This window comes from Ottowia sp., from assembly GCF_035325765.1.
GTDB lineage: Bacteria > Pseudomonadota > Gammaproteobacteria > Burkholderiales > Burkholderiaceae_C > Ottowia.
This window is the reverse complement of the sequence record NZ_DAOKZG010000009.1, coordinates 1-56156: the sequence shown is the minus strand read 5'-3', so window position 1 is coordinate 56156 and position 56156 is coordinate 1. Positions and strand designations below refer to the sequence as shown.

51 protein-coding genes (1 of these 51 running past the window's edge) are annotated in these 56156 nt (G+C 69.6%); 23 read left to right on the top strand and 28 right to left on the bottom strand.

Annotated features, from left to right (window positions below):
- From PKA16_RS05295 to scpA, 16 genes are all read right to left on the bottom strand, one after another.
- Nucleotides 1–1707 carry the 5' portion of a 2-oxoacid:acceptor oxidoreductase subunit alpha gene (locus tag PKA16_RS05295; protein WP_324401121.1) on the bottom strand. The gene continues 126 nt to the left of window position 1, outside the view, so only the first 1707 of its 1833 coding nucleotides appear in the window; its start codon is at nucleotides 1705–1707; its stop codon lies beyond the left edge, outside the window.
- Nucleotides 1704–3533, bottom strand: coding sequence for an FAD-dependent oxidoreductase (locus tag PKA16_RS05290; protein ID WP_324401119.1), 1830 nt, complete (start codon nucleotides 3531–3533; stop codon nucleotides 1704–1706). The genes PKA16_RS05295 and PKA16_RS05290 overlap by 4 nt, the downstream gene beginning before the upstream one ends.
- A gap of 143 nt (nucleotides 3534–3676) precedes the next feature.
- A complete protein-coding gene (locus PKA16_RS05285) occupies nucleotides 3677–4153 on the bottom strand; it encodes a VOC family protein (RefSeq protein ID WP_324401118.1) in 477 nt (158 codons plus the stop codon).
- 268 nt (nucleotides 4154–4421) lie between these two features.
- On the bottom strand, nucleotides 4422–5045 hold the full coding sequence (pncA, locus tag PKA16_RS05280) for a bifunctional nicotinamidase/pyrazinamidase (protein WP_324401116.1): 624 nt from the start codon (nucleotides 5043–5045) through the stop codon (nucleotides 4422–4424).
- A gap of 4 nt (nucleotides 5046–5049) precedes the next feature.
- On the bottom strand, nucleotides 5050–6177 hold the full coding sequence (locus tag PKA16_RS05275; RefSeq protein ID WP_324401114.1) for a serine hydrolase: 1128 nt from the start codon (nucleotides 6175–6177) through the stop codon (nucleotides 5050–5052).
- Nucleotides 6178–6184: 7 nt separating this feature from the next.
- Nucleotides 6185–6466 (bottom strand): DUF167 domain-containing protein, encoded by a 282-nt coding sequence (locus PKA16_RS05270; protein WP_324401112.1) that lies wholly within the window; start codon nucleotides 6464–6466, stop codon nucleotides 6185–6187.
- A 42-nt stretch (nucleotides 6467–6508) separates the two neighbouring features.
- Nucleotides 6509–8569 (bottom strand): acetyl/propionyl/methylcrotonyl-CoA carboxylase subunit alpha, encoded by a 2061-nt coding sequence (locus tag PKA16_RS05265; protein ID WP_324401110.1) that lies wholly within the window; start codon nucleotides 8567–8569, stop codon nucleotides 6509–6511.
- Nucleotides 8562–8687, bottom strand: a complete 126-nt coding sequence (locus tag PKA16_RS05260; protein WP_324401108.1) for a hypothetical protein — start codon at nucleotides 8685–8687, stop codon at nucleotides 8562–8564. Before PKA16_RS05260 ends, PKA16_RS05265 begins: the two co-directional genes overlap by 8 nt.
- The gene (locus PKA16_RS05255) at nucleotides 8688–8999 is read right to left on the bottom strand and encodes a cupin (RefSeq protein WP_324401106.1); all 312 of its coding nucleotides are present in this window, start codon (nucleotides 8997–8999) and stop codon (nucleotides 8688–8690) included. It abuts the gene before it with no gap.
- Nucleotides 9000–9014: 15 nt separating this feature from the next.
- Nucleotides 9015–10547: an acyl-CoA carboxylase subunit beta gene (locus tag PKA16_RS05250; RefSeq protein WP_324401104.1), complete on the bottom strand. Its 1533-nt coding sequence runs from the start codon at nucleotides 10545–10547 to the stop codon at nucleotides 9015–9017.
- Nucleotides 10531–11391: a hypothetical protein gene (locus PKA16_RS05245; RefSeq protein ID WP_324401102.1), complete on the bottom strand. Its 861-nt coding sequence runs from the start codon at nucleotides 11389–11391 to the stop codon at nucleotides 10531–10533. The genes PKA16_RS05250 and PKA16_RS05245 overlap by 17 nt, the downstream gene beginning before the upstream one ends.
- Complete coding sequence (gene meaB / locus PKA16_RS05240) at nucleotides 11391–12437, bottom strand: methylmalonyl Co-A mutase-associated GTPase MeaB (RefSeq protein WP_324401100.1); 1047 nt, start codon at nucleotides 12435–12437, stop codon at nucleotides 11391–11393. The genes PKA16_RS05245 and meaB overlap by 1 nt, the downstream gene beginning before the upstream one ends.
- On the bottom strand, nucleotides 12434–13324 hold the full coding sequence (locus PKA16_RS05235) for a restriction endonuclease (RefSeq protein WP_324401098.1): 891 nt from the start codon (nucleotides 13322–13324) through the stop codon (nucleotides 12434–12436). Before PKA16_RS05235 ends, meaB begins: the two co-directional genes overlap by 4 nt.
- Nucleotides 13325–13385: 61 nt before the next feature.
- Nucleotides 13386–13805 (bottom strand): PIN domain-containing protein, encoded by a 420-nt coding sequence (locus PKA16_RS05230; RefSeq protein WP_324401096.1) that lies wholly within the window; start codon nucleotides 13803–13805, stop codon nucleotides 13386–13388.
- A complete protein-coding gene (locus tag PKA16_RS05225) occupies nucleotides 13786–14061 on the bottom strand; it encodes a hypothetical protein (RefSeq protein WP_324401094.1) in 276 nt (91 codons plus the stop codon). Before PKA16_RS05225 ends, PKA16_RS05230 begins: the two co-directional genes overlap by 20 nt.
- Nucleotides 14062–14126: 65 nt before the next feature.
- A complete protein-coding gene (gene scpA / locus PKA16_RS05220) occupies nucleotides 14127–16283 on the bottom strand; it encodes a methylmalonyl-CoA mutase (protein WP_324401092.1) in 2157 nt (718 codons plus the stop codon).
- A gap of 129 nt (nucleotides 16284–16412) precedes the next feature.
- Here scpA and PKA16_RS05215 point away from each other — a divergent pair, with 129 nt between their 5' ends.
- From PKA16_RS05215 to PKA16_RS05180, 8 genes are all read left to right on the top strand, one after another.
- The gene (locus PKA16_RS05215) at nucleotides 16413–17054 is read left to right on the top strand and encodes a GntR family transcriptional regulator (protein WP_324401169.1); all 642 of its coding nucleotides are present in this window, start codon (nucleotides 16413–16415) and stop codon (nucleotides 17052–17054) included.
- 159 nt (nucleotides 17055–17213) lie between these two features.
- Nucleotides 17214–18503: an ABC transporter substrate-binding protein gene (locus PKA16_RS05210; protein ID WP_324401090.1), complete on the top strand. Its 1290-nt coding sequence runs from the start codon at nucleotides 17214–17216 to the stop codon at nucleotides 18501–18503.
- A 104-nt stretch (nucleotides 18504–18607) separates the two neighbouring features.
- Nucleotides 18608–19504 (top strand): branched-chain amino acid ABC transporter permease, encoded by an 897-nt coding sequence (locus tag PKA16_RS05205; RefSeq protein WP_324401088.1) that lies wholly within the window; start codon nucleotides 18608–18610, stop codon nucleotides 19502–19504.
- On the top strand, nucleotides 19501–20439 hold the full coding sequence (locus tag PKA16_RS05200; protein WP_324401086.1) for a branched-chain amino acid ABC transporter permease: 939 nt from the start codon (nucleotides 19501–19503) through the stop codon (nucleotides 20437–20439). The genes PKA16_RS05205 and PKA16_RS05200 overlap by 4 nt, the downstream gene beginning before the upstream one ends.
- A gap of 1 nt (nucleotide 20440) precedes the next feature.
- Nucleotides 20441–21223, top strand: a complete 783-nt coding sequence (locus PKA16_RS05195; protein WP_324401084.1) for an ABC transporter ATP-binding protein — start codon at nucleotides 20441–20443, stop codon at nucleotides 21221–21223.
- Entirely contained in the window at nucleotides 21217–21861 is a 645-nt protein-coding gene (locus PKA16_RS05190) for an ATP-binding cassette domain-containing protein (RefSeq protein ID WP_324401082.1), read from the top strand. Before PKA16_RS05195 ends, PKA16_RS05190 begins: the two co-directional genes overlap by 7 nt.
- 98 nt (nucleotides 21862–21959) lie before the next feature.
- Nucleotides 21960–22826, top strand: coding sequence for a peptidoglycan DD-metalloendopeptidase family protein (locus PKA16_RS05185; RefSeq protein WP_324401080.1), 867 nt, complete (start codon nucleotides 21960–21962; stop codon nucleotides 22824–22826).
- Nucleotides 22827–22973: 147 nt separating this feature from the next.
- Nucleotides 22974–24188, top strand: coding sequence for a formylglycine-generating enzyme family protein (locus tag PKA16_RS05180; protein WP_324401078.1), 1215 nt, complete (start codon nucleotides 22974–22976; stop codon nucleotides 24186–24188).
- 314 nt (nucleotides 24189–24502) lie between these two features.
- Here the strand turns inward: PKA16_RS05180 and PKA16_RS05175 are convergent, their stop codons facing one another.
- Both PKA16_RS05175 and PKA16_RS05170 read right to left on the bottom strand, forming a co-directional pair.
- Nucleotides 24503–27145 (bottom strand): DUF1631 family protein, encoded by a 2643-nt coding sequence (locus PKA16_RS05175; protein ID WP_324401076.1) that lies wholly within the window; start codon nucleotides 27143–27145, stop codon nucleotides 24503–24505.
- 23 nt (nucleotides 27146–27168) lie between these two features.
- Nucleotides 27169–27576, bottom strand: coding sequence for a carboxymuconolactone decarboxylase family protein (locus PKA16_RS05170; protein WP_324401075.1), 408 nt, complete (start codon nucleotides 27574–27576; stop codon nucleotides 27169–27171).
- A gap of 214 nt (nucleotides 27577–27790) precedes the next feature.
- On the opposite strand from PKA16_RS05170, the gene PKA16_RS05165 reads away from it, so the two are divergent.
- The 6 genes from PKA16_RS05165 (at nucleotide 27791) to PKA16_RS05140 (ending at nucleotide 32951) form a co-directional block, all read left to right on the top strand.
- Complete coding sequence (locus PKA16_RS05165) at nucleotides 27791–28825, top strand: LLM class flavin-dependent oxidoreductase (protein ID WP_324401073.1); 1035 nt, start codon at nucleotides 27791–27793, stop codon at nucleotides 28823–28825.
- Nucleotides 28822–29448: a DUF938 domain-containing protein gene (locus tag PKA16_RS05160; RefSeq protein ID WP_324401071.1), complete on the top strand. Its 627-nt coding sequence runs from the start codon at nucleotides 28822–28824 to the stop codon at nucleotides 29446–29448. The genes PKA16_RS05165 and PKA16_RS05160 overlap by 4 nt, the downstream gene beginning before the upstream one ends.
- Before the next feature lie 99 nt (nucleotides 29449–29547).
- Nucleotides 29548–29727 (top strand): DUF938 domain-containing protein, encoded by a 180-nt coding sequence (locus tag PKA16_RS05155; RefSeq protein ID WP_324401069.1) that lies wholly within the window; start codon nucleotides 29548–29550, stop codon nucleotides 29725–29727.
- Nucleotides 29728–29776: 49 nt separating this feature from the next.
- Nucleotides 29777–30397: a guanylate kinase gene (gene gmk, locus PKA16_RS05150; protein ID WP_324401067.1), complete on the top strand. Its 621-nt coding sequence runs from the start codon at nucleotides 29777–29779 to the stop codon at nucleotides 30395–30397.
- Nucleotides 30398–30421: 24 nt separating this feature from the next.
- Nucleotides 30422–30622 carry a DNA-directed RNA polymerase subunit omega gene (gene rpoZ, locus PKA16_RS05145; RefSeq protein WP_324401065.1) on the top strand — a complete coding sequence of 67 codons (201 nt, stop codon included), beginning with the start codon at nucleotides 30422–30424 and terminating at the stop codon, nucleotides 30620–30622.
- Nucleotides 30623–30725: 103 nt separating this feature from the next.
- The gene (locus PKA16_RS05140; protein ID WP_324401063.1) at nucleotides 30726–32951 is read left to right on the top strand and encodes a bifunctional (p)ppGpp synthetase/guanosine-3',5'-bis(diphosphate) 3'-pyrophosphohydrolase; all 2226 of its coding nucleotides are present in this window, start codon (nucleotides 30726–30728) and stop codon (nucleotides 32949–32951) included.
- A 56-nt stretch (nucleotides 32952–33007) separates the two neighbouring features.
- Here the strand turns inward: PKA16_RS05140 and greB are convergent, their stop codons facing one another.
- Nucleotides 33008–33568 carry a transcription elongation factor GreB gene (gene greB, locus PKA16_RS05135; RefSeq protein WP_324401061.1) on the bottom strand — a complete coding sequence of 187 codons (561 nt, stop codon included), beginning with the start codon at nucleotides 33566–33568 and terminating at the stop codon, nucleotides 33008–33010.
- A 146-nt stretch (nucleotides 33569–33714) separates the two neighbouring features.
- Here greB and PKA16_RS05130 point away from each other — a divergent pair, with 146 nt between their 5' ends.
- The 3 genes from PKA16_RS05130 to PKA16_RS05120 all read left to right on the top strand — a co-directional run bounded on the left by PKA16_RS05130 (nucleotide 33715) and on the right by PKA16_RS05120 (nucleotide 37278).
- Nucleotides 33715–34113 (top strand): CidA/LrgA family protein, encoded by a 399-nt coding sequence (locus PKA16_RS05130; protein ID WP_324401059.1) that lies wholly within the window; start codon nucleotides 33715–33717, stop codon nucleotides 34111–34113.
- Complete coding sequence (locus tag PKA16_RS05125; protein ID WP_324401057.1) at nucleotides 34110–34844, top strand: LrgB family protein; 735 nt, start codon at nucleotides 34110–34112, stop codon at nucleotides 34842–34844. Before PKA16_RS05130 ends, PKA16_RS05125 begins: the two co-directional genes overlap by 4 nt.
- 100 nt (nucleotides 34845–34944) lie before the next feature.
- Complete coding sequence (locus tag PKA16_RS05120; protein WP_324401055.1) at nucleotides 34945–37278, top strand: FUSC family membrane protein; 2334 nt, start codon at nucleotides 34945–34947, stop codon at nucleotides 37276–37278.
- Here the strand turns inward: PKA16_RS05120 and PKA16_RS05115 are convergent.
- Nucleotides 37241–38458 carry an MFS transporter gene (locus tag PKA16_RS05115; RefSeq protein ID WP_324401053.1) on the bottom strand — a complete coding sequence of 406 codons (1218 nt, stop codon included), beginning with the start codon at nucleotides 38456–38458 and terminating at the stop codon, nucleotides 37241–37243. The genes PKA16_RS05120 and PKA16_RS05115 overlap by 38 nt on opposite strands.
- A 350-nt stretch (nucleotides 38459–38808) precedes the next feature.
- On the opposite strand from PKA16_RS05115, the gene PKA16_RS05110 reads away from it, so the two are divergent.
- Nucleotides 38809–44028: a RecQ family ATP-dependent DNA helicase gene (locus PKA16_RS05110; protein ID WP_324401051.1), complete on the top strand. Its 5220-nt coding sequence runs from the start codon at nucleotides 38809–38811 to the stop codon at nucleotides 44026–44028.
- 190 nt (nucleotides 44029–44218) lie between these two features.
- Nucleotides 44219–46834, top strand: coding sequence for a DNA mismatch repair protein MutS (mutS, locus tag PKA16_RS05105; protein WP_324401050.1), 2616 nt, complete (start codon nucleotides 44219–44221; stop codon nucleotides 46832–46834).
- A 373-nt stretch (nucleotides 46835–47207) separates the two neighbouring features.
- Here mutS and PKA16_RS05100 read toward each other — a convergent pair whose 3' ends face one another.
- Complete coding sequence (locus PKA16_RS05100) at nucleotides 47208–47531, bottom strand: hypothetical protein (protein WP_324401048.1); 324 nt, start codon at nucleotides 47529–47531, stop codon at nucleotides 47208–47210.
- 71 nt (nucleotides 47532–47602) lie between these two features.
- Here PKA16_RS05100 and PKA16_RS05095 point away from each other — a divergent pair, with 71 nt between their 5' ends.
- Nucleotides 47603–48454: an alpha/beta hydrolase gene (locus PKA16_RS05095; protein ID WP_324401046.1), complete on the top strand. Its 852-nt coding sequence runs from the start codon at nucleotides 47603–47605 to the stop codon at nucleotides 48452–48454.
- Here the strand turns inward: PKA16_RS05095 and PKA16_RS05090 are convergent.
- Genes PKA16_RS05090 through PKA16_RS05075 form a run of 4 tightly spaced genes read right to left on the bottom strand, consistent with a single transcriptional unit; the run spans nucleotide 48417 to nucleotide 50668 of the window.
- Nucleotides 48417–49001, bottom strand: coding sequence for an alpha-ketoglutarate-dependent dioxygenase AlkB (locus PKA16_RS05090; RefSeq protein ID WP_324401045.1), 585 nt, complete (start codon nucleotides 48999–49001; stop codon nucleotides 48417–48419). The genes PKA16_RS05095 and PKA16_RS05090 overlap by 38 nt on opposite strands.
- Nucleotides 49002–49032: 31 nt before the next feature.
- Nucleotides 49033–49275: a hypothetical protein gene (locus PKA16_RS05085; RefSeq protein WP_324401043.1), complete on the bottom strand. Its 243-nt coding sequence runs from the start codon at nucleotides 49273–49275 to the stop codon at nucleotides 49033–49035.
- Between the two features lie 53 nt (nucleotides 49276–49328).
- A complete protein-coding gene (locus PKA16_RS05080) occupies nucleotides 49329–49877 on the bottom strand; it encodes a histidine phosphatase family protein (protein ID WP_324401041.1) in 549 nt (182 codons plus the stop codon).
- On the bottom strand, nucleotides 49874–50668 hold the full coding sequence (locus PKA16_RS05075; protein WP_324401039.1) for an adenosylcobinamide-GDP ribazoletransferase: 795 nt from the start codon (nucleotides 50666–50668) through the stop codon (nucleotides 49874–49876). Before PKA16_RS05075 ends, PKA16_RS05080 begins: the two co-directional genes overlap by 4 nt.
- Before the next feature lie 154 nt (nucleotides 50669–50822).
- Between PKA16_RS05075 and PKA16_RS05070 the strand changes: the two genes are divergently transcribed.
- Entirely contained in the window at nucleotides 50823–51389 is a 567-nt protein-coding gene (locus PKA16_RS05070) for a hypothetical protein (protein ID WP_324401037.1), read from the top strand.
- 255 nt (nucleotides 51390–51644) lie between these two features.
- On the opposite strand, the gene PKA16_RS05065 is transcribed toward PKA16_RS05070, so the two are convergent.
- The 3 genes from PKA16_RS05065 to PKA16_RS05055 all read right to left on the bottom strand — a co-directional run bounded on the left by PKA16_RS05065 (nucleotide 51645) and on the right by PKA16_RS05055 (nucleotide 55010).
- Nucleotides 51645–52859, bottom strand: a complete 1215-nt coding sequence (locus PKA16_RS05065; protein ID WP_324401036.1) for a serine hydrolase — start codon at nucleotides 52857–52859, stop codon at nucleotides 51645–51647.
- A gap of 164 nt (nucleotides 52860–53023) precedes the next feature.
- Complete coding sequence (cobT, locus tag PKA16_RS05060) at nucleotides 53024–54109, bottom strand: nicotinate-nucleotide--dimethylbenzimidazole phosphoribosyltransferase (protein ID WP_324401034.1); 1086 nt, start codon at nucleotides 54107–54109, stop codon at nucleotides 53024–53026.
- 376 nt (nucleotides 54110–54485) lie between these two features.
- Nucleotides 54486–55010: an Rrf2 family transcriptional regulator gene (locus PKA16_RS05055; protein WP_324401032.1), complete on the bottom strand. Its 525-nt coding sequence runs from the start codon at nucleotides 55008–55010 to the stop codon at nucleotides 54486–54488.
- Between the two features lie 38 nt (nucleotides 55011–55048).
- Here PKA16_RS05055 and fdxA point away from each other — a divergent pair, with 38 nt between their 5' ends.
- Nucleotides 55049–55372: a ferredoxin FdxA gene (gene fdxA, locus PKA16_RS05050; RefSeq protein WP_324401030.1), complete on the top strand. Its 324-nt coding sequence runs from the start codon at nucleotides 55049–55051 to the stop codon at nucleotides 55370–55372.
- 63 nt (nucleotides 55373–55435) lie between these two features.
- The gene (locus PKA16_RS05045; RefSeq protein ID WP_324401028.1) at nucleotides 55436–55705 is read left to right on the top strand and encodes a DUF2249 domain-containing protein; all 270 of its coding nucleotides are present in this window, start codon (nucleotides 55436–55438) and stop codon (nucleotides 55703–55705) included.
- Nucleotides 55706–56156: the final 451 nt, after the last annotated feature.

The window sequence follows — 56156 nt, the reverse complement described above, 5'->3', positions numbered from 1 at the left end:
ATTGATCTCGAGCTCGTTGATCAGCAGGCTGCGCATCTGCGCGTCGCGGTTCTGCTCGACCACGTACACGGTATCGTGCGCGTCGATGAACTCCTTCACGCTGGCCGGGAACGGAAAGGCGCGCAGGCGCAACGCGTTGACGTGGATGCCCTGGCTCGCCAGCTCGTCGAGCGCCTCGTGCATGGCCGGGCTGGTGGAGCCGAAGAAGATCGCGCCCAGGCGCGTGCGCCGCGCCGCCGGGCGCGGCACCGGCTGCGGCACCAGGGTGGCGGCGGTGGCGAACTTGCGCAGCAGGCGTTGCACGTTGTAGACATAGTCGGGCCCGCGCTCGGAATAGCGCGCATAGGCGTCGCGCGTGGTGCCGCGCGTGAAGTAGCTGCCGCGCGTCGGGTGCGTGCCCGGCAGCGTGCGCCACGGGATGCCGTCGCCGTCGACGTCCTTGTAGCGGCCGAAGTCCTTCTGCTCCAGGTCGGCCGCGCTCATCACCTTGCCGCGGTCGTAGTCGCGCGCGTCGTCCCAGGCAAAGGGCTCGCACAGGCGCTGGTTCATGCCGATATCGAGATCCGTCATCACGAACACCGGCGTCTGCAGGCGATCGGCGAGGTCGAGCGCGGCGGCGGTGTGCTCGAAGCACTCGCGCGGATCCTCCGGCAGCAGCAGCACGTGCTTGGTATCGCCATGCGAGGCGTAGGCGCAGGCCAGCAGGTCGGCCTGCTGGGTGCGCGTGGGCATGCCGGTGGATGGACCGCCGCGCTGCACGTTGACCAGCGTGACCGGAATCTCGGCAAAGTACGCCAGGCCGATGAACTCGGTCATCAGCGAGATGCCGGGGCCCGAGGTGGCCGTGAAGGCGCGCGAACCGTTCCAGCCCGCGCCCACGGCGATGCCGATCGACGCCAGTTCGTCCTCCGCCTGCACGAAGGCGTAGTTGTGGCGCCCTTCGGCGTCGACGCGGTAGCGCCGGCAGTAGGCCTCGAACGCCTCGGCCACCGAGGTCGAGGGCGTGATCGGGTACCACGCGCACACCGTGGCGCCGCCATACACCGCGCCCAGGCCGGCGGCGGTGTTGCCGTCGACGAAGATGCGCTGGCCAACGCGGTACGCGCGCTCGACGCGGATCGGCAGCGGGTGCTCGAGGTGTTCGCGCGCGAACTCGCGCCCCAGGCCCAGCGCCTGCACGTTGGCGGCCAGCAGCCGCTCCTTGCCGGCGAACTGCTCGCCCAGCAGCTGCTCGAGCACCGCCGCGTCGAGGTCCAGCAGCACCGACAGCGCGCCCACGTACATGATGTTCTTGAACAGCTGGCGCTGGCGCGGGTCGCTGTAGGTGGCGTTGCAGATCTCGGTGAGCGGCATGCCGATCACGGTGACGTCGTCGCGCAGCTCGGAGGGCAGGCGCGGGCGCGTGCTGTCGTAGACGAGGTAGCCGCCGGGCTCGAGCTCTTCCACGTCCGCGGCCCAGGTCTGCGGGTTCATCGCCACCATCATGTCGACGCCGCCGCGGCGGCCCAGATAGCCCTTCTGGCTGATGCGCACCTCGTACCAGGTGGGCAGGCCCTGGATGTTGCTCGGAAAGATGTTGCGCGGGCTGACCGGCACGCCCATGCGCAGGATGGCCTTGGCAAACAGCTCGTTGGCGCTGGCCGAACCCGAGCCATTGACATTGGCGAACTTGACGACGAAGTCGTTGACGGCGGCAATGCGCTTCATGCCGGCTCCTTCGTCCGCGTGCAGCCGATCGAGGCACCCGCGCCCCCGGCCTTGGCTGTGTAGAGCAGGTACTTCTGCATGTCCCAGGCACCGGTGGGACAGCGCTCGGCGCACAGGCCGCAATGCAGGCACAAGTCCTCGTCCTTGACCATGACGCGGCCGGTCTTGACCTGCGGCGACACCAGCAACGCCTGTTCCAGGTTCTCGGCCGGCGCGTTCAGGCGCTGGCGCAGGTCGACCTCGTCGCCGTTTTCGGTGAAGGTGATGCAGTCCATCGGGCAGATGTCGACGCAGGCGTCGCACTCGATGCACAGCTCGTGCGCGAACACGGTCTGCACGTCGCAGTTGAGGCAGCGCGAGGCTTCCTTGAACGCGGTGCGCGCGTCGAAGCCCAGCTCCACCTCGACGTCGATGCGCGCCAGTCCCTCGGTCGACTTGATCCACGGCACCGGATAGCGCAGGTCGTTGCTCGGGTCGTTGTCGTAGCTCCACTCGTGGATGCCCATCTTCTGCGACATCAGGTTGGTGAAGGGCGGCGGCCTGCGCGACACGTCCTCACCCTGCAGGAACAGGTCGATCGACACCGCGGCCTCATGGCCCTGCGCCACGGCGGTGATGATGTTCTTCGGGCCGAGCGCGGCGTCGCCGCCGAAGAACACCCGCGGCAGCGTGGACTGGAAGCTGTCAGGGCCCAGCACCGGCAGGTCCCAGCGGCCGAACTCGATGCCCAGGTCGCGCTCGATCCAGGGGAAGGCGTTTTCCTGGCCGACCGCCACCAGCACCTCGTCGCAGGCGAAGAAGGGATCCGGCTCGCCCGTCGGCACCAGGCTGCGCCGGCCGGCGGTGTCGTACTCGGCGCGCACGACCTCGAAGGTCATGCCGATCAGGCGCCCGCCTTCGTGCACGAAGGCCTTGGGCACGTGCAGGTTGATGATCGGGATGCCCTCGCGCTCGGTGTCCTCCTTCTCCCAGGGCGAGGCCTTCATCTCGTCGAAGCCCGAGCGCACGATGACCTTGACGTCCTCGCCGCCCAGGCGCCGCGCCGAGCGGCAGCAGTCCATCGCGGTGTTGCCGCCGCCGAGCACGATCACGCGCTTGCCGATGCTCTTGACGTGGCCGAACGATACCGAGGCGAGCCAGTCGATGCCGATGTGGATGTGCGCGGCCGCCTCCTTGCGCCCCGGGATGTCGAGGTCGCGCCCGCGCGGCGCGCCGCTGCCGACGAAGACGGCGTCCCAGCCTTCGTCCAGCAGCGCGCGCAGCGACTCGATGCGCCGGCCGGGCCGGAACTCGACGCCCAGGTTGAAGATGTAGCCGGTCTCCTCGTCGATCACGCTTTCGGGCAGGCGAAAGCGTGGAATCTGCTGGTGCATGAAACCGCCCGCCTTGGCCTCCGCATCGAACACCGTCACGGCATAGCCCAGCGGCGCCAGGTCGCGCGCCACCGTGAGCGAGGCCGGGCCGGCGCCGACGCAGGCGACGCGCAGCCCATTGGGCGGCGCCACCTCCGGCATGCGCGCGCTGACGTCGTCCTTCAGGTCGGCGGCGACGCGCTTGAGCCGGCAGATCGCCACCGGCTCGGGCTTGCCGGTGATCGCCTCCTCGACGCGGCTGCGGCGACAGGCCGGCTCGCACGGCCGGTCGCAGGTGCGGCCCAGGATGCCCGGAAACACGTTGGCCACCCAGTTGACCATGTACGAGTCGGTGTAGCGGCCCTGGGCGATCAGCCGCAGATACTCCGGCACGGGAGTGTGGGCGGGGCAGGCCCACTGGCAGTCGACCACCTTGTGGTAATAGGCTGGATCGCGGGTGTTGGTCGGTTGCACGAGCGAACTCCCTGGACGCGCGCTGCCGTCCGGCTGAAACAAGCGGATTGATGGAATTAGTCTAAGGCGCTTGCAGCCCCCATTCGACCCAATCCAAGCAAAGTTTGACGCGGATCAGTTTGCCGCCGCCCACGGCCGGGCGCTCAGCGGCCGGCCAGGGCGGCGAACGCCTGGATGACCTCGGGCGGCGCCTGCACCAGCTCGACCAGCACGCCTTCGCCCGCGATCGGGAACTCGTCGCTCGCCCTGGGATGCAGGAAGGTGATGTCGTAGCCTGCCGCTCCCTTGCGGATGCCACCCGGCGCGAAGCGCACGCCCTGCGCCGTGAGCCACTCCACGGCCTTTGGCAGGTCGTCGATCCACAGGCCGACGTGGTTCAGTGGCGTGGCATGCACCGCGGGCTTGCGCTCGGGGTCGAGCGGCTGCATCAAGTCGACCTCGACCTTGAACGGGCCACTGCCAATGGCGGCGATGTCCTCGTCGACGTTCTCGCGCTCGCTGCGGAAGTTGCCGGTCAATTCCAGCCCCAGCATGTCGACCCAGAGCCGGCGCAGGCGCAGCTTGTCGGGGCCGCCGATAGCGATCTGCTGGATGCCGAGAACCTTGAACGGACGGGTCATGGGGTGCTCCGTGGACATGGGTTGGGGATCGGACTGCTGGACGCGAAGGGCGCGAAAGTCACGCGAAGGACGCCAAAGAATACCCTTGAACCTGGTTTCAGCGATCCGAATTCGTCTCCGCGCGGTGGCATGCTTGGCGGCGCATCACGAGCACGGCCTGTTCACTCCAGCGCTGACCCCAACCCGATCCAGTCGAGATCTTTTCGCGCCCTTCGTGCCCTCTTCGCGCCCTTCGCGTCCTTCGCGTTCTGCCCCTAAGTCTCCACCGTCACCGTCCAAGCTGCTGCGAATTCATCCGCACGACGCCCGCCGCAGCCATGTCGGCCCAGGCCCTGGCCAGCGAGCCGTCGAGGTCGATGGCGCGGCAGGCGTCCTCGATCACCGTCGCCTCGAAGCCGGCGGCGCGGGCGTCCAGCGCGCTCCAGGCGACGCAGTAGTCGGTCGCCAGTCCGCACAGGAAGAGCCGCGTGATGCCGCGCGCCTGCAGGTAGGCGGCCAGGCCGGTGGTGGTGGTGCGGTCGGCTTCGACAAAGGCCGAGTAGCTGTCGATGTCGCGCCGGAAGCCCTTGCGGATGATGAGCTGCGCACGATCCAGTTGCAGTCCCGCGTGCAGCGCGGCGTCGTGGGTGCCCTGCACGCAGTGCGTGGGCCACAGCACCTGCTCGCCATACGGCAGGCGAATGGTCTCGAACGGCTGGCGGCCCGGGTGGTTGGCGGCAAACGAGACGTGGTCGGCCGGATGCCAGTCCTGGGTCAGGATGATGTTGGCAAAGTACGGCACGACGCGGTTGACGACGGGCACGATGGCGTCGCCATCGGCCACCGGCAGGCCGCCACCCGGCATGAAGCCGTATTGCGCGTCGACCACGAGCAGCGCGGTGGAATCCATCATGCGGCTATTGTGCAATGCTCCGCACCGCGGGCAAGATGTGGCGCTGGATCAGCGCCAGCCCCTGTCCGCGCGTGGCGCTCTCGGGCGTGCGGCGCGCCGTCACCGCCACCACGAGGCCGAGCGCCGGATCGACATGGATCCACTGCCCGCCATAGCCGCTCGCCATGATGGCCGGGCGTGCATCGGGGCGCCCGCGCTCCTGCCCGCCGATCCACCACAGGTAGCCATAGGCGCTGCCCAGCGGCGCGCCGCCCGCGTGCTGGCGGCGGGTGGCCGCACGCACGTGATCGCGCGGCACGAGGGCACGGCCCTGCCACTGCCCCTCGTGCAGCACGAGCTCGCCCAGCCGCACCATGGCGCGCGTGGACAGCGACAGCCCGTGCGCGCCGATGGCTTGACCCTGGGCCCCGCGGCGCCAGCTGGATCGCCCGATGCCGAGCGGCTGGAACAGGCGCTCGCGCGCGTACTGCTCCAGCGGGCGCCCGACAGCGTTGGCCAGCGCCAGGGCCAGCAGGTTGGCCGCGCCGTTGTCGTAGGCGAAGCGCGCGCCGGGATCGGCCTGGAACGGTCGCTGCACGATCCAGCGCAGGTTGTCGTCGCGATCGCGCCGCGCCGTCTGTTCGCCCGCCCAGCCGGCGGTCATGGTCAGGAGGTGGACGAAGCGCAGCTGGCGCAGGCGCGCATCCGCGCCCAGGCGCAGCATGGCCGGCAGGCGCAGCGCCACCAGCTCGTCGGGCCCGCGCACCAGGCCGTCGGCCATGGCCTGGCCGAACAGCAGCGACAGCACGCTCTTGGTGACCGACTGCACCTCCTGCAGGGCCCCGGGCGCCACGCCCGGGCGCTGGAACTCGAATGCCAGGTGGCCCCGATGCAGCACGGCCACGCTCTGCACGTCATCGAAACCCGTGCCAAGCCGCCCGGCAAGGGCCTGCTGCTGGCGCGCACCGAGCGCAGGCGGCGCTGGCGGCCAGGCGAGCGCGCGCATTGGAGCCGGATCCACGCGCCGGGCCTGACCTGCCAGCGGCAGGCCGGCGGCGACACCGCCCAGCAGCGCAGCCACGACCGCCCGCCGACGCGGCGCATCGGGGTGGATGGCCGGGGCAGCCAGCGGCTTCAGGGGCGTCCGCGCCATCGCGACTTCAACCGTGGTCGCCGGACGGATCCATCCAGGCCGAGACCTGGGCCTGCGCGCGCGCGAGCGCATCGGCGGAATCCAGGCGCAGCACCAGCAGCTTCTGCCGGCTGCCCCCGCCGTGCAGCAACTCGACACGCGCCCTGGGCAGCCCGAACGCGCGTGCCGCCCAGGCAATCAGCTCGGCATTGGCCTTGCCATCCACCGGCGGCGCCGCCAGCCGCACGCGCAGTGCGTCGCCACGCGCGCCCGCCGGTCCGGTGCGCCGGGCACCCGGTGTCGCATGCACGGGCAGCCTGAGTTCGAACCCCGCCACCGCCGCGTCGCCGCCCTACTCGAACTCGACGATCGCCTGGTCCACCGCCAGGCTGTCGCCCGGCTGCGCCTTGACCTCCTTGACCACGCCATCCGCGCTGGCGAACAGCACGTTCTCCATCTTCATGGCCTCGATCACGGCCACGCGCTCGCCCGCCTTGACCTCCTGCCCCGGCTGCACCGCGACCTGCACCAGCAGGCCCGGCATGGGCGAGAGCACGAACTTGCTCATGTCCGGCGGTGCCTTGTACGGCATCAGCTTGTGCAGCTCAGCCGTGCGTGGATGCATGACGATGGCGTCCAGCCGCGCGCCGTCGTGGATGACGCGCGTGACCAGCGGATTGTTGGTCTTCCCGCGCGCCATCTGCGCCGTGAAGGGCCGGCCATTGGCGCTCCCGGTGACGCGCACGTCGCCCAGGAACCGATCCAGGCTCAACTCGTAGACGCGCTCGCCGTCCTCGGCCTGCACCGTCACGCGCGTCGGCGCGCCCAGCGCCACCTCGCCCAGGCTGACGTCGACGTAGCGGTTGCGACCCTCGCGACCGAGCACGCAGACGGTGAACTCGCGTCTCGGCAGGCGCTTGTGGCCTTCCCAGAACTGGCCCTGCAGGCCCTGGGCACGGTTGCGGTAGAACATGTGCAGGCGTGCCGCGAGCGCGATCAGGAAGTCCGGATCGGGGTGCGACACATCCTCGGCGCGAAAGCCGTGCGGGTAGTGCTCGGCAATGAAGCCGGTGTTGAAGCGCCCGGCCACGAACTCCGGGTGTGCCAGCAGCGCGGCCTGGAACGGGATGTTGCTCTGCACGCCCTGGATCACGAAGCCGTTCAGCGCCTCCTGCATGCGCGCGATGGCATCGCCCCGGTCGCTGCCGTGCACGATGAGCTTGGCGATCATCGAGTCGTAGTACATCGGGATTTCGCCGCCGTCGATGACGCCGGTGTCCACGCGCACGCCCAGTGCCGTCGTGGCCTGCCCCTGTTGCAGCTGCTGCTCGGGCGGCTCGAAACGCACCAGGCGGCCGGTGGACGGCAGGAAGCCGCGGAACGGGTCCTCGGCGTTGATGCGGCATTCGATGGCCCAGCCCTCGCGCCTGACTTCCGATTGCGTGAAGGCGAGCTTCTCGCCCGCTGCGACGCGGATCATCTGCTCCACCAGGTCCAGGCCGGTGATCAGCTCAGTCACCGGATGCTCGACCTGCAGCCGCGTGTTCATCTCGAGGAAGTAGAAGTCCTGGTCCTTGCCGACCACGAACTCCACCGTGCCCGCGCTCTGGTAGCCCACGGCCTTGGCGAGTTGCACCGCCTGCTCGCCCATGGCGCGCCGCGTGGCCTCGCTGATGAAGGGCGACGGCGCCTCCTCCAGCACCTTCTGGTGGCGCCGCTGGATCGAGCATTCGCGCTCGTTGAGATACACGGCGTTGCCGTGCGCGTCCGCCAGCACCTGGATCTCGATGTGGCGCGGCTCCTGCACGAACTTCTCGATGAACACGCGGTCGTCGCCAAAGCTGTTCAGCGCCTCGTGCTTGCACGAGGTGAAGCCGTCCAGCGCCTCCTGGTCGTTGAAGGCCACACGCAGCCCCTTGCCGCCGCCCCCGGCACTGGCCTTGATCATCACCGGGTAGCCGATGTCCCTGGCGATCTCGACCGCGTGCTCGGCGCTGTCGATGGCGCTGTTGTAGCCCGGGATGGTGCTGACCTTCGCGTCCCCAGCCAGCTTCTTGGACGCGATCTTGTCGCCCATGGCGGCGATGGCGTGGTGCTTCGGACCGATGAAGACGATGCCCTCCTCCTCCACGCGGCGCGCGAACTCGGCGTTCTCCGACAGGAAGCCGTAGCCCGGATGCACCGCTTCGGCGCCCGTGGCCTTGCAGGCCTCGATGATCTTGTCGGCCAGCAGGTAGGACTCGCGCGAGGGCGGCGGACCCAGGCGCACGGCCTCGTCGGCCAGTGCGACATGGCGCGCATTGGCGTCGGCGTCGGAATACACGGCCACGGTGGCGATGCCCATCTGGCGGGCCGTCGTGATGACGCGGCAGGCGATTTCGCCGCGGTTGGCGATCAGGATTTTCTTAAACATGGTTGATCTCCGCGTCGAAATCGTCTGTGCGCGCAGCGCGTGCCATGCAACCGGGCTGCGTTCCCGCGCCGCTTCGCCACTGGTCGCCGCGGTTGGCGGTCATGATCTTCTTGAACATTCAAATGCTTCCTTCTTTCTCGACGACGAGCACCCGGACCTGCCCCTGGGGATGGGCCACGTGCTCCGTTCCGACGTCCGCGTGGAAGATGTCGCCGGCGCGCAAGGTCTCGATGCGCGCCTGGCCATCGACACGGCAGTGCATGTCGACCACGCCGTCCATCACGGCAAACACTTCCTCGCCGTCGTTGACATGCCAGCGATAGGGTTGGTCCGTCCAGTGCAGCTTGACCGAGACCCCGTTCATGCTGGCGATGGACAGGCTGGCCCAGGCGCGGTCCGCGCTGAACGACTGGCTGCGAATGACTTGCACGTCATGGCTCCCGAGTCACAGCGGAATGTTCCCGTGCTTGCGCCACGGGTTCTCCAGCGTCTTGTCCTTCAGCATCGCCAGGCTGCGACAGATGCGCTGGCGCGTCTCGTGTGGCTGGATCACGTCGTCGATGTAGCCGCGCGCACCGGCCACGAAGGGGTTGGCAAAGCGCGCCTTGTATTCGGCCTCGCGCGCGGCGAGCTTCCCGGGGTCGTCCTTGTCCTGGCGGAAGATGATCTCCACCGCGCCCTTGGCGCCCATCACGGCAATCTCGGCGTTGGGCCAGGCCAGGTTGACGTCGCCGCGCAGGTGCTTGGAGCTCATCACGTCGTAGGCGCCGCCATAGGCCTTGCGCGTGATCACGGTGATCTTGGGCACCGTGCATTCCGCGTAGGCGTAGAGCAGCTTGGCGCCGTGCTTGATGATGCCGCCGTATTCCTGCGCCGTGCCGGGCATGAAGCCGGGCACGTCGACGAAGGTCAGGATGGGGATGTTGAAGGCGTCGCAGAAGCGCACGAAGCGCGCCGCCTTGATGCTGCTCCGGATGTCCAGGCAGCCGGCCAGCACCAGCGGCTGGTTGGCGACCACGCCGACCACGTGGCCGTCCATGCGGCCGAAGCCGATTACGATGTTGGCGGCGTAGTCGGGCTGCAGCTCGAAGAACTCGGCGTCGTCCACCGTCTTGACGATGGCTTCCTTGATATCGTAGGGAAGGTTGGGGTTCTGCGGCACCAGGCTGTCCAGGCTGCGGTCGGCGCGGTCCACCGGGTCCTTGGAGGGCCGAAACGGCGCCTTCTCGCGGTTGCTGGCCGGGATGTAGTTGAAGAAGCGTCGCAGCATCAGCAGCGCCTCGACGTCGTTCTCGAACGCGAGATCCGCCACGCCGCTGCGGGTGGTGTGCGTCACCGCGCCGCCGAGCTCTTCCGAGCTCACGCTCTCGTGCGTCACGGTCTTCACCACCTCGGGGCCGGTGACGAACATGTAGCTGGTGTCCTTGACCATGAAGATGAAGTCGGTCATGGCGGGCGAATACACGGCGCCGCCCGCGCACGGGCCCATGATCATGCTGATCTGCGGGATCACGCCGCTGGCCATGACGTTGCGCTGGAACACCTCGGCGTATCCGCCCAGGCTGGCCACGCCCTCCTGGATGCGCGCGCCGCCGGAGTCGTTCAGGCCGATCACCGGCGCGCCCACCTTCATGGCCTGGTCCATCACCTTGCAGATCTTCTCGGCGTGTGCCTCCGACAGCGCGCCGCCGAACACCGTGAAGTCCTGGCTGAAGACGAACACCAGGCGGCCGTTGATGGTGCCGTAGCCGGTCACCACGCCGTCGCCCGGGATGTGCGTGGCGTCCATGCCGAAGTCGGCGCAGCGGTGCTCGACGAACATGTCCCACTCCTCGAAGCTGCCGGCGTCCAGCAGCACCTCGATGCGCTCGCGCGCGGTCAGCTTGCCCTTGGCGTGCTGCGCGTCGATGCGCTTTTGCCCGCCGCCCAGGCGGGCGGCCGCGCGCTTGTTGTCCAGTTGCTCAAGAATGGGGTTCATTGCGTTGCTCGGTTGGTGCAGAAGATGAAGAACGGGCCAGCACGCCGCGGTGGCGGCGCTGCCAGCGGTGGGCGGCTGCGGCCACCGCCTGTACCGCCATGGTGTCGCGACCCCAGCGGCGGCTTTGCGGCAGGCAGCGCAGCCAGGCCAGGCGCCGGCAGGCGGCACCAAACAGCGCGCGCACCTCGGGACGTTCGGCCGCCATCAGGGCGTCGAGTGCGGCGTCGACCTGTTCGCGCGGCACCTGCAGGTCCCACAGCGTGCTTTGCAGGTAGATCATCCAGTCGCGCACCTGCGCCTCGGGCAGGCTCATGACCTCGAGCGGATCGTCCTCGAAGTCGATCATGCCGGCAAAGCGCGGCGGCTCGGCGCGGTCGTCGATGATCAGGTTGCGACCGAAGCACTGGCTCAGGTACTGTCCGGCGGCGTGCACGCGCACCAGCGCCTGGCCCCCCTCGCGCCACAGCTCGAAGGCCAGCGGATGGCGCCCGGCCAGCAACTGCGCGAGATGGCTGGAACCCAGCCAGGTCATGATGAAATGGTCGTGCGCCACGTGCAGCACCCGGGGCACGGGCAGGCCGGCATCGTGCAGCGCCTGCAGGCGCCGGATTTCCACCGCCTGCGCCTGCGCGCCGCCATGCACAGGCACGGCGCCGAGGAATGGCGCGCCCACCAGCCGCGCGATCGCGTTCAGCACGCGGTGGCGCGTGGGACTGCGCAGCGGCCGCTGGCCCTTCGCGATGACACGGCCGAGCGAAGTGTCGAACACCTCCACGCGCTGCGCGCGCCAGCCCGCGGACGCCGCGATGCGTTCCTTCTCGGCGGGCTGCAGGCGCCAGTCCATCAGCTGCCCCGGCCCGTCTCGTGCGGCGCCGTGGCCGACGGCCAGCCCGCGGCCGCGAGCAACTGCCGCGCCGCCGTGGACGGTGCCAGCCGGCCCTGGACCACCTGCTCGGTCACGTCAGCCAGCTGCCCGGCCACGCCGGGGTGCTGGCGAAACACCAGCTTGAGTCCGGACTCGATGAGCGACCACATCCAGGCCTGGGCCTGCTGCTGGCGCCGCGCCGCCAGGCGCCCGCTGGCCACTTGCAGTTCACGAAAGCGCGTCACGCAGTCCCAGAATTGGTCCAGCCCCTCGCCCTTCAGGCCGCTGAGCTGGATCACCTCGGGATGCCAGAGGCCGGTGTCGTGCCGCGCATGCTGCGGATTGCCCTGCTGGCCGAACACGCGCAACGCCGACTGGATCTGGGCGCGCGCGCGCGTCGCCGCCGCCGGATCCAGGTCGGCCTTGTTGATCACCACCAGGTCGGCCAGTTCCATCACGCCCTTCTTGATCGCCTGCAGGTCGTCGCCCGCGTTGGGCAGCTGCAGCACCACGAACATGTCGGTCATGCCGTGCGCCGCAGTCTCGCTCTGGCCCACGCCCACCGTCTCGACCAGCACGATATCGTAGCCCGCGGCCTCGCACACCAGCATGGACTCGCGCGTCTTTTCGGCCACTCCGCCCAACGTGCCGCTGCTGGGGCTCGGGCGGATGTAGGCATGCTCCAGCGCCGACAGGCGTTCCATGCGCGTCTTGTCGCCCAGGATCGAGCCGCCCGAGACGGTGGACGAGGGGTCGATTGCCAGCACCGCGACGCGGTGCCCACGCTCGATCAGGTAGACGCCCAGCGCCTCGATGAAGGTGCTCTTGCCCACCCCCGGCACGCCGCTGATGGCCAGCCGCAGCGAGTTGCCCGTGTGCGGCAGCAGCGCCGTCAGCAGCGCGTCGGCCTGCGCGCGGTGGTCGGCGCGCGTGGACTCGAGCAGGGTGATGGCCTTGGCGATGGCGCGGCGCTGGGCCGGGCCGGGAGGCCCACCTAGCGCAACTCGGACCTCTTCGATGTTCATGTCCGAAACGGTTCAAAAAAAGCGTCATCGATGTCGTACACCGTCCGCGGCTTCAGGCCAAGTTCATACTTCTTGAACATCTCGTAGAGTTTCTCGCCATCCACCAGCTCAACCGGATCGGTTCCGGGTCGTAGGGCCTCTTCTCTCGCACTGCCGGTGAACCGGCTCGTCGTCAGAAAGATAGCTTTGTCTGCGCGGCCCGCCATCGCACCACGAAGGTCACGGATTTCTTTCGGCGGCACCGCACTCGCCCACTTCTTGCACTGAAATACGACGTTGAAACTGACCAAATCATTGACCTGCAGCACTCCGATGCCGTCAATGCCTCCATCGTTGGAACGTCCGGTCACCTCCAACCTGTCGAAACCTGCCTCCCTAAGCAAGCGAAGGCTCAGGCGCTCAAATCCGCTTGGCGAGAGCGACTGCAAAACAACGATGAATCGCTCGTATTCATCATCCTCGTCAGCCTGTTCTGAGTCCTCCGATATGCCCTCGTCGGACTTCGAACCCGACCCGCCAGACGGACCGCTCTTTTCTGGTGCCGCATAGCGCTGGCGCACCTGATCAAAGAGTGCCAGGGCAGATTTCTGGTCGAGCGTTGTTTTCAAGCCCTCGGATGTCAATGTCCAAACGCCACGCTTGCTACTGTCGATCAAGCCTGCCCACACCAGATACTGACGTGCCCAATAGACCTGATTGGCGAAACGCTCCATCCCCGACTTGACTGTCTCTTCTCGCTGTGCCTGAGTCACGTTGGCGATCCGTGCGACGCGTTCCACGGCTTCCTTCGGCGTGGCCGAGCCTCCAAGTTCACGGAGTGCCTCCAGCAGCGGCCCAAACCATTGCACAAAATTTGGACCTTTCCTCGACCGGCTGCCTGTTGACATCATTCCTCCTCAGGGCGTGTTTCGGTGCGTCGATCAAGAACCACCTGCTGGGCATCGAAGCTCACAGAATCTCGAACGCCCGGCCATCGGGCAAGCGGTAGCGCGAGAAGTCTCGTTCGTCGAGCGTCATGATCCGCGTCACGCCAGTGTCGAGCGCCAACTGATAGAGCGAGGCGTCGGCCAGGTCCATTTCGGTGCGCGGGCGCTCGGTGTAGCGCTGCATCACAGGCACCCAGTCGCTCAACGCCGCCTGCTCGAACACGGCGATCGACACCGCGCCGCGGCCCAGCCAGTTCAGCAAGGCAAAGCGGTGGGGCGGCGCGATCAGGTACGACGCCTCCACCACACAGGGCCAGGTGGTCCACAGGCTCCAGTGCTCCTGCGCTGCTCGCGCCAGCAGTTCCTGGTAGCGCTGGCCCTCGGGCTCATCGGCGCCAAAGGCCGCGACCATGGCGCTGGCGTCAATCAGCGCGCAAGCCATGCTTGGCCTTGAGCCGGGCGATCAGGTCGGCGCGCGAGCGCTCGGTGTCGTAGGGCTTGTCGTGCTCGGCCGCAAAGGCTCGGGCCAGTTCGCCGCTGCGAGGATCCTCCGCCATCTCGGCCTTGGCCTGCAGCATCAGCTCATATGGGTTCTTGCGTCCGAGCGCGCGCTCGACCGCGTCAATGATGAATTGCGACTTGGTCACGCCCTTGCGCTGCGCGGCCAGCTCGAGCTCCTTTTCGAGCAAAGGATTCATGCGAACGGATACAGCCATGGTTATCTCCAAGAAATACTGTATTACTGTATCACGTTCCCGCCATATTACGCATGCGCCTTCTTGATCTGCTCCAGCACGTCCTTGGCGCTGGCGGGAATCGGCGTGCCGGGCCCGTAGATGCCCTTGACGCCGGCCTCGTACAGGAACTCGTAGTCCTGGCGCGGCACCACGCCGCCGACGAAGACGACGATGTCGTCGGCGCCCTGCTTGTGCAACTCCTTGATGATCGCCGGCACGAGGGTCTTGTGGCCGGCCGCGAGCGTGCTGACGCCCACGGCGTGCACGTCGTTCTCGATCGCCTGGCGCGCGCATTCCTCGGGCGTCTGGAACAGGCTGCCGATGTCGATGTCGAAGCCCAGGTCGGCAAAGGCCGTGGCCACCACCTTGGCGCCGCGGTCGTGGCCGTCCTGGCCCAGCTTCGCGATCATGACGCGTGGCCGGCGCCCTTCCTGTTCGGCAAAGGCGTCGATTTCCTTCTTCAACCTGTCCCAGCCCTCGGCGCCCGCGTAGGCGGCGGCGTAGACGCCGGTGACCTTCTGCGTGTCGGCGCGATGGCGCCCGAAGACCTGTTCCATGGCATCACTCACTTCGCCCACGGTGGCGCGGGCACGAATGGCTTCGACGGTGGCGGCCAGCAGGTTGCCCTGGCCGCCTTCCGCCACTTTCGTGATGGCAGCCAGCGCCTGCTGCACGCGCGCGGCATCGCGCTTCTGCCGGATTTCCCTCAGGCGCGCGATCTGCTGTTCGCGCACGCGGACGTTGTCCACCTCCAGGATGTCGACCGGATCCTCCTTGTCGAGCCGGTACTTGTTCACGCCGACGATGACGTCCTTGCCGGCGTCGATGCGGGCCTGCTTCTCGGCCGCCGCGGCCTCGATCTTCAGCTTGGCCCAGCCCGAGTCCACGGCCTGGGTCATGCCGCCCATGGCGTCGACCTCCTCGATGATGGCCCAGGCGGCGTCGGCCATGTCCTGCGTCAGCTTCTCCATCATGTAGCTGCCGGCCCAGGGGTCGACCACGCTGGTGATGTGCGTCTCCTCCTGGATGATGAGCTGGGTGTTGCGCGCGATGCGGGCGGAAAACTCGGTCGGCAGCGCGATGGCCTCGTCGAAGGAGTTCGTGTGCAGCGACTGCGTGCCGCCGAACACCGCCGCCATGGCCTCGATCGCGGTGCGCACGATGTTGTTGTAGGGGTCCTGCTCGGTCAGCGACCAGCCCGAGGTCTGGCAGTGCGTGCGCAGCATCAGGCTCTTGGGCTTCTGCGCGCCAAAGCCCTTCATGATGCGGCACCAGAGCAGGCGCGCGGCGCGCATCTTGGCGATCTCGAGGTAGAAATTCATGCCGATCGCCCAGAAGAAGGACAGGCGGCCGGCGAAGTCGTCCACATCCATGCCCTTGGCGAGCGCGGTCTTCACGTACTCCTTGCCGTCGGCCAGCGTGAAGGCCAGCTCCAGTGCCTGCGTGGCGCCCGCCTCCTGCATGTGGTAGCCGCTGATCGAGATCGAGTTGAAGCGCGGCATGTGCCGGGCCGTGTACTCGATGATGTCGCCAACGATGCGCATCGAGGCCTCGGGCGGGTAGATGTAGGTGTTGCGGACCATGAACTCCTTGAGGATGTCGTTCTGGATGGTCCCGGCCAGCTGCTCCTGGCTCACGCCCTGCTCCTCGGCCGCCACGATGTAGCCGGCCAGCACCGGCAGCACGGCGCCGTTCATGGTCATGGACACGCTCACCTTGTCGAGCGGGATGCCGTCGAACAGCACCTTCATGTCCTCGACGCTGTCGATCGCCACGCCGGCCTTGCCGACGTCGCCGGTCACGCGCGGGTGGTCGCTGTCGTAGCCGCGGTGCGTCGCCAGGTCGAACGCCACGCTGACGCCCTGGCCACCGGCCGCCAGCGACTTGCGATAGAAGGCGTTGCTCTCCTCGGCCGTCGAGAAGCCGGCGTACTGGCGGATGGTCCAGGGCCGGCCGGCATACATGGTCGCCTGCGGCCCGCGCACGAAGGGCTCGAAACCCGGCAGCGTGTTGGCGTACGGCAGGCCGGCGGTGTCCTCGGCCGTGTAGAGCGGCTTGACCCGGATGCCGTCGAGCGTGACCCAGTCAAGGGCCGACACGTCGCCGCCCGGGGCGGACCGGGCGGCGGCCTTCTGCCACTCGGCCAGGGTGGAGGTCTTGAAGGAGGGGGCGTCAGCGCTCATCGGGCTTCGGGCGGCCGGTGCTTGACGCCGGCCGCTGGGTGGGTTGCAGAAAAGACGGGGAAGCAAAGCTGTAATTATTAATTTAAAATTCAGTATTGGCCCTAGAATCCGGAAAATATTTTCCCCGACATCCGTGCCGTGACCGCCACCCTCGTCCGCCGCGCCCTGTACGAAGAGGTCGCCGAGCGCCTGCGCCAGCGCATCTTCGCACGCGAGCTGGCGCCTGGCGAGTGGATCGACGAGCTGAAGATCGCCGACGAACTGGGCATCAGCCGCACGCCGCTGCGCGAGGCGCTCAAGGTGCTCGCCACCGAGGGGCTGGTCACGATGAAGCTGCGCCGCGGCGCCTACGTCGCCGAAGCCTCGCCCAAGGACCTCGCCGACGTCTACCACCTGCTGTCGCTGCTCGAAACCGATGCCGCACGCACCGTGGCGCGCCAGGCCAGCGACGCCGACCTGGCCGAACTGCAGGCGCTGCACCACGAGCTGGAGGCCGCGGTCGACGACACGGCACGCTTCTTCGCCCTCAACGAGGCCTTCCACCTGCGCCTGCTGGAGCTGGCCGACAACCGCTGGCGCCTGCAGCTGGTGCAGGACCTGCGCAAGGCCATGAAGCTGCACCGCCAGCACTCGCTGCACAAGCACGGCCGCCCGCGCGCCGCCCTGCGCGAGCACCGTGCGCTGCTGGCGGCGCTGTGCGCGCGCGACCCCGAGCGCGCCGACGCCTGCATGCGGGCACATTTCGAAAGCGGGTTGCGGGCCGCGGCTTGAACTGCCCGGCCGCTCGCGTATGATGCCCGGGCGCAAAACAAGGAAGGGAGCCGACGCCCTGGCCCAAGGCCCTGGCCTGGCAAACCCCGCAACGCACTGGCGCACCGCCCGCATGCAGCGCATCGGCGGCGCAGACCAACCCGAGACCAGGAGACCTGCATGAAACCCAACGCGAAAGCAAGAACATGGCTCGGCACCTTGCTGCCGGCCGTGGCCATGACCACCCTGGCGCTGGCGGCACCTGCCGCCCACGCGGCCGACCAGCCGATCAAGATCGGCGTCGTGACCTTCCTCTCGGGTGCGCCGGCCGGCACCTTCGGCATCCCGGTGCGCGACGCCGCGCAGGCCGTGGCCGAGGAACTCAACGGCGGCAAGGTTCCCGCGCCCTACGCGACCAAGGGCTTTGGCGGTGCGCCGATCGAGCTGAGCTTCATCGACGAGTCGGGCGGCACCACCAAGCAGGTCACCGAGTACCGCAACCTGGTGCAGCAGCAGGGAGTCGACGTGGTGATCGGCTACGTCTCCAGCGGCGACTGCCTGGCGATCGCGCCAGTGGCCGAGGAGCTCAAGAAGCTGACCGTGATGTTCGACTGCGGCACGCCGCAGATCTTCGAGGAAGGCTCCTACAAGTACGTGTTCCGCACCGGCGCGACCGGCACCATGGACAGCGTGGCGGCCGCCATGTATCTGAAGGATCGCGGCATCCAGGTCAAGAAGTACGCCGGCATCAACCAGAACTACGCCTGGGGCCATGACTCCTGGAACGACTTCACGGCCTCGATGAAGCAGCTGTTCCCGGACGCGACCATCTCGACCGAGCAGTTCCCGAAGTTCCTCGCGGGGCAGTACGGCGCCGAGATCTCGGCCCTGCTGGGCAGCGACGCCGAGGTCGTGCATTCGAGCTTCTGGGGTGGCGACACCGATGCCCTGATCCTGCAGGGTGCCGCGCGCGGGCTGTTCCAGAAGAAGCGCGTGCTGCTGACCGTGGGTGAGCCCCAGTTGGTGAAACTGGGCAAGCAGATCCCGGACGGCACGATCATCGGCGCGCGCGGCCAGTTCGGCGATTTCGCCCCGGACACCCCGCTGAACCACTGGTTCCGCAAGGCCTACACCGACCGTTTCAAGACGCAGCCGACCTACCCGACCTACAAGATGGCGCACGCCATCCTGGGCGTGAAGGCCGCCTACGAGAAGGCGCAGGCCGCCAACGGGGGCCAGGCGCCGAGCCAGGACCAGATCATCGCGGCCTTCGAGCACATGAGCTGGGAAGGCCCCGGCGGCGAAGTCAAGCTGAGCCTGGGCAAGGGCCATCAGGCGGCCTACGGCACCGTCAAGCAGGTGGACGGCAAGACCACGCTGGCGGACGTCGTCTACTACAAGGCCGACCAGGTGACGCCGCCGGAAGGCGTGAAGAGCCAGGACTGGATCAACTCCGGCTTCAAGCGCTGAGTGCGCACGTCCCGACACCCGCGCCCCGCGGCGGCCCTCGGCGTCCGTCGGAACCCTGGCCTGCGACGCGGTGACGCAGCGGGCGACGCGCGGAGGACCACCCCGTGAGCCAGTTGCCGGCGGTCCTGATCGACGGCCTGGTGTATGCGTCCTGGCTGTTCCTGATTGCCGTGGGGCTGACGCTGATCTACGGCGTCATGAAGATCCTCAACATGGCGCACGGCAGCCTGTACACGCTGGGCGCGTACATGGCCGCGTCGCTGGTCGGCGCCTGGTTCGCGCACGGCTGGGCACCGCTGGCCAGCTACCTGGCGCTGCTGGTCGCGGCCATCGCGGCCGGACTGATCGCCGGCCCGCTGATCGAGCGCGGCCTGCTGCGGCACATGTACGGCCACGACGAGATCACGCTGCTGCTGGTGACCTACGCCGTGCTGCTGATCCTGGAGGACGTCATCAAGCTGGTCTGGGGCGTCGATCCGTACTTCGCCAGCGAACCCTACGGCCTGCTCGGCACGCTCGAGTTCGGCCCCCTCGTCTACCCGGTGTACGACCTGGTGCTGGTCGCGGTGGCCGTCGCGATCGGCGTGGCGCTGGCCTGGACGCTTCAGCGCACGCGACTGGGCAAGCTGCTGCGCGTGGTCATCCACGATCGCGAGCTGAGCACCGCCATGGGCATCAACGTCAACCGCTTCTACCTGATCACCTTCACGGCAGGCGCCATGCTGGCGGCGCTGGGCGGCGCGCTCACGGCGCCGATGATCTCGGTGGTGCCGGGCATCGGCATCGAGGTCATCGTGCTGGCCTTTGCGGTGGTGGTGATCGGCGGCCTGGGGAGCCTGCCCGGCGCCGCGCTCGGCGCCCTCATCGTCGGGCTGGCGCGCTCGGCCGCCGTGCATTACCTGCCGCAGGTGGAGCTCACCAGCGTCTACCTGACCATGGCGCTGGTGCTGATCTTCCGCCCCAAGGGCCTGTTTGCCGGCGCCGAGGTGCGCAAGATATGAGCGCCACGCGACGCACCGACCTGCTGCTGGCCGCCCTGCTGCTGGCCCTGCTGGTGCTGGGACCGCTGCTGCCGACCTGGCAGTTCCTGGCCACGGTGGCGCTGGCCAAGGGCTTCGCGGTGCTCGGCCTGCTGCTGCTGATGCGCACCGGCCTGGTCTCGTTCGGCCAGGCGCTGTTCTACTGCCTGGGTGCCTACGCCGCCGGCAGCCTGGGACTGTTCTTCGGCATCACCGATGCCCTGCTCCTGGTGCTGGCGGGCATGCTGGTGGCCACCCTGGTGGCCCTGGTCCTCGGCTTCCTGATGGCCAACTACCGCGACATCTTCTTCGCCATGCTGAGCCTGGCGTTCTCGATGGTGCTGTACGGGCTGCTGGTGAAGAGCGAGGCGCTCGGCAGTACCGACGGTTTCAACCTGGCACCGCCCACCCTGTTCGGGCAGGCGCTGTCGGGCGCGGGCGGCCAGTACCCGCTGTACGCCTTCACCTGCGTGCTGGCCGCGCTCGCCGCCTGGGCCCTGAACCACTATTTCGACACCGCGCTGGGGCGGCTGTCGCCAGCCATCCGCGACAACGAAATCCGCGTCGAGTACATGGGTGCCTCGGTGCGCAGCGCGATCCACGTCAAGTACGCGATCGCCGCCGCCTTGACCGGCGCCGGCGGCGCGCTTGCCGCCATGACCGTGGGACACATCGACCCCGAAACCGCCTACTGGACCACCTCGGGCGAGTTCGTGTTCGTCGCCATCCTGGCCGGCTCGGGCAGCATCATCGCGCCCTTCTTCGGATCGCTGATCTTCGAGGTCACGCGCAGCGTGGCGACGCAGTACGCGCCCAACACCTGGCAGCTCGCGCTCGGCACCGCGATGCTGCTGATCATCGCCCTGCTGCCGGGCGGCCTGTGGTCGCTGTTTCGCAAGCGCCGCCGCGAGGCATGACATGGCGGACGTGATCCTCGAGGCCCGCCAGCTCGGCAAGCGTTTCGGCGCCGTGGTGGGCGCGCGCGACATCTCGGTACAGGTGGCGCGCGATTCGGTGCTCGGGCTGATCGGCACCAACGGCGCCGGCAAGACCACCTTCGTCAACATGATCACCGGCTACCTGCGTCCCGACAGCGGGAGCATCTGGCACGAGGGGCGCGACATCACCGGCCTGAAGCCGCGCGAGATCACCTGGCGCGGCATCTGCCGCTCGTTCCAGATCCCGCAGCTCTACAACAGCCTGACGGTGCGCGAGAACCTGGTGGTCGGCCTGGGCATCATGCGCCGCGGCCACGACGCGCGGCACGACCCGGGGCGCGACCTGGGGGCGGCGGCCGATGCCATCCTCCGGCGCTTCGGCATGGCCAGCGAAACCGGCCGGCTCGCGGGCGTGCTGCCCGAAGGGTTGCGCAAGCTGCTGGACATCGCGATGGCGCTGGTGGCGCGGCCCACCGTGCTGCTGCTGGACGAGCCGACCAGCGGCGTCAGCACCGACGAGAAATTCGACATCATGGACCGCATCATGCAGGCGGTGCGCGCCGATGGCGTCACGGTGCTGTTCGTCGAGCACGACATGGACATCGTGAGTCGCTACGCCGAGCGCGTGCTGGCCTTCGACGAAGGCAGCATCCTGGCCGACGGACCGGTGGCCGAGGTGCTGGCCAGCGAGGACGTGCAGCGCTACGTGATCGGCCGGCCGGCCGGTGCGGCGGCCGCGACCGGGGCAGGGCCAGCATGCTGACGGTCAGCGAGCTCGACGTCTCGATCGGCACGGTCGACATCCTGCGCCGGGTCTCGCTGGAGCTGCCGGGCGGTGCCATGGCCGGCCTGATCGGCCGCAACGGTGCCGGCAAGACCACGCTGATGCGCAGCATCATGGGACTGCTGCCAGCGCGCCACGGACGCATCCGCTTCCATGACCACGAACTCACGCGCACTCCGGCGCACCTGCGTGCCCCGCTCGGGATCGGCTACATGCCCGAGGACCGGCGCCTGGTGCCCGAGCTGTCGGTGCAGGAGAACATCCTGGTGCCGGCCTGGGCGACCCAGCTGCCGGCCAGCACCGAGCGCTGGCAACGCGTCTGCGCCATGATCCCCGAGATCCAGCCGCTGGCCGAACGCAAGGCGCTGCAGCTCTCCGGCGGCCAGCAGAAGCTGGTAGCGATCGGGCGCGCGCTGATGTGCGGCTCGCGGCTGCTGCTGCTGGACGAGCCCTTCGAGGGGGTCGCGCCGGCGCTGTCCAGGCGCATCGCCGAGGTCATCGCCGGCCTCAAGCGCGAGGGCCTGTCGATCATCGTGTCCGAGTCCGACCTGCAGCATTCCGCCGAGATGCTCGACTGCGTGTTTCGCATCGAGCGCGGCGAAGTGCGCCGGGAATAGCGGCAACGGCGAGCCTGGAGTCCGACCGGCACCGGCACGACCGTCGTGCGTGTCTCGAACCGACACTCCGCCACGCCCCGACGCTGTCCAGGCATTTCATGCACACCCACGACACCACCGCATTTCGCACGCCCCGTCGCCGCGCCCTGCTGCGACTTGCGCTCGGCGCCGGCGCCTGGCCAGCCCTGGCGCACGCGTCGGGCACGGTTGTCCGACCCCTGGCCGAGGCCGTGCCGGGCGGGGTGGCGCGCATCGACCTGGGCCCCGCCCCCGAACGGCCACGCGCCAGCACGGACGACATCCCGCTGCTGGTGGTCGGCGACCCGATCCAGTGGACCGCCCTGGTCGGCATCGCCCTGGCGACCCGCCCGGGCACGCGCCAGATCCGCGTCGACGGACCGGATGGCCGGACACGCCAACTCGCCTACACCGTGCACGACAAGCACTACGCCGAGCAGCACCTGAAGGTGGCGCCGCGCACGGTCGACCTCGCGCCGGCCGACCTGGCACGCCATGAGCGCGAGCGCGCGCACCAGCAGCAGGTGATTGCCACCTTCAGCGCCGTGCCGGCAGGCGAGCTCGCGATGCGCGCGCCCTGCCCGGGCCGGCGCTCGGACTCCTTCGGCAAGCGCCGCTTCTTCAACGGCCAGCCACGCAACCCGCACAGCGGCATGGACATCGCGGCGGCCACCGGCACGCCGGTGGCGGCGCCGCTGGCCGCCACCGTGCTCGACACCGGCGACTACTTCTTCAACGGCAACACGGTCTGGCTGGACCACGGCGGCGGCCTGCTGTCGATGTTGTGCCACTTGAGCCGCATCGACGTCGCACCCGGCCAGCGCCTGCCGGCCGGCGCCCGGGTGGGCGCGGTGGGCGCCACCGGACGCGTCACCGGACCGCACCTGCACTGGACCGTGGTGCTGAACCGCGCCTCCGTCAACCCCGCGCTGTTCCTGCCCGACTGATACCGCCTTGCTTGCGAACAGATGAACGATGACGCCGGCTTGCGTCGGCATGCCGCAATGATTTCCGCAGTCATTGAACCTGAATCCGGCGGTTGACCGCCGATCATCGTCTTCAAACCCGCATGAATATTGGCTTGGACTGCCCCGATGACGTTCACCTGCTGGGTGAGGACGCATCCAACTGCCGGATTCAGGTCGAAGCGCCGCAAAGTCATTGCGTCATTCCTGAACGCAAATCCGCGTCAACCGGCGCAGCAGGCCCCTGTTGACAGTGGGTGTGGCGCCTGCCACGATCGCGCGGAAACCATGGCACCGGCGAGCCGCCATCACCTGGTCGCGCGATCGCGGGCGTGCGGCGTGGCGGCGTGCCTGCTGGCGATGGCTGCCTGCAGCCCGCTGACGCCGCCCGCGCACACCCCCACGGCAGCCGCCGATGCGGCACCCACTCTCACCAACTCGCTCGGCATGCGATTCGTGCGGATTCCAGCCGGGGAATTCCTGATGGGCCGCAGCGAATCCGTGGCGCGCCTTGCGCAGGCTTTCCCGCAGATCGAAGCGCAGCGCATCGAACAGCTCGCGGACGAGACGCCCGCGCATCGGGTGCGCATCACGCAGGCCTTCTGGCTCGGCGTGCACGAAGTCACGGTCGGGCAATTCCGGCGCTTCCTGGAGGACTCGGGCTACTTGCCCGAATCGATCGCCGACGGCACCGGCGGCTACGGCTATCGCGCCGACTACGACCCGGCCCAAACCGCGCGCCACGATGCCTTCGAGGGCCGCAGCCCGCGCTATTCGTGGCAGGAGCCGGGATTTGCCCAGAGCGACGCGCACCCGGTCGTCAACGTCAGCTGGAACGACGCGTCCGCCATGGCACGCTGGCTGTCGGTGCGCGAAGGCGTCAGCTATCGCCTGCCGACCGAAGCCGAGTGGGAATACGCGGCGCGCGCCGGGACGCACAGCCGCTATCCGGCCGGCGACGCGTCCGCGGCGCTGCTGGCCAGTGCCAACACCTTCGACCGCGAGACGGCGCGCCTCTGGCCCCAGTGGGCCGCGCAGGCGACGCCCGGCGACGACGGCTTCGTCTTTACCGCCCCCGTGGGCCAATATGCCCCCAACGCGTTCGGCGTCCACGACATGATCGGCAACGTGTGGGAGTGGTGCGCCGACTGGTACGGAGCGGACTACTACGCGCATTCGCCGGTGGACGACCCCACCGGCCCGCCGAGCGGCCAGGTGCGCGTGCGCCGCGGCGGCTCGTGGCACACTTGGCCGTTCTACGCGCGGGTGGCATTCCGCAACTGGAACACGCCCAGCACGCGCTACGTCCTGCTCGGTTTCCGGCTGGTGCGCGAAGATCGCTGACAGGGCCCGTCTGCGCTCCGCCGCGCAGTCATCCGCCGCTTGTCATTCGGAGGCAGGTTCGCACCCGTTGCCCCGCCGCGCTGCGCGCCACCGGCGATGCATGGAACGCCCCTGCTCCGATGGCCACGGAGCCGGCCAGTCGGGGCAACCGTGGCCGGGATCCCCCGGGTCCCTGGGTGCACCGCCGGCACAACGCCCCCACGCTGCGCTGCCCCCGCCCGAGAGTATCCTCGCAGCTTCGGGGCAGCCGAGCGATGCTCAACGGGAGAGGACGCAACATCGCGCAGCGCGTGGAGCCACGGGGGTGGCTCGCTTCAGCCAGCGACGTGCGGCGCGGGATTGCCGGCCCGCCGCGCTGCGCCGGCGCGCGCGAGTTCGCGCAGCGCGCGATCGACCACCGGGTCCATGTCCACCGGGCGCAGATGGCGCTGGCGCAGCAGCTTCTCGCAAGTGCGACGCGTCATGCCGTGCGCACGCCCACCCTGGCTGACGAACATGAACAGCGAGCCGTTGTCGCTGGTCCAGCTGAGCTGGGCGCGGCGCCAGCTCTTGTGGACATACAGGTCGACCCAGTCGCCCACGCGCATGCGCGCCACCTCGGCGCGGACGCGCGCCGCGAGGTCGTCCTCCGCGCCTCCGGCCGCGGCGCCGGCCGCGGCCGCCCCGCCGGACGCGCCCGGGGTCGCCGACTCGGTCAGATCCGGCGCAGCGGCGACAGGCGACAGGCCCGAGACCGAGGACGGCGCGCCGTCCCCGGTTTCCTCGCCAAGTCCGGATGCCCCGGTTTCCTCCACCGGCTCGACGTCGGCGAAGCCCGCCGCCTCGCGCTCGATCCGCGCCAGCCACGGCTGCTCGGCCTTGCGCGGCACGGGTCGTTCGGTCAGCACGTCGCTTCGCACCGAGGGCAGGGCATCGAGCAGGCTGCGCGCACGCTCATGGCCCGAAGCCTCGACATCCTGTGCGCTGCGCACGCGGCGCAGGCGCAGCACCGGGTCGTGGTAGTGCATCAGCACGTCGAAGAAGGACTGCGTCTCCGCCGGTTCCTTGCCCAGCATCTCGAGCCCGCGGCGCAACGTCCCGAGCAGGCCAGGCACCACCTCGAACAGGCGCGCCGGCTGCTTGATGGCCTGCTCGCGATTGACCGACCACAGCAGGTCGCTGACCACCGCGAGGTAGCCGCCGGGATCAAGCCGCGAGCCCGTGCCCGGATGGGTCAGCTGGGCGTGCGCGATCACCAGGGACCAGTCCTGATACAGGAAATCCGCCACCACCGCCGGCACGCCCACCAGGTCCGGGCGCAGGCTGAAGTCGAGCGCGACGCGGTCGGCCAGGGCCTGGCGCTCCTGGGCGAACTGCATCGAATTCAGGACCTGCGCACGGGCCGCCTCGCCGCCCTCGTCGGCCGCCTTCCAGCCGGTCTCCAGCGCCTCGTGCTGGGTCCGGAAGTCTTCCGCGCTGACTTCGGCCGCCTGAGCGAGCTTGCGCACGGCGCCGCGCAGCGGCGCCATGAACTGCTCGAACTCGGGCGCGAATTCGTCGTTGTACTTGAAGCTGCGCTGGGCCACCGCCTCCATCAGCACGCGCGCGGGATGTGCGTCCTCGGCAAAGAAGCGCGGCTGGTCGAGCGCCAGGCGCAGCAGCGCCGGCTCCAGCGCCACGAAAGCCTCGCGCACCGGCGCCAGCACGCGGCCATCGCCCGCCACCTGCTCGAGCAGCAGGCGCACCGCATCCAGGCCCAGCACCTGGCTGATGCGCTGCGCGCGCGCCTTGAGCTGCATCCGGGCGCGCGTGCGCGCCTGGGCCGAGGCCAGCTCGCCCCACTGCGCCGGCGCCAGCGCGGCGTCCACGCGCACGGCGCGCGGGCTGCGCTCGACCACGTCCTGCGCGCGCAGGCGCTCCAGCTCGAACGCTCGCATCGAGTCGTCGTAGGCCGGCTCCGCCTGCTGGGCCAGCCGCGCCTGCTCGGCCTCGACGGCCTCGTAGTAGCCTTCAGGCAAGGGTTCGTCATAGGTTTCGAACCACTGCGGCTGGTAGAGGAAGTCGTGCACCACGGCAGCTTCCACGGCGGGCGAGCTGCGCGACAACTCGTGCACGCGCGGCACGAAGCCCCGACCGGCAGCGGTCTCGCCCCGCGCGGCCCGGCCAGCATCGGCCTGGGACGCGCCCGCCGGGCCGGCACCGCCAGGACTGCCCCTGCCACCCGGCGCGACGCCACCGAAGCCGCCGCCTGTCGGGCCCGGGCCCGCCTCGCCTCCCGCGCCGGTCGTCCGGCTGGCGGCACCATGCGGCGCGGCGCCGCCGGCGGTCAGCCGGACGCGATAGCGCGCCTCTTCCACGCCCTGCGCCTCCAGCATCTCGACCAGCGCTTCATACAAGGCACGCATCTCGCCCGCGAACGGCGTCGACAGATAGCGCACCCAGAGACTGCGGACGTCGTCGCTCTCGGGCAGGTCCTGCAGCACCTCCATCAAGGCGCCACACAGGATTTCCGGACGAAACGGATTGCGATCGGCGCGCACCTCGGGCAGGCCCAGCGCGGAGCTCATGAGCGAATCGAGCTGGCTCAGCGTGCGTTCCACCAACGGCATGGCGTTCTGCTGCAGGCGCGAGGCCTCGACGAAGCGCGACACCTCGCCCTCGTCAAGCAGGGCCAGCATCGAACTCCCGCCGGGGGCCTTGCGCGGCGCCTCGTCCGGAGGCGTCGCATGCAGGATCGCGTCGATGCCGGCCAGCAGCCGGCGCGGGAATTCGCTGCGCACCGTGGCGGCATGGCGATCGAGCGCCGCCAGCGCATCCTCCAGTTGCATGCGCCGCGCCACCGAACGCGACGTGCGCTGCGCCTCCTGCAGCTCGCTGCTGGCCGCCTGCAGGCTGCGCTCGATCATGCCGCTGGCCTGCAGCAGCGCCTCGCGCTTGCTGCGCTCGACCAGGGGACCGGTGTTGGCCGCGAGACTCATGGCGGTGCTTGCGCCGGTCCGTGTCAGGCGCGCGTGGCGTCGAACGCCGGATCCACGGGAACCTGCAGCGCGGTCGCCAGGTGGTTGGTCCGGGCCGCCAGCGCCACCACCGCGAGCAGGTCCGCATATTGCGCGTCGCTCATGCCGCGGGCGCGCGCCGACGCCGTGTGCGAATGCACGCAGTAGCCGCAGCCGTTGGCCACCGAGACCGCGATGTAGATCAGCTCCTTGGTCAGGCCGTCGAGCGCCGACGACTGGCCCATGACGCGCTTGACCTCGGCCCAGGTCGTCTCGAGCAGTGCAGGATCGGTGGCCAGGGCACGCCAGAACCGGTTGACGTAATCCGTCCCCCGGCTCGCGCGAATGTCGTCGAAGACCGCGCGCACCCGTGGGTCGGCGGCGTCATCGGACAGCAGTGGAACAGTCGACATGGTCTCGATTGCTGCAGGGCAAGCCGTGCGCCTGATCGCCAGCGCGCCACCACGGCGGCCACGGTCGACCAGGGGACGGGTCAAATATACCGCCTTGCGCCCGCGGCTTGGCTGCGCGCCCGTCGCGCCGACCCGACGGACCGGGGCGACCGCGCCACGCGCGCCCTTGTCCCGGGAGGCCCACGGCCATGCCCGCATGACGCAAAATCCCGGCATGGCCAAAGCCCTGCACGAAATCGCCGTTTCCATGCTCGACCTGGTCGCCGTACGCGAGGGCCGCACGGTTGCCGACGCGCTGGCCATTGCGCTGCAGACCGCGCAGCACGCCGAACGCCTGGGCTTCGCGCGCTACTGGCTGGCAGAGCACCACAACATGGCGGGCATCGCCAGTTCGGCCACCGCGGTGCTGGTCGGCTACATCGCCGGCGGCACGCAGCGCATCCGCGTCGGCTCGGGCGGCGTGATGCTGCCCAACCACGCCCCGCTGGTGGTCGCGGAAGCCTTCGGGACGCTCGCCGAGCTCTACCCCGGCCGCATCGACCTGGGCCTGGGCCGGGCGCCCGGCACCGATCCGATGACCATGCGCGCGCTGCGCCGCGACCGCATGGAATCGGTGGACGACTTCCCGCGCGACGTCGCCGAACTGCAGCACCTGCTGGACGAACCGCGACCCGGACAGAAGCTGATCGCCAACCCCGGCGCCGGCACGCGCGTCCCGATCTGGCTGCTCGGCTCCAGCCTGTTCTCGGCGCAACTGGCGGCCGAACGCGGCCTGCCCTACGCCTTTGCCTCGCACTTCGCGCCCGGACTGCTGCTGCAGGCGATCGAGCTGTACCGGCGCCTGTACAAGCCCTCGCGCGACTGGCCCCAGCCGTACGTGATGATCGGCGTGCCCCTGGTGGCCGCGCCGACCGACGAGGAAGCGCTGTTCCTGGCGGGCAGCGTGTTCCAGCGCGTGCTCGGCATCCTGACCGGCCAGCGCGGCTTGCTGGCACCGCCGCGCGAGGGCTTCTTCGAGGCCCTCACCCCGGCCCAGCGCGCCGGCATCGGCGACTTCCTGGCCTGCGCCGTGATCGGCGGCCCCGAGACCGTGCGCACCGGCCTGCAGGCCCTGGCCGCCCAGACCGCCTGCGACGAGATGATCCTGGTGTGCGACGTCTACGATCCGGCGCTGCGCCTGCGCGCCCTCGACATCGCGGCGGCGGCACGCGGCACCGGCGTCCCGGCGGCCCCGGACCCGGCCCCATGAGGCCGCCCGAACCGGCGGACGGGCTGCCCTGCAGCGCGGCGGCCGAGCGCAACCGCGCACCCATCCTGGCCGTGCTGGGGACATTGCTGGCGCCCAGTGGCCGGGCACTGGAGATTGCCAGCGGCACCGGCCAGCACGCCGCGCACTTTGCCGCCGCCCTGCCCGGCTGGCACTGGCAGCCCACCGACCGCACGGAAGCGCAATTCGGCGCCATCGCTGCCTGGGCGGCGCGCGCCGGCGCGCGCAACGTGGCGCCCGCGCGCCGCCTCGACGTGCTGGAACGGCGCTGGCCTTCGGACGGCGCGCCGTTCGCGCAGCCCTTCGACCTGGTCTATTGCGCCAACCTGCTGCACATCAGCCCGCCCGAATGCACGCCAGCGCTGCTGTGCGGGGCGGTGCGCCACCTCGCGCCCGGCGGCCTGCTGGTGATCTACGGCCCCTGGCTAGTGCAGTGTTTCACTCTATCAGGCACTTATAAAAGCCAGAAAAAGGTTTGCGGCAAGGCGCGGTTCGCAGCCAATGCTGGCGGCCTTGGCAAGAACTGCAACGCCGCCGCGAGCCTTTTTCTGGCTTCCCGCAGGGCGAGCCGCCAAGGGGCCATCTGCTTTGTTGCGTGGCCTTGACATGGACCCACCATGCCTGCGGCCACGCGCCGCGCAGCTGGCCCCTTGGCGACTCGTTATAAGTACCTGATAGCGTGAAACACTGCACTAGAAGCGGACGTGCCGACGGCGGCCAGCAACCTCGCCTTCGATGCCGACCTGCGCAAACGCGACGCGCGCTGGGGTCTGCGCCGGCTGGACGAGATGCGTCGGCAGGCGCGCGCCCATGGCCTGGCGCTGCGCGCGCGCCACGCCCTGCCGGCCAACAACCTGCTGCTGGTGTTGGCCCGGGCGACATAAAATGTCGCGCTTCACGCTATCGGAGCGATAGCTGCAAGCGCCGCAAAGCATGGATTACCCTGGAAACATCTTCGTCGTCGCCGCACCGAGCGGCTCGGGCAAGTCGAGCCTGGTGAAGGCCCTGATGGAGGTGGACGCCGGTGTCGCGCCCTCGATCTCGCACACCACGCGTGCCCCGCGCGGTCAGGAAAAGGATGGCCGCGAGTACTTCTTCGTCGACGCCGCCACCTTCGACCGGATGGTCGCCGCGGGCGACTTCCTCGAATGGGCCCAGGTGCACGGCCAGCGCTACGGCACCTCGCGCCAGGGCATCGATGCGCGCCTGCGCGCCGGCGGCGATGTCGTGCTGGAGATCGACTGGCAAGGCGCGCTGCAGATCCGCCGGCTGTTCCCCGAGGCGGTGCTGATCTTCGTGCTGCCGCCCAGCTGGGAGGAGCTGCGCGCGCGCCTGCTGCGCCGCGGCGAGGACTCGGCCGAGGTGATCGAGCTGCGCCTGCACAACGGACGCGAGGAGCTGGCCCAGGTGCGGCAGTTCGACTACGTTATAATTAATGAGATATTCGAGCGCGCGCTGTTCGACCTCAAAGCCATCGTCCACGCGCGGCGCCTGACCTACCAGGCGCAGCGGCGCGCCCGCGCCGACACCTTCCGGGCGCTCGACATCGACTGAATCCACCGCACCACACCGACCGCCATGGCCCGCATCACCGTCGAGGACTGCCTCGAGAAGATTCCCAACCGCTTCCAGCTCGTGCTGGCGGCCACCTATCGCGCGCGCATGCTGCTGCAGGGCCACGCGCCCAAGGTCGAGTCCGACAACAAGCCGGGCGTGACCGCGCTGCGCGAGATCGCCGCCGGCCAGGTGGGGCTGGAGATGCTGCGCAAGGTGCCCTGACCCGCGGCCGCACGCGCCCATCCGAATCCCCCAGGCGCCGGCTTCCGGCGCCTTTTTTCGTGACGGCAGGCCAGACCGGGGGGATCATGGTTAAATTCGTCCCATGATCCCGCAGCAGCAGTCTGCCGAGCATCCGCTGGCTGCGGCCAATGCCGCCGCCGCCAGCTTTGCCGCGCTGGAAGCAAAGATCGGCTATCTCGATCCGGCCGACATCGAGCTGGTGCGCAAGGCCTACCGCTTTGCCGACCAGGCGCACCTGGGCCAGTTGCGCCACAGCGGTGAGCCCTACATCACGCATCCGATCGCGGTGGCCGCCCAGGTGGCCGAATGGAAGCTCGACGCGCAGGCGCTGATGGCGGCGCTGCTGCACGACACCATGGAGGACTGCGGCATCACCAAGGCCGACCTGGTCGAGCAGTTCGGCGCGCCGGTGGCCGACATGGTCGATGGCCTGACCAAGCTGGACAAGCTGCGCTTCAACACGCGCGAGGAAGGCCAGGCCGAGTCCTTCCGCAAGATGCTGCTGGCGATGGCGCGCGACGTGCGCGTGATCCTGGTCAAGCTGGCCGATCGCACGCACAACATGCGCACCCTGGGCGACATGCCGCGCAGCAAGTGGCGCCGCATCTCCAGCGAGACACTCGACATCTACGCGCCGATCGCGCACCGCCTGGGCCTGAACCAGACCTACCGCGAGCTGCAGGACCTGGCGTTTCGCCACCTCAAGCCCTGGCGCTACAGCGTGCTGGCGAAAGCGCTGGCGCGCGCGCGCCAGCGCCGGCGCGACCTGATCCAGAAGGTGCAGCAGGACGTCGAGGGCGTGCTGGCGCAGGCCGGCCTGGCGGCGCGCGTGATCGGGCGCGAGAAGGCGCTCTACTCGATCTACCGCAAGATGAACGACAAGCGCCTGTCGTTTGCCCAGGTCAACGACCTGTACGGCGTGCGCATCGTGCTGCCCGAGGTGCTGCAGTGCTACACCGCGCTCGGCCTGCTGCACCAGCTCTACAAGCCGGTGCCGGGGCGCTTCAAGGACTACATCGCGATCCCCAAGGTGAACGGCTACCAGTCGCTGCACACCACGCTGGTGGGGCCGGCCAGCATCAACATCGAATTCCAGATCCGCACCGAGGCCATGGACGTGGTGGCCGAGGCCGGCGTCGCCGCGCACTGGCTGTACAAGGCCGGCGAGCACGCCAGCGTCGGCGTGCAACTGGGCAACCAGTGGCTGCAGTCGATGCTCGACATCCAGAACGAGACGCGCGACGCCACCGAATTCTGGGACAACATCAAGGTCGACCTGTTCCCCGACGCGGTCTACGTGTTCACCCCGCGCGGCCAGATCATGGCGCTGCCGCGCGGTGCCACCGTGGTCGACTTCGCCTACGCCATCCACAGCAACGTCGGCGACCGCACCATCGCCGCCAAGATCAACGGCGAGCAGGTGCCCCTGCGCACCGAGCTCGCCAACGGCGACGTGATCGAGGTCATCACCTCGTCCGGCTCGACGCCGAATCCGGCCTGGTTCGGCTTCGTGCGCACGGGCCGGGCGCGCTCGCGCATCCGCGCGCACCTGAAGTCGCTGGCGCAGGACAAGTCGCGCGAACTGGGCGACAAGCTGCTGGCACAGGCGCTGCGCGCCGAGGGCGTCGGCGAGCTGCCGCCCGGCAGCGACAAGGCGACCTGGGACAAGCTGCTGCGCTTCACCGGCAACCGCTCGCGCGAGGAGCTGCTGACCGACATCGGCCTGGGCCGACGCTCGGCGAGCATGGTGGCCAAGCGCCTGGTGACGCTGCTGGCGGCGCAGGGTGTCAGGCCCGACGCGCTGCTGCTGAGCCAGGCGCGCTACACCGCTCACGAGAGCCTGTCGCAGGGCGCGGTGATCGTCGACGGCGCGGACAACGTCTCGATCAAGTACGCCACCTGCTGCCACCCGATCCCGGGCGACGGGTTGCTCGGCTACCTGGGCCGCGGCGAAGGCCTGGTGGTGCACACCGACGACTGCCCGGTGGCCCGGCGCCTGCAGCAGAAGGACCCGGAGCGCTTCATCACCGTCGCCTGGGCCGACGAGCCGGTGCGTGCCTTCGACGTCGCCATCGTCGTCACCGTCACCAACGGCAAGGGCGTGCTGGCGCGCGTGGCGGCGGCGCTGGCCGCCGCCGAGGCCGATATCGTGCACCTGGGCATGACCGACGAAGTGGCGCCCGAAGCGCTGGACCTGCGCTTCGTCATCAGCGTGCGCGACCGCGAGCAGCTCGAGCATGTGCTGCGCACCCTGCGCCGCACGCCCTCGGTACTGCGCGCCACGCGCACCATGGCCGCCACGCCCTGAAGCCGGCCGTCCATGCACGGCGGGCGGACGCGGACAGCGTCACGCCGTCGGCGCGCTCACGATGCCGTCGGTGCGGGATACCGCACGTCCAGCACCTCGATCTCGACCGTGCCGGCGGGCGTGGGCAATTGCAGCACGTCGCCCACGCGGGCACGCAGCAGGGTGCGCGCGATCGGGCTGATCCAGCTCACCTCGCCGCGCGCGCTCTCGGCCTCGTCGATGCCCTTGATGGTGACGCTGCGCTCCGCGCCCTGCTCGTCCGCATAGGTCACGGTGGCGCCGAAGAACACCTGCTCGCCGCCGTGGTGCACGCTCGGGTCGGTGACCTCGGCGATCTCCAGCCGCCGCGTCAGGAAACGGACGCGCCGGTCGATCTCGCGCAGCCGGCGCTTGCCGTAGAGGTAGTCGCCGTTTTCCGAACGGTCGCCGTTCTTGGCCGCCCAGTGCACGGTCTCGACCACCCTGGGGCGCTCCTCGTCGATCAGGGCGAGCAGTTCCCCGCGCAGCCGCGCGTAGCCCTGCGGCGTGATGTAATTGCGCCCACCCGCGGGCAGCGGCGGCAGGGCGAAGTCGTCCTCGTCCCCGCCATCGCTCTCGCGCGTGAATGCCTTGCTCATGCGACGATCATAGCCACGCCACCGCCGCCAGCCGCCACCCGACGTGGAGCCCACTCCGCCCGCGTGGCAGCCCTCGGCCGCCGCCCGCGCCCACCCCGCATGAACGCGTCCACCCGCACCCATGATGCCCGCCCGCGGGGGCGACGATGACCGCCCGCGGCAGGCGCGCGCTGCATGTCGCCGGGCAAGGCAGCCTCGGCCTGGCAGTGCTGGTGCTGGCGCAACTGGCCGGGCAGTACGTGGTCACGCGCTGGCAGCTGACGATCCCGGCGGCGCTGGTCGGCATGGCCCTGCTGCTGGCGCTGCTGATGGCGCTGGGCCGCGTGCCCGGTCCGGTGGCCCTGGTGGCGGATGGTCTGCTGCGCCACATGATGCTGATCCTGATGCCGGCGGTGGCGGGCATCATGGACCACTTCGCGCTGCTGCGCGAGCACTGGCTGGGCCTGCTGGCCGCGGGCATCCTCGGCACGCTGCTGACCATGGCGCTGACGGCCGGCGCGCTGCGCCTGGCGCTGGCGCGCTCGCACGCACCACCCCGCGCATGACAGCGCTGCTGGACACCCTGCACACCGGCGCGCAGGCCGTGCTGTGGATCGGCGTCAGCGTGGCGGCCTATGCGGCCGCGCTGCGGCTCTACCGCTGGCGCAACGCCAGCCCGTTCCTGATCCCGGTGGCCACGGGTGCCGCGCTGCTGGTGGCGATCCTGCTGGCCAGCGGCGTGCGCTACCAGAGCTATCGGGAGGCGATCCGGCCGCTCGAGGCGATGCTGGGGCCCGCCACCGTCGCGCTGGCGGTCCCCCTGTACCGCCAGCTCGAGCGCCTGCGGCGCATCTGGCTGCCATTGACCTTCGCGCTGGCGATCGGCTGCATCGGCGCGGTGGTGTCGGCGGTCGGCATCGCCTGGGCCTTCGGCGGAACGCCCGAGCTGCTGGTGTCGCTCGCGCCCAAGTCGGCGACCATGCCGCTGGCGATCCCGGTCGCCGAGCGCCTGGGCGGACAACCCTCGCTGGCTGCGGTGGCGGTCGCCTTCACCGGCGTGGTCGGCGCCGTCGCGACGCGGCCGTTGATGCACCGCGTGCAGATCGAAGACGATCGCGTGCGCGGCTTCGTGTCGGGCCTGACCGCGCACGCCATCGGCGTGGCGCGCGAGCTGCAGGTCAGTCCCGTCGGCGCCGGTTTCGCGGCGCTCGCGATGTGCCTGAACGGCATGGCGACGGCGCTGTTCGTGCCGATCGCGCATGGGGTGATGACGCACTGGCTGGGCTGGCTGGCCTGACTTCCGGTACGTTTCCCGCGCGCCCGTCGTGCAACAATGCCGCGCAGCGTCGCCGCCACCCGGCCGCGCGCGCAACCGGCAAGCACGTCGCCGACCCGTGATGGCCCCCTCCCTGAACACGCACCTGCGCCAGGCGCGCCGCACGCTGCTCGGAGCATCTGCGCTCAATGGCGCCTCGGTGGCGCTGGGCATGCTGCTGGTGGCGGGCCTGGTGCATGCCCTGCTGGGCAGCCACGCCGCGACCAACGCCAGCGTCGGCGCCATCGTCGCCCTCATTCCCGACATGCCGCGGCCGCGCCGCGGCAAGCTGGCCCACCTGGTGGCGGCACCGTTGCTCGGCGTGCCGCTGTTCCTCGCCGTCCAGTTGCTGCGCGGCCATCCGCTGGAGCTGGGCCTGCTGCTGGTGCCGGGCACCTTTCTCGCCTTCCTGTCCACCGCCTGGGGCCGCCGCGGCATGCCGGTGGCCGCGGCCCTGATGTTCGCCATGCTGCTGGCGATGGCGCCGGCGCCGGCCGCCGATGCGCACGAGGCCATGCTGCGCACCGCGTGGTGCGCGCTGGGCGCCGTGCTCTACGTGCTCTACGGCACGGCCAGCAATACGCTGCTGAACGGCCGCTACCGCACCCAGGCGCTGGCCGAGCTGCTGCTGTCGGTGGCCGCGCTGCTGCGCCTGCATGCGCAGCGCATCGAGCGACCGCTGGATGACCCGGGGTCCGGCACCGAGGACCCACGCCCGCTGGGCGAGGTGTTGCGCCGCCAGGCCGCGCTGGCCGAACAGATGCAGGCGGCACGCGACCTGGTTCTGGAGGCACCCGGCACGCCGCGCCGCCAGCTGCTGGCTGGCATGCTGGTGGTGGTGCTGGAGATGCGCGATCGCCTGATCGTGGGCGAACTCGACCTCGAACGTGCGCACGCCAGCCAGTCCGCCAGCCTGCAGCAGCTCGCGAAGATCCTGGAGCTGATGGCACAGGACGTCGAGCAGGTGGCCGACGCCCTGCTGCTGCGCCGCACGCCGTCGGCCGCGCACGACCACCGCGACCGGCTGGAGGCGCTGCGCGCGCAGGCGCAGGACGCGGTCCAGCATGCCGACGCGCCGGACGACGACGCGCTCGAGCAGGCGGCGCTGCTGCGCAGCATCAGCGTGCGCATCGGCGACCAGGACGCCGCCGTGCGCCAGCTTGCCGCGCTGGCGCGCGGCGAGGAAGCGCCCGACCTGTCCGCGGTGCGCAGCGGCTGGCAGCTCTTCGTCAGCCCGGCCTACTGGTCGCTGCAGCCCCTGCTGGGCCTCTGGCACTGGCGCCAGCCGGCGCTGCGCCACGCGCTGCGCGCGGCGCTCGCGATCGGCGCCGGCTACGGCCTGGCGATGGCGCTGCCCTGGGGTTCGCGCGATTACTGGATCCTGCTGACCATCGTGGTGGTGCTGCGCGGCAGCCTGGCGCAGACGCTGGAGCGGCGCAACCAGCGCGTGCTCGGCACCCTGGTGGGCAGCCTGCTGGCCGTCGGCCTGCTGATGCTGGAGCCGCCGCCCGTCCTGCTGCTGCTGGTGGTGATCGTCGCCCAGGGCGTCGCCCACGCCTTCGTGGTGCGCCGCTACACCATCACCGCCGTGGCCGGATCGGTGCTCGGCCTGCTGCTGGCGCACCTGCTGTACGCTGCCAGTCATCCGGCCTTCGACTTCGTCGAGCGCGTCGGCGACACCCTGCTGGGCACGGCGATCGCCTGGGGTTTCTCCTACGTGCTGCCGTCCTGGGAGCGCGACCAGATCGCCGCCACCGTGCGCCGCGTCTGTCGCGCCATGGCCCAGCACGCGCGCCACTCGCTGGCACTGGCCAAGCTGGCCGAGGTCACCGGCCAGCCCGAACTGGCCTGGCGGCTGGCGCGGCGCGAGGCCTACGACGCGCTGTCGGCGCTGGTGCAGGCCACCGGCCGCGCCCTGGTCGAGCCGCGCGCCGTGCGCCCGCCGCTGGCCACGCTCGAGCAGCTGCAAGGCCATGGCTACCAGCTGCTCGGCCAGCTCAGCGCGATCCAGTCGATCCTGCTGCTGCGCCGCCAGCGCCTGCAACTGGAGGCCATCGCCGAGCCACTCGCCGCGGCCGGCCAGCAGATCGCGCGCGCGCTCGACCTGGGCCAGCCCTGGACCGGCGCAGCGGCAGCGGCAACCGCCGCGACCGAGCCCGCCCTGCCTGCAGTGCCGGAGCACCTGCCCGATCCCCTCGCGCCCGACTCCGGCCCCTGGTTGCTGCGTCGCCTCAGCTTGGCGGCGTGCCTGGCCTGCCGGCTGCGCGAGGACGCCGAGCGCGTGCTGCGGGAGCGCTCCCCCGCCCGGCCCGACACCGGCGTCCCGGCCACTGGCGCGGTACCGGCGGCGCCGCCGGACCCCGCGAGCGAGCCCGGGTTCAGCTCCGCGCCAGCGGCGCCGCCGGCGCCGCAATGAAACGCCACGCCACCAGCCAGCCCAGCACCTGGGTCGCCGCCATCAGGGCCACGGTACCCGGCCAGCCGCCGTGGTGGTAGGCGAAGCCGCCCAGCCAGGCGCCGCAGAAGCCGCCCGTGTAGTAGGCCGTGTAGTACAGCCCGCTGGCCAGCGAACGCCCCTCGGTGATGCGGTAGGCGATGTAGCTCACGGTGGCGGACTGCGTGATGAAGGTACCGCAGGACGCCAGCGTGAGCGCCAGCACGATGCCGCCGGCCGAGGGCAGCAGCGTCAGCAGCACGCCCAGCACCGAGGCCAGCACGGAGGCCAGCAGGGTGCGGCGCGCGCTGAAGCGCGGAATCAGGCGCCCCGCCAGCGGCGTCACCAACACGCCCACCAGGTAGACGGCGAACACGTTGGCCAATGCGGCCGGACCGAAGTGGTAGGGCGCCGCGGCCAGGTGGAAGTTGATGTAGGTAAACATGCCCACCTGGGCGAACAGCACGGTGAAGCCAAGCGCGCACGCGGCCTGCAGCGTCCGGTTGCGCAGCAGGCCGGCGAGCGTGCCCAGCGCCGCATCCAGGCGTGCGTTGGCGCGAAAGTGGCGCGAGGCCGGCAGCACGCGCCAGACCAGCACCGCGCCGGCCAGGTTGAGCGCCGCCAGCACGCCGAAGGCGGGGCGCCAGCCCATCAGCTCGGTCAGGTGCCCGAGCAGGAAGCGGCCGAGAAAGCCGCCCAGCACGTTGCCCGTGATGTAGACCGCCATCACGCGCGCCATCGCCGCGCGCCGGAACTCCTCGCCGATGTAGGCCAGCGTCACCACCGTCACGCCGGGCACGGCCAGACCCTGCAGGAAGCGCAGCACCGTGAGCCCGCGCACCGTGGTCACGCCCATCATCAGTGCCGTCGGCAGTGCCAGCACCAGCACCGAGGCCACCACCAGCCACTTGCGTCCGAGCGCGTCGGAGAGCATGCCCATGAGCGGCGAGATCAGGGCCACCGCCAGCACCGTCGCCCCGACGGCGCTGCCGATCTCGACCACGCTGGCCCCCAGGTCGCGTTGCAGCTCGGGCAGGATCGACTGCACCGAATACACCTGCAGGAAGGCGAACACGCCGACCAGCGCCAGCGTCGCGAGCAGCAGCGCGCCAGGGCGATCGTTGTAGCTGGCGACGGGGGCGGGATACTGGACGACAGGCATGGCCACGGCAGGGGCGGCGCATGCCCGGACCGGGCGAGGCCGGCGACACGCGAGCGTCCAGTTTAGCGGGGCCGGCGCTGCTGCGCCCGCAGCGGCGGCCGGCCGGAAGCATGTCCCGCCGCAGCGCCGGTGGGCCGGCGCTGTGATTGCCGGCAAAAGCCGGTCACTGACACTTCCCGCTCACCCACCGAAGCAAGGTACCGGACGAATTCCCTTGCATGCGATGCTGACTGCGTACGACCGCGAGTCGCAAACCCGCCTGCCCCGGTGCATGCAGACCGCGGAAGCGTGAATTAATCCTGACGCGCAGACGCGTAGCTTTGTGTTACAAGGGTTTGCCCTTCCGCAACTTGCTGTTTGCCTGGCCTTTCATGGAAACGCCCGTTGTTGATTCCTTGCGCGCACGTGCTCGACGCATTGTCGCCGAGGGACGGCTTGTTTCCGTCGACGTCGAAGCTCTCCCTGAAAAGAACAACCGGATCTTCGCTATTGGCGCCGTTCGCTCGGACCGCGCAGACACGTTCAACAGCACCTGTTCGGCGGCAAAGGCCCCGTCGGTCGCCATCTCCTTGAACCGCTTTGCTCACGGAGGCAAGGTGCTCCTGGGCCACAATCTCAAGCGCCACGATGTCCCGCTGCTGTGCGACCAACTGCCGCAGCTTGGATGCCTGCACTGGCCTGTGCTGGACACGCTGGAGCTGTCCGCCCTCGCCTTCCCCAGCAATCCCTACCACAGGCTGGTCAAGGGCTACAAGCTGATCACCGACGAGCGCAACAACCCCACCAAGGATGCACGGGTGGCGCTCAACGTGTTCGAGGAGACGGTCGAGGCGCTGCTGGAAACGCACGAGCAGGCATCCTGGTGGCTGACACTGCTGCACTTCCTGTTGCGGGACGATGAGGGCATGGCCCTGCTGCTGTCCCAGGTCCGTGAAAAAACGGCACCAACCGGAGAGATGGCCGCCCGCATCGTGATCGCGCGCTTTGCCGAGCGTTGCTGCACCACCCACCTGAAGGCCTTGGCGGCCGATATGGAGGGTTCGTCCACCAACCATGACCCATGGTCGGTGGCTTTCGCCCTGAGCTGGGTCCGGGTCGCGGGCGGCAACTCCATCCTGCCCCATTGGGTCTTCCATGAAATGCCGGCTGTCCGGCAATGGATCGCCAGACTGCGGGAAATCGACTGTGGCCAGCCGGACTGCGTCTACTGTCGTCAGAACCATCATCCCGAGTCGCTTTTGTCGACCCTGTTCGACAAGCCGGGCTTTCGACCCCATCCGACTGCGCCCGACGGCGGTTCCCTGCAGCGCGCCATCGTCAGCGCCGGCCTGGCGCGTGAGAGTCTGCTGGCGGTCCTGCCCACGGGAGGCGGGAAGTCGATCTGCTACCAGTTGCCCGCACTGGTCCACTACCGCCGGTCAGGCCGCCTCACGGTGGTCATTTCCCCGCTGCAATCGCTGATGCGCGATCAGGTGGAGAACCTGATGAAGGCGGACATCCAGTGCGCGGCCACGGTGAACGGCATGCTCACCCCGCTGGAACGGCGGGACGTGCTGGACCGCATCCGTCTGGGCGACATCGGCATCGTGCTGGTCTCGCCCGAGCAGTTCCGTAGCCGGACCTTCGTCGAGGCCATCCGCATGCGCGAGATCGCGACATGGGTGTTCGACGAAGCCCATTGCCTGTCCAAATGGGGGCACGATTTCCGCACGGACTACCTCTACGTCTCCCGTTTCATCCGAGAGCACTTCCCGGGCCAGGCGCCGATTGCCTGCTTCACCGCCACGGCCAAGCCCGATGTCATCGAGGATCTGTGCCATCACTTCCAGGAAAGCCTGCAGCTCCAGCTGAAGACGTTCCTGGGTGGTCACGAGCGAGAAAACCTGTCCTATGCGGTGGTGTCCACAACGGGTGGAGAGAAGCCGCAACGCATCGTGGAGCTGCTGCGCGACGGCTTGCACCGGGAAGACGCTGCCGTGATCTTCTGCGCCACCCGCAAGAATGCCGAGACGATCGCCCAGATCGTCGCAGAACAAGGCATCCAATGCGCCTGCTACCACGGGGGGCTCACCGCCGATCTGCGCAAGGAAACCCAGCGACGCTTTCTCGAGGGCGAGCTCCAGGTGATTGCGGCCACCAACGCCTTTGGGATGGGAGTGGACAAGCCCAACGTCCGCATGGTCATTCACGCCGAAATTCCCGGCTCCCTGGAGAACTATCTGCAGGAGGCAGGCCGGGCGGGCCGCGACGGCGAAGAAGCGCACTGCATCCTGCTCTTTGATCCACAGGACGTGGAAACCCAGTTCCGCCTCTCCTCTCGCTCCCAGCTGTCACCGCGCGACTTCACCGGCTTGCTGCGTGCCTTGCGCGGCCAGGCCCGGAAACTGGGCAAGCGCGAAATCGTCGTTTCGGCGAAAGAACTCCTGGCGCAAAGCTTCGGAACCGCCATCGACATCGATGCGCCGGACGCTTCCACCAAGGTAATGACCGCCATTGCCTGGCTCGAACGCCATGGCTTTCTCAGGCGCAACGAGAATGCCACCAGGGTGTTTCCCGCCAGCCTGCGGGTGAACTCGTTGCAGGAGGCCAAGGAGCGAATCGAAAAAGCCAACCTGAAAGGCTCTGTTTGGCAGCAATTCCTCGCGGTCGTCACAGCCCTGTTCCGCTCGGAGGCCCCTGAAGGGCTAAGCACCGACGAGCTGATGCTCGACGCCGGAATTCGGCCAGAGGAATGCTTTCGCATCGTCCACCAACTCGCCGATCTCGGAATTCTGGTCAACGACCTCGGACTCACGGTGCGCGTGGTGCGTGGCGTGGGGGGAGCGTCCACCTCTCGCCTGGAATTGCTGAGCGCCATGGAGAAGGAGCTTCTGGAGCTCATGGCGGAGCAGGCACCCGGCGCCGACCAGGACGAGGCCCAGCAACACCTGAATCTGCGGGCGGTCTGCACCGAGCTGCGCCAGCGTCTGAAGCTGAACGACGGAAAAACCCAACTGGATCCGACGCAGCTCCGTGCTTGCCTGCGCTCAATGGCGGATGGTTTCGGTCCTGGCAATGACAAGCGCAGCATGCTCGATCTGCAGTCGTTGGGCGATGACACCCTGCGCGTCACCCTGCGCCGACCCTGGTCTCAGATCCGTCGGATCTGTGAACTGCGCCGCGCCGTCGCCCAAGTCACCCTGAACCGCCTCCTGGCCGAAATTCCCGATGGCGTCAAAGGCGCGTGCCTGGTCGAATGCAAGGCTCAGGCCCTGATCGATGCCCTCAATGACGATCTGGCGTTGAAAGCCCTGCTGCGTGAACCAGCCGTGGCTCTGGAGCATGCACTGCTGTACCTGCACCAGACACGCGTGCTCGAGCTGGACAAGGGGCGCTCCGTCTTCCGCTCCGCCATGACCATCCAGATGGAGGAAGACACGTCCAGGCGCTTCAATCAAGCGTCGTTTGCACCGCTGGAGGAGTTCTACAAGGAGCGGACGCTGCAAACCCATGTCATGCACGAGTACGCCAAGCTCGGTGTCGAGGACCCGAAGCAAGCAGCGGCCTTGGTCAAGGCCTACTTCACCCTGCCACACAAGCAGTTCATCAAGGAATTCTTCCGTGGGCGGACGGACTTGCTGGAACGCAAGACCACGGACGAATCCTATCGGCGCATCGTAGACGACCTCCGCCACCCAGTGCAGGAGGCATTGGTCACCCAGCCAAGAATCGGCAACCACCTGGTTCTTGCCGGTCCCGGATCCGGCAAGACGCGAGTGATCGTGCATCGCATCGCCTACCTGCTGCGCGTGCTGCGTGTGCAACCCGGACGCATCATCGCTTTGGCCTACAACCGCGGCGCGGCGATCCAGCTGCGTCGGCGCCTGCTGGCCCTGGCCGGAGCCGACGCGCAAGGCGTTCTGGTGATGACCTATCACGCAATGGCGCTGCGCCTGACAGGAACCAGTCTGGCGGGAGCCGAGCGGACCGCCACCAGCATCGACTTCAGGAAGATGCTGCAGGATGCCATCGACCTGCTCGAAGGCAACAGCCCGACCTTGAACGACGCGGACGACGTTCGAGATCGATTGCTGCAAGGCTACGAATACATCTTCGTGGATGAATACCAGGACATCGATGAGCAGCAGTACGCTCTGGTCAGCGCCCTGGCTGGCCGCCGACGTGCCGACGCGGACACCAGGCTGAGCATCATGGCCGTTGGCGACGACGACCAGAACATCTACTCCTTCAAGGGCGCGAACATCGAATTCATCCGGCGTTTTCGGGCCGACTACGAAGGCGATCTGACCTATCTGGTCGAGAATTTCCGCTCGACCCAGAACATCATTGCGGCGGCCAACCATGTGATCCAGCGCAGCGCGCACCGGATGAAAGTCGATCACCCCATTCGTATCGACACCCGGCGCAAGGACGATCCCCCGGGGGGTCGATGGAGCCAAATCGACAAGGAAGGCCACGGCGCGGTACGCTTGATCACCAGCCCGGCCGAACCCAATCTCCAGGTCCAGCTGGTCCATGCCGAAATCCAGCGTATCCGGGAGATCGACCCGACCGTGAAGCTGTCGCAAATCGCAATCCTGTGTCGCACGCACGCGCCACTGGAAAGGATGAGAGCCATTTGTGATATCGAGGCCCTGCCGTGCGAGCTCGCGGGGCCGGAAGCAGCCAAGGGAGAGATTTCACTGATGCGGACCCGGGAAGGCTGGGTCCTGGCCCAGGCGCTGCGGCGGCGTCAGCTGCGCTTGCTCCGCCTCGATGCACTGCGCAGATACCTGAATCGGCAGCGACACACCCACCCCCGGAATCCTGTCTTTCAGGACTTGCTGGAGATCGTGGAGGACACTGCCGCCACGCTCCAGGCAGAACTCGTTCCCGCCGGCGAGCTGCTCGATCTTCTCTACGAAGCGGCCGGCGAAATTCGGCGAGACGGCCGAGGCAACGCCATCAAGCTGATGACGGCACATGCCGCCAAGGGCCTCGAATTCGATCACGTCATCGTGCTGGACTGCGCCGACTGGCGCTGGGGTCAGGAGGATGAGCGCCGCCTCCTGTACGTAGCCATGACACGGGCGCGCCAGACGCTGACCCTGATGCGCGCGGAAGGCGGGCACAACCCCTATCTCATGGATCTCGGGACCGTCGAGGGCGTGCAGGGCCAACTGCCCGCGGTGCGCCCACGGCACCGCACCGAACTCGAGCGCCGCTACGTCATGCTGGGGCCAGCCAGCATGGACCTCGGGTTTTCCGGCCGCAAGCCGCCGGCGCATCCCATTCATCGCGCGATCGCAGCTCTGCAGGCGGGGGATTCGGTTGCGGTCAAAGGACGGCTCGTTCACTCACACGCAGGACAGGTCGTTGGCCGTCTGGCCGCAAGCGTGGACGAGGTTCCCCTTCAGGAAGGGTTCGCCTCCATCGTGGCCGTGATGGTCCGCACGCAACTCCAGACACCCGAGGCGTACCAGGCTTCGCTGCAATCAGAACATTGGGAGATCCCGCTCGTGGAAATCGTCCTTCTCCCAGCTGAAGAAACTGACGGACAAAGGGTCGAGCATGTGTCGCAAGGTGGTTGAGTCGCGCAGGCAGGCGACTGCCTGACTCACCACCTCAGGAGAAGTTCGGTGCATTTGATCTGCTGACGCGCGCGTTCGATGGATCGTGCACGGACCCCGTACGACAAGGCAATCGACGCGCCGACGGATCGGCACCGCGATTGCCGACAATAGCGGACTGCCGACGCCGCCCGCGCGCCCATCCGCACCGATGTCCAGCCCTGCCCCCGACCTCTCCGCCCACACGCCCATGATGGCGCAGTACCTGCGCCTGAAGGCCGACTTCCCGGACACCCTGCTGTTCTACCGCATGGGGGATTTCTACGAGATGTTCTACGCCGACGCCGAGAAGGCGGCTCGCCTGCTGGACATCACGCTCACCACGCGCGGCCAGTCCGCTGGCCAGCCGATCCCGATGGCGGGCGTGCCGTTCCACTCGGTCGATGGCTACCTGGCACGCCTGATCAGGCTGGGCGAATCGGTCGCGATCTGCGAGCAGGTGGGCGACGTCGCCAGCGCCAAGGGGCCGGTCGAGCGCAAGGTGGTGCGCGTGGTCACGCCCGGCACCCTGACCGACAGCGAACTGCTCGCGGAGAAGAGCGAATCCATGCTGCTGGCCCTGCACGCCGGCGCGCGCGGGCGCTTCGGCCTGGCGTGGCTGGCCGTGACCCAGGGTCGGGTGCACCTGGCGGAATGCAGCGCCGACGAGCTGGCCGGCTGGCTGGCGCGCATCAACCCGAGCGAGCTGCTGCTGGCGCAGGAGGCCAGCTCCGCCACCGAGCAGCGCCTGCGCGCGGCGTTGCCTGCCGGCGCGCGCGCGCCGGCCTTGACCCGCCGCCCGGGCTTCCAGTTCGATGCGCCGCTGGGCCGGCGCCAGCTGTTGACGCAACTGCAGGCCACCAGCCTGGCGGCCTGGAACGCCGAGGAGCTGGCGCTGGCCCCGGCCGCCGCCAGTGCCCTGCTGGCCTATGCCGAGCACACGCAGGGGCGCGCGCTCACGCACGTGCACGAGTTGCAGGTGGAGCGCGCAGGCGAGCTGATCGAGCTGCCCGCCACCACGCAGCGCAACCTGGAGCTGGTGCAGACGCTGCGCGGCGAGGACGCGCCGACGCTGTTCTCGCTGCTCGACACCTGCATGACCGGCATGGGCAGCCGCCAGCTGAAGGGCTGGCTGCTCGCGCCCGCGCGCGACCGCGGCCAGGCCAGTGCGCGCCTGGTCGCCATCGACGCGCTGCGCGAGGACGGGCTGTGGCAGAAGCTGCGCGCCGAGCTGAAGGGCACGAGCGACGTCGAGCGCATCACGGCACGACTCGCGCTCGGCCAGGCGCGCCCGCGCGAACTGGTGGCGCTGCGCCAGGCACTCGCCAAGCCGCGGCTGCGCGCACTCGTGGAACCAGCCGGCGCGCCGCTGCTGCGGCAGCTCGCCAAGGACCTGGTGGCGCCACCGGAGGCGCTGGCGCTGCTGCAGGCGGCGCTGCTCGACGAACCGGCCGCGCTGGTGCGCGATGGCGGCGTGATCGCCCCGGGGCTGGACGCCGAGCTGGACGAACTGCGCGCGATTGCCGAGAACTGCGACACCTTCCTGCTCGAGCTGGAGGCCCGCGAGCGCCAGCGCACCGGCATCGCCAACCTGCGCGTGCAGTTCAACAAGGTGCACGGCTTCTACATCGAGGTCACCCAGGGGCAGGCCGACAAGGTGCCGGCCGACTACCGGCGTCGCCAGACGCTGAAGAACGCCGAGCGCTTCATCACGCCCGAACTCAAGACCTTCGAGGACAAGGCCCTCTCGGCGCAGGAGCGCGCGCTGGCGCGCGAGAAATGGCTGTACGAACACCTGCTCGGCGAGCTGCAGCCGCAGGTGCCGCAGCTCACGCGCCTTGCCCGCGCCATCGCCACGCTGGATGCGCTGGCGGCACTGGCCGAGCGCTCGCTCACGCTGGGCTGGTGCGCGCCCGAATTCACCGCGCATCCCGGCATCGAGATCCGCGCCGGCCGCCACCCGGTGGTGGAAAGCCGCCTGGCCGAGACCAGCGGCGCACCCTTCATCGCCAACGACACCCTGCTCGGTCCGAGCGCGCGCATGCAGGTCATCACCGGGCCCAACATGGGCGGCAAGAGCACCTACATGCGCCAGGTCGCGCTGATCGTGCTGCTGGCCTCGATCGGCTCGCACGTGCCGGCGCAGAGCTGCCGCCTGGGACCGATCGACGCCATCCACACCCGCATCGGCGCCGCCGACGACCTCGCCAACGCCCAGTCCACCTTCATGCTGGAGATGACCGAGGCGGCGCAGATCCTGCACGGCGCGACCGACCAATCGCTGGTGCTGATGGACGAGATCGGCCGCGGCACCAGCACCTTCGACGGCCTGGCGCTGGCCAGCGGCATCGCCGCCCACCTGCACGATCGCCTGCAGGCCTTCACGCTGTTCGCCACCCATTACTTCGAGTTGACCGAATTCGCCGCCACGCACCACGCGGCGCGCAACGTGCACGTGGCCGCCGCCGAGAGCGGCCACGACATCGTGTTCCTGCACGCGCTGCAACCCGGCCCGGCCAGTCGCAGCTATGGCATCCAGGTGGCGCGCCTCGCGGGCGTGCCGGCGGCGGTGGTGAGCCACGCGCGCCACGTGCTGCAGCAGCTCGAGCAGGGCGCGAGTGCCGCCCAGGCGCAGGTCGACCTGTTCGCGCCGCCCCCGACTCCGAGCGGGGTGCCCGAGCCGTCCGAAGTCGAGCAGGCCCTCGCGGCCATCGACCCCGACGAGCTCAGCCCGCGCGAGGCGCTGGCAGCGCTCTACCAGCTGAAAAAGCTCTTGCCTGGGCGCTGAAGCCGCGCCGGCTCAGGGCCCATGAACGAAGCCAGAGGCCGCGCCCGTTCGCTCGCTCCGAAGGCGCGCAGGCGCCTTTGGCGCCACGGAGCTCACCGTGGCCTGGCACGCCGATGACGGCACTGCCGGGCGCATGCAACCGCCGGATCCAGGATGAATCGATGGCGCTCGAAAGGCTTGTCACAACCCCTCCGATCCAGGCTGGGTGGCGCGGCTCCAGCAGTGCGCGGGCGCTGCCGGACGCCACGAAGAAGGCCAGCCCTTCGCTGGCCTGCGCCCTGCGAGGGCAAAGCGCCGTCGTGGCGAGCATTCGCGACGCCGGGCGGACGGGTCTTGGCGGCCAAGGCGGGTGCGCGGCATTTTGCGCAGGCTCTCAACCCTGCCAGAGACGATAGCCCAGGTAGGCCAGGAGCAGCAGCACCAGCCAGGTCCAGGCCGTGGCGCCGGAGCGCGGCACCTCGCCCGGCGACAGGTCCCGGCCGCGGCTGCGCGGCGCGCCCGGGTCGGCTGCGCCGCGCCCGGCCGCCGGGCCGGCAGGGGGGCGCGCCCCGCCAGGCGTCGACCTGGTGGGGCGCGCCCGGTCCGATGCGGGGGCGGCGGGCGGTTGCAGCAGGACCCGAAACAGCTTGCCCAGGTTGCGCTCCTTCAGGGCCTCGAGCAGTTCGGGCGGCAACGGCGGCGGCGGGGGTGAGGTCATGGCGTGTCCTTCAGCGTGGCGCGCGTCCCGTATTGTGTCCCTGCCGTGGTGCCCCGGCACAATAGCAGCCCATGTCGTCCATTGTCTTTTCCCACGGCAACAGCTTCCCTGCCAGCACCTACCGCGTGCTGCTCGACAGCCTGCGCGCACGCGGCTTCACGGTGCACGCCATCGAGAAGTTCGGACACGACCCGAAGTACCCGGTAACCGACAACTGGACCCGGCTGGAACGCCAGCTGGCCCACTTCGCGGCGCAACGCAAGAAGGAGGCCGGCGGCGCCCTGCCCTGGCTGGTCGGCCACTCGATGGGCGGCATCCTGAGCCTGATGTGCGCGGCGCGCCACCCCGAGCTGGCACGCGGCGTGGTGATGCTCGACTCGCCGGTGCTCAGTGGTTGGCGCGCCGGTGCCGTGCGCATGGCCAAGCGCACGCCGCTGATGCGGCGGCTGTCGCCCAGCGCGGTGGCGCTGCGCCGGCGCAAGGAATGGGACGACCGGCAGGCGGTATACGAGCATTTCCGCGCCAAGAAGCTGTTTGCCGCCTGGGACCCCCAGGTGCTGCGCGACTATGTCAATCACGGCACCATCGACGCCGAGGGCACGTGGCGCCTGGCCTTCGACCCCGAGGTCGAGTCGCGCATCTACGAGACGCTGCCGCACAACCTCGACCGCCTGCTGCGCAAGCACCCGCTGCAGCGCCCGGTCGCCTTCATCGGCGGCATCTCGTCGGTCGAGATGCGCCAGATGGGCGGCCTGGACGCGACGGCCGAGCTGACGCAGGGGCGCGTGACCATGATCGAGGGCACGCACCTGATCCCGATGGAACAGCCGCTGGCCACGGCGGCGGCGATCGAGGCGCATATCCGCGCCATGGCGAGCGCCGCCGTCACGCGCGCGGCGGCCGCACCCGAAACGCCAGGCTGACACGCGGTCCGGACGCCACGCGGCATTTCGGGATGCCGTGCTCATGCGTGGACTGGCTGGCGTGGCTCATCACCAGCACGCTGCCCGGCTGCAGCGTGACGCGCCGGCTGGCGCCGCCGCCGGTCGGGCGGATCAACATGTCGCGCGGCGCCCCCAGCGAGACGATGGCGATCGGCCAGCCGGCCACCAGCTCCGGCTCGCGATCGCCATGCGGCGCCACGCTGTCGCGGCCGTCGCGGTACAGGTTCAGGCCGACGTGGGTGTAGGGTGCCGGCGCCACCGCGTGCACCGCTGCCAGCGCCGCGTCCAGGCAGGGCGGGCGCTCGGGATCGCGCAAGGCCAGGTTGGCGATCAGGCGCGGCACGTCGATGATGCGCTCATACATCGGGCGCCGCAGGCTGCGCCAGGGCACGGCCGCCAGCAATTGCGCCAGCCAGGCAGAAGCCGTCTCGGCAGGCACGCAGCCAGGGTGGTAGACGATGCCACCCTCGGCGTCGCGCACCAGCGCCAGCGACTCCGCAGCAAACATCGATAACTGTACATTCATACAGTCATGTTAATCCTGCATCCCGCCTTCTTCAAGTGCCGGTGCCAGCCGCGCTATCGGGGCGGTGGCGCGACCCCACGCCCACCATGCGCGCCAGTTCGATCGCTGCCAGACCAGGACCATCCGGCACCACGAATGCCTCCGCTGCCCGGTTCTCCGCAGCCGCCTGAAAGCGCAACCGGCGGCGCTCGCCCTGACCGTCAACCAGGAGCCGGCCGCCGACACGCGCTCGATCAAGCACGCTCACCACGACATCATCCAGGTTGCGCGCCACCTCGTCGCCTGCGGACGGGCGCTGGCCGAAGTGGCCGCGCGCGGACAGCCGCGCTACCGTACGTCGAGCGTCAGCACCGCGCCAAAGGCCAGCCCGTCGGCCGGCCAGTCCGACGCGGAGCACACCTGCCGCCGACCAGCGGCCAGCAGCCTGGCCACACGGATCACGCCGGCATGGGTGACCCACACCGCATCGCGCCCGCTGGCGCGCCAGTCGTCCCAAGCCATGGCCACGCGCGCCATCAGTTCGGCCACGCTGTCGCCGCCGCCCGGTCGCGCATGGGCGAAATCGGCCATCCAGGTGTCGAACTCGGCGCGCCCGATGTCGGCCCAGCGCCGCTGCTCCCAGGCGCCGAAGTCGAACTCGCGCAGTCGCGCGTCGGTTTCAGGCCCCAAATCGGCCCGCAGCGCCTCGATGGATTGCGCCAGCAGCCCACATCGCCGCAGCGGCGAGACGCGCATCGCCAAGCCCACCGGCAGGCGCTGGGCCAGCGCCTGCGCGGCGGCGCGCGTGGCGCCGGCATCGGCCGGCAGGTCGCTGCTGCCATAGCACAGGCCTGGCGCGGCCGGAACCTCGGCATGGCGCACCAGCCACAGCCTCATGCCGACGCCAGCCCGAGGTAGAGTGCCAGCTCGCAGAGCTGCTGCGTGGCGCCCAGCGTGTCGCCGGTAAAGCCCTGCAGGCGCCGGCGCAGCAGGCGCAGCATGGCAGCCAGCGCCAGCAGCGACAGCAGCAGGGCCGTCCCCAGGGCCGGCACGCCGAACCTCCAGGCCAGCAGCAGCAGCGCCGGCAGGCTCCAGGCCAGCCCGGCGAGGACGGTGGCAATGCCGGCCTCCTCGGCCAGGGGCTTGGACTTGCTGCCTGCCTCCTCGCTGACGTAGGGCAGCGCGACCATCACGCCCAGTGGCGCGAGGCGCGACAGCACGTGGGCGGCAAGCAGCGCGGCCGCCACGCTCACCTCGCCGTGACGGGCCAGCAGTGCCAGCAGCGCGACCTTGAGCAGCAGCACCAGCAGCAGGCCGAGCGTGCCGTAGCTGCCGATGCGCGAGTCCTTCATGATCGCCAGCGCGCGCTCCCGGTCGGCGTTGCCGCCCAGGCCATCGAGGGTGTCGGCCAGGCCGTCCTCGTGAAAGGCGCCGGTGAGCCAGGCGGTGGCGGCGGTGGACAGGCCCGCCGCCACCAGTGCCGCCAGCGGCCCGCTCGGCAGCCACGCCAGCACCACCCACAACACGCCCGCGCCCCACGCGCCCACGACCCAGCCGACGCCCGGGAAATGCCCGGCGCTGGCATTCAGCAGGGCCGGGCTGTAGCCGACCCAGGCCGCCAGCCGCCCGGTGACCGGGATGCGGGTGAAGAACTGGAGCGCGAGCAGGTAGTGGCGCAGCGTTTGCATGCCGGGGCGTCCTGTCGGCTTCAGGCTGTCCGCCCGGCGCGCTGGCGGGCAGCCTGCAACAAGACGCGGCAAGCTGTAAACAATAAGAAGAAAGAATACGTCATCTTCCAAATAGCCACGCCGCGTGTTACGTTTTGCTTTCAATTCCCGAGAGATGGCCATGGCCACCAGGCAGCCACCTGTCGATCTCGACCAGCTCGCGCGCGAGGCTGATGCCCCCGAGCCCGGCTGCGAGGCCGAAGTCGCGGCCGCCGAACAGTTGTTCGCGCGCTTCGTCGACGAAAAGGTGGCGCTGGCGTTGCTGCCGTCTCCGGCACGCGAGTTGCTCGGGCCGACCGAGCGCTGGCGCTGGTGCCTGCTGCACATCCGCTGCTGCATTGTATTTGGCTGGCTGCTGTGCCGGCGCCCGCGCAGCTTCCGCCTGTCGGCCCGCCATCTGCAGTTGTCTGGCGTCGCCTGCCTGCTCGACCGGCTGGGCCAGCCGCCGCTGCGCATGGAACCGCTGCCACAAGGAGACGAAGACCATGGAACCCAGAAGCGGCAGTTGACCGCTTGCCTTCTTCACGAGAGCCGCATGAACCCTGACTTCCGCTGCTTCGATCACCTCCACCTGGCGGGCGAGCGCGTCCAACTGCCGTTTTTGCGTGGAATGCTGTGGATCCAACCGCACAGCGGTGGCGAACCCGCCGACGCCGGCGACGCGCCCCGCGTGGCCCGCTGAGCCAGGCCGCGGGCCGGCGCCAGCCGCACCGGCGCCCGTACCCGTGCCATCCGCCGGCACGTTCGCGCTGCGCTACCTGACACACTCGCCGACACTGGTGCGCGGACCACGCACCGGCGCCGGCTCTACCGCTTCTCCGGAGCCGCGCCGATGCAGGCCGTGGCACGCGCCGACGTCGACGCACTGCTCGCATCGGGACACCTTCAGCGCGTGGCGCAGCCGCACGCCACCCGCGCGGCGATGGCGCCGCGCAGCTCACCCACCGCGCCCCGCCGCCTCGTCGTCGAGCGCCTGGCGCACCGCCTGATAGAAGGCCTCGCGCGCGGCGTACTGCGGGTTGTCGGCGGAGCCGGCCTTGGCCCAGTCGGAGTTGGTGACGATCACCAGCTCGCGCGCCGGGTCGATGAAGATGCCCTGGCCGAAGATGCCGCGCGCGGCAAAGCTGCCATCGTCGTAGGTCCACCACTGGTAGCCGTAGCCGCGCCCCGGCGCGCCGATGTCGGCCTGCTTGCGCGTCGCCTGTTGCAGGAAGCCGTCGGGCACAACGGATTCACCCTTCAGCCTCGCGCCCTCCAGGATGAACAGGCCGAAGCGCGCATAGTCGCGCGGCGACGCCTGGATGCAGCAGCCGCTGATCTCCTGGCCGGTCCTGGAGAGCAGCCAGGTGGCCTGCTGCTCGCTGCCGATGCGCGACCAGATCTTCTCCTGCATGTATTCGGTCAGCGGCTTGCCCACCGCGCGGCTGATCAGGATGCCGACCAGGTTGGTCTCGCCAGTGCTGTAGTTCCAGCGCGTGCCGGCAGGTGCCGCGCGCGGCAGCTTTCTCAGGTAGCTCACCAGCGCGTCCACGCCCGGCTCGGGCGGGTGGTTGTTGAAGCGCGCGACGTCGGAATCGGGGTCGCCGTAGTCCTCGTTCCACCGGATGCCGGAGGTCATGGTGAGGAGCTGGCGCACGCTGACGTCGTCGTACGCCGAGCCCTGCATGTCGGTGATGTAGTCGCTGACCCTGTCGTCCATGCTCTTGATGAAGCCGTCCTTCAGCGCCGCGCCGACCAGCGTCGAGGTGAACGACTTGGCGACCGAAAAGCTGGTCCAGCGCCCGCTGCCGTCGAAGCCCAGGCCGTAGCGCTCCAGCCGCAGCTGCCCCCGGTGCACGATCAGCAGCGCCGCGCCGTATTGCTCGCGCATGTAGGCGTCGATGTCCAGCGGGAGCTTGAGCGGCGGGCCGGGCGGCAGCGGCCGCGCCTGCGTGCTGGGTGCTGCCGTGCGCCACCTGGCCAGCAGCGCGATGCGGTCCATGGCGCGGAACGCGGCATCACGCTGCTTCTGGCTCCAGAACAGGATGTCGCGGTTCGTCGGCATCGTGGCCAGCAGGGCGCGCGCCTCCTTGTCCAGGCTGAACCAGCCAATGGCGCCGGCCGCGAGCACGACCAGCAGCAGCGTGAGCAGGATTCGCTTGAAGATTTTCAACACCGGTCTCCCCGATAGGAATTCGCCTTGAAGATTGGCAGGTGACAAATGATCGGCGCGCCTCGGTGACAGGGACGCTCCGCGCCATGCCGGCGCGCGCCGCTGTCATCCGTCATCCCCCGGGACGCGAAACGGTACGCTTCGGCGTGGCGCGCATGGTAGCGTCACTCCCGGTCGGACACCCCGGCCGACTCGAAGCTCGCCATCTCGTTGAGGATGCGGCAGGCGGACTCCAGGACCGGCCAGGCCAGCGCCGCCCCGCTGCCCTCGCCCACGCGCAGGCCCAGGTCCAGCAGCGGTGCCACGCCCAGCAGGCGCAGCAGCAGCGCATGGCCCCGCTCGTCGGAGCGGTGCGCGAACACGCAGCGCTGCAGCACCGGCGGCGCGACGCGGCTGGCCACCAGTACCGCGCTGCTGGCAATGAAGCCATCGACGACGATCACGCGCCGCTCGCTGGCGGCCTGCAGCACGCTGCCGACCATGGTGGCGATCTCGAAGCCGCCGAGCGCCGCCAGTGCGTCCAGCGGCTCCACCGCCTCGGCATTGGCCGCCAGCGCCTCGCGCAGGATGGCGGTCTTGCGCGCGATGCCCGCCGCATCCAGTCCGGTGCCCGCCCCCGTCACATCGGCCAGGTCGATGCCGCCCAGGCGCGCCACCAGCAGCGAGGCGGCGCTGGTGTTGCCGATGCCCATCTCTCCGAGCAGCAGGGCGTTGCCGGGCCGCGTGCGCAGCAGCTCGGCGCCATTGGCCAGCGCCTGCCGGCACTGCGCCGGCGTCATCGCCGGACCCATGCTGCAGTCCTGCGTGCCCGGCCCGAGCTTGCGGATCACCAGGCCGGGCGCGGGCGCGAAGTCGCGGCGCACGCCGCAATCGACCACGGTCTGCGCGATGCCGTGCTGGCGCGCCAGCACGCTCACTGCCGCGCCGCCGGCCAGGAAATTGCCCACCATCTGCCCCGTCACGTCGCTCGGGTAGGCCGACACGCCGCGCGCCGCGATGCCGTGGTCGGCCGCGAACACCAGCAGCTGCGGCTCACGCAGGCGCGGCTCGCTCGTGCCCAGGATCAATCCCAGCTGCTCGGCCAGCGTGGCCAGCCACCCCAGGGCGCCCGCGGGCACGGTCTTGCGCTCGATGCGTCGGCGCAGCGTCGCGGCCAGCGCAGGCTCCGACAGCGCTGGCACCTCGGGCGCGGACCAGACCGCGCCTGCCTGGACGCCCGGCAGGGTTTCCGGGGGTTCGTGGGTCTTCATGGAACATGCCTTCCCGTTGCAATGGAAGCCTTCATTGTGACCGGTTGGTCGCCCTGCGCCGGACACGGCCCGACGGCCCCGCGCGGCAGTCCGGCGGCCGCGAGACCGGGTGCGGCCCACTGTCCGACGCGCCGGCGGCTCGGGATCACCAGCCCCCACGCACTGCCGGCAGATCGGCCATCGGGAACATCCGGCACCTGGCGCCCCAGCCGGCCAGCGCCACGGGACCCTGCCGTGGCGCGCCGCAGCAGTATCCGTTGCGCCACCGCGCTCCACGTGATCCAGGACGCCGGCAACGACACGGCGCCAATGGCCGCAGGGCCACCACCCCGGGCGGCGCGCACGCGGTACGCCGGGACCCCGGGGTTGTCTCAGTTCAGTCGACCGCGAGTCGCTCGCGCAACGCCGCCGGGTCGCGCACCAGGTCGGCCAGCGTGTGCTCGTTCAATTCGGCGTAGAAGGTGCGGAAGGCCCGGTCCAGGATGCCGGCCAGGCGGCAGGCCGAGGCGATGCGGCAGTGCTTCATGTCATTGACCATGCAGGCGGCAAAGGTGGTGTCGCCCTCGCACAGGCGCGCCACGTCGCCCAGGCGGATCTGCGCCGCCGGCTGGCCGAGCTGCAGGCCGCCGCCCTTGCCGCGCACCGTCTGCACCCAGCCGGAGCGCCCGAGCTGGTGCACCACCTTGGTCAGGTGGTTGACCGAGATGCCGTAGGCGTGCGCGATCTCGTCCACCGTCGCGCGCCGCTCGCCCTGCAGCGCCAGGTACATCAGCACGCGAAATGCATAATCGGTAAACGTGGTCACGCGCATGGCAGCAATCGATGGGCAGGACGCCATGTCGACAATGCGGGCTTGCGTTGCAGCCACGTGCGCCATGACGTACAGTAAAGATGCATTCATTATGCATTTTTAGGTTTTTCCCTGCACAACGACCTGCCATGACCTTTGTCGTTACCGAAGCCTGCATCCGCTGCAAGTACACCGACTGCGTCGACGTCTGCCCGACGGACGCGTTCCGCGAGGGGCCCAACTTCCTGGTGATCGAGCCGGACGACTGCATCGACTGCGCCGTGTGCGTGCCCGAGTGCCCGGTGAGCGCGATCTTCGCCGACGAGGACGTGCCCAAGGACCAACTCGACTACATCCCGCTGAATGCCGAGCTGGCGCGCGAATGGCCGACCATCTCACGCAAGATCGCGCCCCTGCCCGACGCCGACGAGTGGGCCGAGGTGCAGCACAAGCGCGAGCACCTGCAGCGCTGAGGCGCGCCGCCCCCGAATCTTCACCCCCCAGGAGTCTCCTCCATCATGGCCTTGATCCAACCCATGCAAAACCTGCCCGGGCACGACCACCGCACGCCCGAAGCGGTCTACGGCTTCGACGCGCGCGGCGTGGCGCGGCGCTTTCGCCACGCCGCCATCTTCGGCGCGCTCGACACGCTGCAGCCCGGCGAGGTGATGCGCTTCGTCAACGACCATGACCCGATCCCCCTGCTCGGCCAGCTCACGGCGCGCTATGGCGAGGAGATCCAGATCGAATACCGCCAGCGCTCGCCGGAGGGCGTGGTGATCGACTTCATCCGGCCGGCCGAATGACGGATGACCGATGACTTCGCTGCGCTTCAACGACAAGGCCGCGCCTCGCCCCGCGCGCGTCGGCCGCAGTCGTCTTCCATGCGAAGCTGAATGAGTCAAGGCGTCGGGGGTGGCGCGTGCCGCTCCTCCGGACACCGGAAAGGCCACGCAAGTGCGTGGCCTTTTTTTTGCTTCGCCATCTGCCTCGGCGCGCCGCAGACGACCTGGCCATCGGGCCGAGCGGGCACACGCTGGTGCCGCGCGGGGCTTGCCCTGACCCGGCCCCGAGCGGGCCCAGCCCGGCCAACCCGGCTCACCCTGGAAACGGCAGTTGACCGCTTGCAACCTTCTCCAAACCCGCATGGCCATGGACGTTGGCAGCTTCCCTCCCGTTCACCACACATGGGTGGGCACGCCACACGCCCGCCAGCACCACGCTCGCCGCGCCATGCGTCGTTGATCGTCCTTGCAG

Excerpts from the sequence above, each read along its gene's own strand:
- PKA16_RS05285 (WP_324401118.1), bottom strand. The coding sequence starts at position 4,153 with ATGACCCGTCCGTTCAAGGTTCTCGGCATCCAGCAGATCGCTATCGGC.
- PKA16_RS05225 (WP_324401094.1), bottom strand. The coding sequence starts at position 14,061 with ATGAATCCTTTGCTCGAAAAGGAGCTCGAGCTGGCCGCGCAGCGCAAG.
- PKA16_RS05275 (WP_324401114.1), bottom strand. The coding sequence starts at position 6,177 with ATGGCGCGGACGCCCCTGAAGCCGCTGGCTGCCCCGGCCATCCACCCC.
- PKA16_RS05175 (WP_324401076.1), bottom strand. The coding sequence starts at position 27,145 with ATGAGTCTCGCGGCCAACACCGGTCCCCTGGTCGAGCGCAGCAAGCGC.
- meaB (WP_324401100.1), bottom strand. The coding sequence starts at position 12,437 with ATGAACATCGAAGAGGTCCGAGTTGCGCTAGGTGGGCCTCCCGGCCCG.
- PKA16_RS05090 (WP_324401045.1), bottom strand. The coding sequence starts at position 49,001 with ATGAATGTACAGTTATCGATGTTTGCTGCGGAGTCGCTGGCGCTGGTG.
- PKA16_RS05210 (WP_324401090.1), top strand. The coding sequence starts at position 17,214 with ATGAAACCCAACGCGAAAGCAAGAACATGGCTCGGCACCTTGCTGCCG.
- PKA16_RS05075 (WP_324401039.1), bottom strand. The coding sequence starts at position 50,668 with ATGCAAACGCTGCGCCACTACCTGCTCGCGCTCCAGTTCTTCACCCGC.
- PKA16_RS05055 (WP_324401032.1), bottom strand. The coding sequence starts at position 55,010 with ATGAATGCATCTTTACTGTACGTCATGGCGCACGTGGCTGCAACGCAA.
- PKA16_RS05260 (WP_324401108.1), bottom strand. The coding sequence starts at position 8,687 with ATGTTCAAGAAGATCATGACCGCCAACCGCGGCGACCAGTGGCGAAGC.
- pncA (WP_324401116.1), bottom strand. The coding sequence starts at position 5,045 with ATGATGGATTCCACCGCGCTGCTCGTGGTCGACGCGCAATACGGCTTC.
- PKA16_RS05125 (WP_324401057.1), top strand. The coding sequence starts at position 34,110 with ATGACAGCGCTGCTGGACACCCTGCACACCGGCGCGCAGGCCGTGCTG.
- PKA16_RS05115 (WP_324401053.1), bottom strand. The coding sequence starts at position 38,458 with ATGCCTGTCGTCCAGTATCCCGCCCCCGTCGCCAGCTACAACGATCGC.
- PKA16_RS05070 (WP_324401037.1), top strand. The coding sequence starts at position 50,823 with ATGGCCATGGCCACCAGGCAGCCACCTGTCGATCTCGACCAGCTCGCG.
- PKA16_RS05230 (WP_324401096.1), bottom strand. The coding sequence starts at position 13,805 with ATGGCTTGCGCGCTGATTGACGCCAGCGCCATGGTCGCGGCCTTTGGC.
- PKA16_RS05265 (WP_324401110.1), bottom strand. The coding sequence starts at position 8,569 with ATGTTTAAGAAAATCCTGATCGCCAACCGCGGCGAAATCGCCTGCCGC.
- PKA16_RS05190 (WP_324401082.1), top strand. The coding sequence starts at position 21,217 with ATGCTGACGGTCAGCGAGCTCGACGTCTCGATCGGCACGGTCGACATC.
- mutS (WP_324401050.1), top strand. The coding sequence starts at position 44,219 with ATGTCCAGCCCTGCCCCCGACCTCTCCGCCCACACGCCCATGATGGCG.
- gmk (WP_324401067.1), top strand. The coding sequence starts at position 29,777 with ATGGATTACCCTGGAAACATCTTCGTCGTCGCCGCACCGAGCGGCTCG.
- PKA16_RS05095 (WP_324401046.1), top strand. The coding sequence starts at position 47,603 with ATGTCGTCCATTGTCTTTTCCCACGGCAACAGCTTCCCTGCCAGCACC.
- rpoZ (WP_324401065.1), top strand. The coding sequence starts at position 30,422 with ATGGCCCGCATCACCGTCGAGGACTGCCTCGAGAAGATTCCCAACCGC.
- PKA16_RS05235 (WP_324401098.1), bottom strand. The coding sequence starts at position 13,324 with ATGTCAACAGGCAGCCGGTCGAGGAAAGGTCCAAATTTTGTGCAATGG.
- scpA (WP_324401092.1), bottom strand. The coding sequence starts at position 16,283 with ATGAGCGCTGACGCCCCCTCCTTCAAGACCTCCACCCTGGCCGAGTGG.
- cobT (WP_324401034.1), bottom strand. The coding sequence starts at position 54,109 with ATGAAGACCCACGAACCCCCGGAAACCCTGCCGGGCGTCCAGGCAGGC.
- PKA16_RS05170 (WP_324401075.1), bottom strand. The coding sequence starts at position 27,576 with ATGTCGACTGTTCCACTGCTGTCCGATGACGCCGCCGACCCACGGGTG.
- PKA16_RS05080 (WP_324401041.1), bottom strand. The coding sequence starts at position 49,877 with ATGAGGCTGTGGCTGGTGCGCCATGCCGAGGTTCCGGCCGCGCCAGGC.
- PKA16_RS05185 (WP_324401080.1), top strand. The coding sequence starts at position 21,960 with ATGCACACCCACGACACCACCGCATTTCGCACGCCCCGTCGCCGCGCC.
- PKA16_RS05100 (WP_324401048.1), bottom strand. The coding sequence starts at position 47,531 with ATGACCTCACCCCCGCCGCCGCCGTTGCCGCCCGAACTGCTCGAGGCC.
- PKA16_RS05140 (WP_324401063.1), top strand. The coding sequence starts at position 30,726 with ATGATCCCGCAGCAGCAGTCTGCCGAGCATCCGCTGGCTGCGGCCAAT.
- fdxA (WP_324401030.1), top strand. The coding sequence starts at position 55,049 with ATGACCTTTGTCGTTACCGAAGCCTGCATCCGCTGCAAGTACACCGAC.
- PKA16_RS05120 (WP_324401055.1), top strand. The coding sequence starts at position 34,945 with ATGGCCCCCTCCCTGAACACGCACCTGCGCCAGGCGCGCCGCACGCTG.
- PKA16_RS05250 (WP_324401104.1), bottom strand. The coding sequence starts at position 10,547 with ATGAACCCCATTCTTGAGCAACTGGACAACAAGCGCGCGGCCGCCCGC.
- PKA16_RS05160 (WP_324401071.1), top strand. The coding sequence starts at position 28,822 with ATGAGGCCGCCCGAACCGGCGGACGGGCTGCCCTGCAGCGCGGCGGCC.
- PKA16_RS05195 (WP_324401084.1), top strand. The coding sequence starts at position 20,441 with ATGGCGGACGTGATCCTCGAGGCCCGCCAGCTCGGCAAGCGTTTCGGC.
- greB (WP_324401061.1), bottom strand. The coding sequence starts at position 33,568 with ATGAGCAAGGCATTCACGCGCGAGAGCGATGGCGGGGACGAGGACGAC.
- PKA16_RS05045 (WP_324401028.1), top strand. The coding sequence starts at position 55,436 with ATGCAAAACCTGCCCGGGCACGACCACCGCACGCCCGAAGCGGTCTAC.
- PKA16_RS05245 (WP_324401102.1), bottom strand. The coding sequence starts at position 11,391 with ATGGACTGGCGCCTGCAGCCCGCCGAGAAGGAACGCATCGCGGCGTCC.
- PKA16_RS05180 (WP_324401078.1), top strand. The coding sequence starts at position 22,974 with ATGACGTTCACCTGCTGGGTGAGGACGCATCCAACTGCCGGATTCAGG.
- PKA16_RS05130 (WP_324401059.1), top strand. The coding sequence starts at position 33,715 with ATGACCGCCCGCGGCAGGCGCGCGCTGCATGTCGCCGGGCAAGGCAGC.
- PKA16_RS05165 (WP_324401073.1), top strand. The coding sequence starts at position 27,791 with ATGGCCAAAGCCCTGCACGAAATCGCCGTTTCCATGCTCGACCTGGTC.
- PKA16_RS05200 (WP_324401086.1), top strand. The coding sequence starts at position 19,501 with ATGAGCGCCACGCGACGCACCGACCTGCTGCTGGCCGCCCTGCTGCTG.